Raw genomic sequence first — 57,023 nt, forward strand, 5'->3', positions numbered from 1 at the left:
TATACGCATTAATGCCATCGCGCCGGGGTTAACCCGCGTCGAGGCGACGGAATATGTCCCCGCCGAACGGCATCAGCTCTACGAAAACGGACGCGCGTTAACCGGCGCGCAGCAGCCGGAAGATGTCACCGGCAGCGTGGTCTGGCTGTTAAGCGATCTGTCTCGGTTCATCACCGGACAGCTGATCCCGGTCAACGGCGGTTTTGTCTTTAACTAAGGTAGGGCGATGATGGCAAACGATCAGGAAGTGAAGTATCTGGTGCCGGGGCTGGAGCGCGGTTTACAGCTGCTGTTGGCCTTTGGCGAGCAGCATCGCGATCTGACTTTTGCCGAGCTGCACCGGCTGGTGGATATGCCGAAGGCGACCGCCTATCGCGTGGTGCAGACGCTGGAGTACATGGGATTTCTGGAGCGCAACACGCGCACCAATACCTTTTCGCTGGGCATGAACGTGCTGCGTCTTGGCTTTGAGTACATCGCCTCGCTGGACGTGGCGCAGGTCGGCCAGGCGGTGATCGAGCAACTGCGCGACGTGAGCCAGTGCAGCAGCCATCTGGCGATCCGCGACGGGCGCGACATTATCTACATCGCCCGCGTCAGCGCCGCCGGGTCGCGTATCAACCAGGTCAGCATTGGTACCCGTCTGCCGGTGCACTGTACCTCGCTGGGCCGCATGCTGTTGACCGATATTTCCCGCGCTGATTTCGAACAGCTGTTCCCGCATGAGCGTCTGCCGGGCAACACGCCGGGGCAGCTTCACGACCGTGAAGCCCTGTGGCAGATGGTGCAGCAGGACAAAGCCCGCGGGTATGTCATCGGCGAATCCTTCTTCCGCCACGGCATCTCTTCCATCGTCTACCCGGTGTATGACCGAAGCGGCCGCGTGGCGGCGGTAGTCAGCATTCTGGTGCCGTCGGAGGAGATCCCGCAGAGCGACCGCGAGCGCCTGCAAAACGAGGTTCGCCTTGCGGCGGATAAAATTTCTGGCTTCTTAGGGTATCTATCACAGGCCAGTTAAATCAGTGAGTTAACGTCAGGCGCTTGACTGCGTCGGGCATGTTTTACGCCCAATCTGGGCCAGATGAGGCAACGAACGATGAGTGTAACCGGAATTGAAAAGCTGGAATTTGGTGTGGAAGACCTGACGCACTGCGCCAAATTTATGCGTGATTTTGGCCTGACGGGCGATGCCAGCGGCCAGCGTTTCACCACCCTGAGCGGCGCGCGCGTGGAGCTTAACCCGATCGACAGCCCCGACCTGCCGCCCGCGTTTGAAGCGGGCAACACCCTGCGCCGCATGACCTGGGCGGTTGCCAGCCAGTCTGAGCTGGACGCGCTGCGCCCGAAGCTGGCGCAGCAGCCCGGCTTTCGCGAAGTGGGCGACGTGCTGGAATGCCTCGATCCGAACGGCATGACGCTGCGCGTGCAGGTGACCCAGCAGACCGACGTGGAGCTTAACGTCGAGCCAATAAACCAGTGGGGCGATGCCCGCCGTATCGACACGCCCAGCCCGGTTTACGATCGCGCCCAGCCGATCAACGTGGGGCATGTGGTGTTCTTCGTGGAGGAGCTGGCGGCGGTGGAAAAATTCTACCGCGAGGTGCTCGGCTTCCAGGTCTCGGATCGCTATATCAACCGCGCCGTGTTCCTGCGCTGCGGCGTGCGTGGCGGCCATCACAACCTGTTCCTGCTGCAACTGCCGAACCGCAAGCGCGGCCTTAACCACGTGGCCTTCACCGTGCGCGATATCCACGAGGTGATCGGCGGCGGTATCGCGATGAATAAACATGACTGGAGCACCTTTATCGGACCGGGACGTCATCCGGTGTCGTCGGCGTACTTCTGGTACGTCAACAGCCCGACCGGCGGCGCGTTTGAGTATTACACCAACGATGATTACCTGACGGAAAACTGGCAGCCGCGCGAGCTGGAGCATTCCCTGGTCTCCTTCACCGAGTGGGCGGTGGAAGGCGGGATTGACCACGACACGCGCCGTCAGCAGAAAAAGCCGGAGGCGGTATGACATCGCGCATTGTCATTATCGGCGGCGGCCAGTCAGGCGGCTGGGCGGCGAAAACCCTGCGTGACGAGGGCTTCGACGGCGAGATTTGCGTGGTAGCGGAAGAGGAATGGGATTTCTACGAGCGGCCGCCGCTGTCAAAAGCGTCTCTGCTGGAACCGGACGCGGCGCTCCCAAGGCTGTTTACCGACGAGGTGCAGCAGGCGCTGGACCTGACCTGGTACCGACCGCTGCGCGCTGAATCTGTCGATCGCGATGAAAAAAAAGTCCTTCTTAGCAACGGCGAGCAGCTTAGTTACAACATCCTTTTAATCGCTACCGGCGGTCGGGCGCGCCTGCCTTCGCAGGCGTGGGCCAGCCATCCGCAGGTCTATACCCTGCGCCACTGGCAGGACGCGCAGCGCCTGAAAAGTCGCCTGTCGGAAAGTCACAAACTGGCGATTATCGGCGGCGGCTGGATTGGCCTTGAGATTGCCGCTTCCGCGCGGAAAAGCGGCGTGGCGGTCACGCTGTTCGAGCAGCAGCCTGCGCTCTGCATGCGCTCGGTGAGCGGCGAGGTGTCCCAGCGCCTGGAGGCCATCCACCGCGAGCAGGGGGTGGAGATCCGTACCGGCTGCGGCGCGCTGGAGCTGGAGGACGACGGCGGCCTGCCGGTCGTCCACTGCGACGGCAACCGTGAAACCTTTGATGCAGTGGTGGTGGGGATCGGCGTCGATCTCAATCTGGAGCTGGCGCGTGACGCGGGGCTGAAAACCGGGCGCGGGATCGTGGTGGATGCCCAGGGACGCACCTCGGATCCGTTCATCTTTGCCGCAGGAGATGTCGCCCAGCACCATCACTACGGCTTGTGCATCCAGTCCTGGGCCTTCGCCCAGAATCAGGCGGTGGCGACGGCGAAAGCGATGCTCAATCCCGATGCGCCAGGTTATGACGACGCGCCGTGGCTGTGGTCGGATCAATACCAGCACAACATTCAGATCCTCGGCATTCCGCAGGCAGGCTGCCGAACGATATTGCGTGAAGAGGCGCTGTACTTCTCGCTGGACGACAACGGGCGGCTAACGCAGCTTGTGGCGTTCAACGATGCGCGCACCGTCAAGCTGGCGAAGCGCTGGATGGCGGCAGGGCGGGATCTGTCGGACGTACCGCTTGCCGACCCGACATTTTCACTGATGTCACTGCGATAGCTAACCCGCACCCGTAGGGGGAGAAATGACCACACTAGAGACTAACACCGCGCCGGTTGAGGCGAGCGGTGAGGGGACCCGCACGCCCGAAAAAGCGGTGCGCTGGGCCATCCCGCTGTCGCTGCTGGCCTGCGTGCTGCTGGCCTTTTTCGACAAAATCAGCATCGCGGCGCTCTTTTCGGATACCCATTTCCAGCAGGCGATGGGCATTGATTTCGACACCACGCGCCTCGGCATTCTGATGAGCGCTTTCCTGCTGAGCTACGGCTTCTCATCGGTGTTTTTAAGCGGTTTAGGCGACAAAATCGCGCCGCTGCGCCTGCTCACCGGGATGATGGCAGTGTGGTGCGTGCTGATGGTGGCGATGGGCTTTACCCATAACTACACGCTGATGATCGTCCTGCGTATTCTGCTGGGCGTGGCGGAAGGACCGCTGTTCCCGCTGGCCTTCGCCATTGTGCGCCACAACTTCCCGCAGCATTTGCAGGCGCGCGCCACCATGCTGTGGCTGCTGGGCACCCCGGTGGGCGCGGCGATTGGTTTCCCGCTCTCCCTCTGGCTGCTGAACACCTTTGGCTGGCAGAGCACTTTCTTTGTGATGGCCATGCTTACCGTGCCGGTGCTTATCTTTGTGCGCATTGGTCTGCGCGGTATCCGCCTGGAGGCAAAACCCGGCACCTCGCAGGCGTCCCGGGACGAGCGGCGCGCGGCGCGGCGTGAGCTGTTTGTCAGCCCGCACTTCTGGATCATCTGCATCTTTAACATCGCTTTCCTGACCTACCTGTGGGGCATCAACGGCTGGTTGCCTGGCTACTTAATTAAGGGCAAAGGCATCCACCTGGAGCATGCGGGCTGGCTGTCGTCGATGCCGTTCATCGCCATGCTGGCAGGGGAAGTGATTGGCGCGTGGCTCTCTGACCGGGTCGATAAGCGCGCGGCGGCCTGCTTTATCTCGATGGCGGGGGCGGCCGTCGGGCTGGCGGCGGTGATGCACCTGGATACCCCGCTCGCCATCATTGCGGCGATGAGCTTCAGCACCTTTATGTGGGGCACCGGCGCGCCCAACATTTTCGCCCTGCTGGCGAAGGCCACCCATCCCCGGGTGAGCGCCACGGCGGGCGGTATCTTCAACGGGCTGGGAAACTTTGCGGGCGCGCTGTCGCCGGCGGTGATGGGCGCGCTGATCGCCTTTACCCACAGCATGGATTCCGGGCTGATTTTTCTGGCGGTGATGGCGGCGGTGGGCTGCGTCCTGTTACTGCCGCTGCTGAGACGTTACTGAGGAGAGTGTCATGACTGATTCAACCGTAACCAACAAAACAGGCATCAAACCTGACCATCTGACGATGGAAGAGTGGGTCGAGTCGCGCATCGCGCGCTTCGAAGGCCGTAAATACGACTGGAACGCGCTGAAGTTCCAGGCCGATTTTGATCCGAAATATCGCCGGGCGCAGATGCGCTACATCGGCACCGGCGCAACCGGCGTGGCGAACGACACCAACACCGTGCAGGCGGACCATTTTACCTTCTCCACCATGGTGCTGCCGTCGAAGTGCGAAGGACCGCTGCACCTGCACGACGACGTGGAAGAGGTGTTCTTCATGCTCAAGGGGCAGATCACGCTGATGATCCAGGACGGCGACAACTACACCGAAACCGTGCTGCGCGAGCGTGACCTGATCTCCGTTCCGCCGGGCATCTATCGCGGCCTGTTTAACCACGGCGAAGAAGAAGCGCTGATGTGCGTCATGCTGGGGACCAATAAGCCGGAAATCCCGACCTATCCGTCCGACCATCCGCTTTCCAAAGTGAAGCGGAACTAAGGGGGCATGATGACGGGTTTTCGTGAACAGGGAAGCGGCATTCCGCTGATGCTGCTGCACGGGATCAGCTCCGGCGCCGCCTCCTGGCACAAGCAGATGGCGCTGAACGGTTTTCGCGTGCTGGCGTGGGACATGCCCGGTTACGGCGAAAGCCCGATGCTGGCCGTAGCGCGGGCAAACGCGGGGGATTACGCCGACGCGCTGGCGGCCATGCTGGATCGCGCCGGTGTCTGGCAGACAGTGCTGGTCGGCCATTCCCTGGGGGCGCTGGTGGCCAGCGCCTTTGCGGCAAAGTTCCCGGATCGCGTCATTCATCTGGTGCTGGCCGACGCGGCGCAGGGGTACGGCAATGCCGCGCCGGAGCAGCGGGAGCAGGTCTGGCACAACCGCGAGCAGCAGATGGCGCTGGGGGGCGAAATCCTCGCCCAGACCCGCGCCCCGAAGCTGCTGCGCCCCGGCGCGCGCGCGGAAGATATCGCCACCGTCGCGGCGGGCATGCGGGTGCTGCGCCCGGAAGGCTACCTTGCCGCCTCGTGGATGCTGGCGCATGACGACATCCACGGCTGGCTGAAGCGTTATTCCGGCAGTTTTGAAGTCTGGTGCGGCGAGCAGGATGCCATCACCCAGCCGGAGCTGGTTCAGGGTCTGGCGCTGCGCTACGGCATGCCGTTTATCACCATTCCGCAGGCCGGGCACGCCAGCTATCTCGATAACGACGCGTTTTTCAACCAACAGCTTTTACGCATTAACGAAGAGGTGCGCGATGAATGCACAAATTGACGGGCGCGTAGCGGTAGTCACCGGCGGTTCTTCCGGCATTGGCTTTGAAACGCTGCGCCTGCTGCTGGGAGAAGGGGCGAAAGTCGCCTTCTGCGGCCGTGACGCGGACCGGCTCGCCAGCGCCCATGCGACGCTGCAAAACGAATTTCCTCACGGGGAGATTTTCGCTTACCGCTGCGACGTGCTGAATGCCGACGAAGTTCAGGCCTTCGCGGATGCGGTGCAGGCGCGTTTTGGCGCGGCGGATATGCTGATCAACAACGCCGGGCAGGGCTACGTGGCGCACTTCCATGACACGCCGCGCGAGGCGTGGCTGCACGAAGCCGAACTCAAACTGTTCGGGGTGATTAACCCGGTGCAGGCGTTTCAGCCGCTGCTGGAACGGTCCGACATCGCCTCCATCACCTGCGTGAACTCCCTGCTGGCGCTTCAGCCGGAAGAGCACATGATCGCCACGTCGGCAGCCCGCGCCGCTCTGTTGAACATGACGCTGACGCTCTCGAAAGAGCTGGTGGGCAAAGGGATTCGCGTCAATTCCATACTGCTCGGTATGGTCGAGTCCGGCCAGTGGCAGCGCCGCTTTGAAAGCCGGGCGGATAAAAGCCAGAGCTGGCCGGAGTGGACGGCGGAGATCGCGCGCAAGCGCGGCATTCCGATGGCGCGCCTCGGCAAGCCGCAGGAGCCCGCGCAGGCGCTGCTGTTCCTCGCCTCGCCGCTGGCCTCGTTTACCACCGGCGCGGCGCTGGACGTTTCCGGCGGCTTCTGCCGCCATCTGTAAGGACACATCATGAAAAAGGTAATGTTGATTGGTTTTGGCGCCATGGCGCAGGCGGTGATTGAGCGCCTGCCCGCCGGTGTGGCTATCGGCTGGATCGTGGCGCGCGCGTCTCACCATCCCGCCATTCACGACCAGTTTGGCGATGCGGTTGAGGCGCTGACGTCGCCGATGGCGTGCGCACAAACGCCGGATCTGGTGCTGGAATGCGCCAGCCAGCAGGCGGTGGCCCAGTACGGGGAAGAGATCCTGCGTCGCGGCTGGCATCTGGCCATCATTTCCACCGGCGCGCTGGCGGACAGCGCGCTGGAGCAGCGTCTGCTCGCCGCGGGCGGAAAACTGACCCTGCTTTCCGGTGCGGTGGCCGGTATCGACGGGCTGGCGGCGGCGAAAGAGGGCGGGCTTGAGCGCGTTACCTATCAGTCGCGCAAAAGCCCGGCCAGCTGGCGCGGCAGCTATGCCGAGCAGCTTATCGATCTGAATGCGGTGTCAGAGGCAAAGGTTTTCTTCGAGGGCAGCGCCCGCGAGGCGGCGCGCCTGTTCCCGGCGAACGCCAACGTGGCGGCGACCGTGGCGCTCGGCGGCGTCGGGATGGACGACACCCGCGTGCAACTGATGGTTGACCCGGCAACGAAACGTAACACCCACACGCTGCATGTAGAAGGATTATTCGGCGAGTTCCATCTGGAACTGAGCGGACTGCCGCTGGCTTCTAATCCTAAAACCTCCACCCTGGCGGCACTGAGCGCGGTGCGCGCCTGCCGCGAGCTGGCCCTGAGCTGAGGAGTGACGATGGACGATCTGAAGATTTTTATCGGCGGCCAGTGGCGACGCGGCGGCGGCAACCCGATGCAGAGCCACTTTCCGGCAGACGGGTCGATCAACGCGACGCTGAATGCCGCCAGTCTGGATGACCTGGAGGAGGCGGTAGCCGCCGGAGAGCGCGCCTGGCGCGATCCCGCATGGCGTAACAGTCTGCCGCACATGCGCGCGAAGATCCTGCATAAAGTTGCCGATCTTATTGAATCCCGCGTCGATGCGCTGGCGCAGATGCAGAGCCGTGATAACGGCAAGCCGCTGGCGGAAGCACGCGGGCTGGTGATGAGCGCGGCGGGAACGGCGCGCTACTTTGCCGCCGCCTGCGAGCTGCTGGAAGGGGAACTTCCGACGCCGCGCCAGCCGGATCTGCTGACGCTGAGCTGCTACGAGCCCCTTGGCGTGGTGGCGGCCATCACGCCGTGGAACTCGCCGATTGCCAGCGAAATGCAGAAGGTCGCACCGGCGATTGCCGCCGGGAACGCGGTGATCCTCAAGCCCGCCGAAGCCACGCCGCTGATGGCGCTGGAGCTGGCGCGGATTTTTGAACAGGCCGGGCTGCCCGCCGGGCTGCTGAGCGTCCTGCCGGGCAAAGGCTCGGTGATTGGCGATGCGCTGGCGCGTCATCCTCGCGTGCGGAAAATTTCCTTTACCGGCGGCACCACCACGGGCCGTCATCTGGCGCACGTGGCGGCGGAAAAACTGATCCCGGCCTCGCTGGAACTGGGCGGCAAATCGCCGACCATCGTGCTGGAGGATGCCGATATCGAACAGGCCGCGCGCGGGATCTGCTACGGCATTTTCAGCTCGGCGGGGCAGGCGTGTATCGCCGGGTCGCGGCTGTTTATCCACGAGAGTATTTACGCCCCGCTGATGGCGAGGCTGCTGGAATTAACACGCGGGCTGCGCGTCGGACATCCGTTTACCGACGGCGTCCATGTAGGACCGCTGATCAACGAAAAACATCGCCAGAGCGTGATCCAGTACGTCGAACTGGCGAAGCGTGAAGGGGGCCGCGTGCTGTGCGGCGGCGAGATCCCCGCCGATCCCGCTCTGGTAAACGGCAGCTTCTTTCTGCCAACCATTATCGAAGGGCTGAGCAACAGCGCCCGCGCCTGTCAGGAAGAGATCTTCGGCCCGGTGCTGGTGGCGATGCCGTTTGGCGATGAAGCCACGCTTATCCACGAGGCGAACGACTCGGTGTACGGCCTGGCGGCGGGGATCTGGAGGCGCGATACTGGTCGCGCCCTGCGTCTCAGCGAGCAGCTGGAGGCAGGCACGGTGTGGATCAACACCTACAAGGTTTTTGCGATTTCGACCCCGTTCGGGGGCTTTAAAGAGAGCGGTCTGGGCCGCGAGAAGGGTATCCAGGGGCTGAAAGCCTGGATGCAACAAAAGAGCATTTATCTGGCGACGGGTAACAGCGTCAACCACTGGTGCGACTGAGAAAGGGTGAGCAATGAGCGAAATGATAACCGTCGGCGACGCCATCGCCAGAACGCTGGAGCAGTATCAGGTTGAGGCCATCTACGGCGTCATCTCCATTCACAACCTGCCGATCGCGGATGCGGTTGGGCAGCGGGACAATATCCGCTTTGTGCCCGCGCGCGGTGAAGCCGGTTCCGTCACCATGGCCGATGCTCACGGGCGCTTTTCCGGCCTCGGCGTGGCGCTGACCAGCACCGGCGCGGGGGCCGGGAACGCGGTAGGCGCGCTGGTGGAAGCCATGAATGCCTGCACGCCGCTGCTGCATTTAACCGGGCAGGTTGAGAAAGCCTGGCTGGACGCCGACACCGGGTTTATCCATGAAACCCGTGACCAGCTGACCTTCCTGAAGGCCAGCTCAAAACGGGCGTACCGCATCAGCAATGCGAATCAGGCGATAGCGATTCTGCATAAAGCCATCCAGGACGCGCAGACCCCGCCGTGCGGACCGGTCTCGGTGGAAATCCCGATTGATATTCAGAGCGCCAAAATTCCGCTGTCGCTGGTAACCGCTCCGATCAAACCGGTATCGGCTCCGGCCGTGGATACCGGAATGGTTGACGCGCTGTGGGCGCAGCTCAAACAGGCGAAACAGCCGCTGCTGTGGCTGGGCGGCGGGGCGCTGGGAAGCGCTGAGGCGGTGAAAAAACTGGCGGATGCGGGCATCACCGTGATTTCCAGCACCCACGCGCGCGGCGTGCTGCCGGACAACCACCGCGCCAGCCTTCGCGCGTTCCATAATTCGCCGTCGGTTGAGGCGCTGATTGCGCAGTGTGATTTTACGTTGGTGGCCGGTTCTCGCCTGCGCAGCAACGAAACCCGATCCTGGACGCTTGAGCTGCCTTCCCCGCGGGTGCAGCTCGATATCGACCCGGCGGCAGCAAGCCGTAACTACCTGATGGATAGCACGTTGATAGCCGATTGTTCAGCGCTGCTTGGCGCGCTGGCTGAAAAAGTGCAGGGCCGCGAGTGGGGCAACGCCCAGTGGGATACGCAGGTACAGCAGGCTGTCGGGCAAGCTGAGCAGGGGCTGCGCGAGCAGTGCGGCGCCTATGCGAAGCTTAACGACGCCATTGAGAAAGCCCTGCCGAAAGACGGCCTGCTGGTGCGCGATATCACCGTGTCCGGCAGCCTGTGGGGTAGCCGCCTGTTCAGGGCTAACGGTCCGCTGATGAATATTCACTCCCTCGCCGGGGCGATTGGAATGGGGCTGCCGATGGCTATCGGCACCGCGATTGCCAACCCACAGCGCAAGGTGGTGGGGCTGGTGGGCGACGGCGGCCTGAGCCTCAATTTAGGCGAGCTGGCGACGCTGGCGCAGGAGAAAGCCAACGTGACGCTGCTGATCATGAACGACGGGGGCTACGGCGTAATGCGTGGTATTCAGGATAAATATTTTGGCGGGCGTCAGTATTATAACGCGCTGCATACGCCGGATTTTACCCTGCTGGCGCAGGCGATTGGTCTACAGGCCTGGAGCGTTGAGCAGGCCGAGGATTTTGACGCGGTGATGATGGAAGCGCTGGCGATGCCGGGGCCGTCGGTGGTAGAGGTGCGGATGGGGCAGATTGGCGCCCTTAAGTTTGCCGGGCCGCCACAGAAAACGCTGTACTGATTGAGTCTTGTTGCCCGGTAGCGCGGCGCGCACCGGGCCGGAGTATTATTTAATACCGTCTGCCGCCATGCGGTCACGGATATGCTGCGCGCGTTCAACGGAGGCCGGGTGATCGTCAAACATGGAGCTTTGACGGCCTTCCTCCAGTTTCGCCAGTTTTTCGAAGCTGGTGGCTAAACCTGATGGATTGATGCCGCGTTTGCGCAACAGATCGTAAGAGTAGTCATCCGCTTCCGACTCCTGACGCTGGGAGAACTGGGAGTTAACCAGTTTCTCACCCACGTCGCCCAGCTGCGACTGGGATAGGCTGCCGACAATGCCGCCCGCAGAGGCCGCCGCTGCACGCACGGCATTGGTGCCCAGCGCAACCTGCATCCCTTTCTTCACGTGACCCAGAGCAACGTGACCCATTTCATGGCCGATCACCGCTTCCACTTCGTTGTCGGTCATCATGTCCATCAGGCCGCTGTATACGCGGATACAGCCGTTAGCCATCGCGAAGGCGTTCACGTCTTTCGCCATATACACCTTGTAGTTCACCGGCTGACCGTTAATGTTGTCGCCCAGCGCGGAAGCAATCTTGTTCAGACGCTGCGTGTAGGTGCTGTTTGCCGGGGCAAGCGTAGCTTTTCCATCCATATCCTTACAGGCCTCGTCGCTCAGCGCTTTCACCTGCGCATCGCTCAGTGAGTAGGCCTGAAAAGCTTCTGCGCCTGAGGTCATCAGGCCGTTAGAATCCATATTCTGACAGCCGCTTAGCAGGAGCGTTGTTCCCACAGCCAGCCCGATTGCACGCATTTTCATGATGTTGCTTCCGTACTCGTTAATCTGAATTAATTCCGAAAAATGCACCGTCAACGAAGCCGGTGTCGGGCTAAGTATAAGGAATATCTACAGGGGCGGGCGAGCAGATTGCGCAACATGCGAGCATGATCCAGAGATTTCTTAAGCAGCAAAAGAATGCTCCATGTACATGCCCTGCGGCTTGGGTTACATTGTTGGCACTTTTTTCCGGCGTAGCCCAAAACGCGCTGTCGTCAAGGGCATGGCCTTTAACAGTCCGATCTGGAGTTAAAATGTCCTCACGTAAAGAGCTTGCTAATGCTATTCGTGCGCTGAGCATGGACGCAGTACAGAAAGCCAAATCCGGCCACCCGGGCGCCCCTATGGGCATGGCTGACATCGCCGAAGTCCTGTGGCGTGATTTCCTTAACCACAACCCGCAGAACCCGGCATGGGCAGACCGCGACCGTTTCGTGCTGTCTAACGGCCACGGCTCTATGCTGATCTACAGCCTGCTGCACCTCACTGGCTACGATCTGCCAATCGAAGAGCTGAAAAACTTCCGTCAGCTGCACTCCAAAACTCCAGGTCATCCGGAAGTAGGCTACACCGCTGGCGTTGAAACCACTACCGGTCCGCTGGGTCAGGGCATCGCTAACGCCGTAGGTATGGCGATTGCAGAGAAGACCCTGGCGGCGCAGTTTAACCGTCCTGGCCACGACATCGTTGACCACTTCACCTACGTCTTCCTGGGCGACGGCTGCATGATGGAAGGCATTTCTCACGAAGTGTGCTCCCTGGCAGGCACCCTGAAGCTGGGTAAACTGGTTGCGTTCTACGACGACAACGGCATTTCCATCGACGGCCACGTTGAAGGCTGGTTCACTGACGACACCGCCGCACGTTTCGAAGCCTACGGCTGGCATGTTGTGCGCGGCGTTGATGGCCACGATGCTGACTCGATTAAACGTGCCGTAGAAGAAGCGCGCGCCGTGACCGACAAACCGTCCCTGCTGATGTGCAAAACCATCATCGGCTTCGGTTCTCCGAATAAAGCGGGCACTCACGACTCCCACGGCGCACCGCTGGGCGACGCGGAAATTGCACTGACCCGTGAAGCGCTTGGCTGGAAACACCCTGCCTTCGAAATCCCGTCTGAAATCTACGCTCAGTGGGATGCGAAAGAAGTGGGTCAGGCGAAAGAAGCGGCCTGGAACGAGAAGTTCGCGGCTTACGCGAAAGCCTTCCCACAGGAAGCGGCTGAGTTCACCCGTCGTATGAAAGGTGACATGCCGTCTGACTTCGACGCCAAAGCGAACGAGTTCATCGCGAAGTTGCAGGCGAACCCAGCCAAGATCGCCAGCCGTAAAGCATCTCAGAATGCGATCGAAGCGTTTGGCCCTCTGCTTCCAGAATTCCTCGGCGGCTCCGCTGACCTGGCGCCATCAAACCTGACCCTGTGGTCCGGATCTAAGCCAATCAACGAAGATACTGCCGGTAACTACATCCATTACGGTGTACGTGAGTTCGGTATGACTGCGATTGCCAACGGTATCGCTCTGCACGGTGGTTTCCTGCCGTACACTTCTACCTTCCTGATGTTTGTGGAATATGCACGTAACGCCGTGCGTATGGCTGCGCTGATGAAACAGCGTCAGGTGATGGTCTACACCCACGACTCCATCGGTCTGGGCGAAGATGGTCCAACTCACCAGCCAGTAGAGCAGGTGGCTTCCCTGCGCGTGACCCCGAACATGAGCACATGGCGTCCATGTGACCAGGTTGAATCTGCGGTGGCGTGGAAATACGGCGTTGAGCGTCAGGACGGTCCAACCGCGCTGATCCTCTCCCGTCAGAACCTGGCGCAGCAGGAGCGTACTCCAGAGCAGCTGGCGAACATCGCACGCGGTGGTTACGTGCTGAAAGATTGCGCGGGCCAGCCTGAGCTGATCTTCATCGCCACCGGTTCAGAAGTTGAACTGGCTGTAGCAGCATGGGAAAAACTGACTGCCGAAGGCGTGAAGGCGCGTGTGGTTTCCATGCCGTCTACCGATGCGTTCGACAAGCAGGATGCCGCGTACCGCGAATCCGTACTGCCTAAAGCGGTCTCCGCTCGCGTGGCAGTGGAAGCGGGTATCGCAGACTACTGGTTCAAATACGTGGGTCTGAACGGCGCTATCGTCGGGATGACCACGTTTGGTGAGTCTGCGCCAGCTGAACAGCTGTTTGAAGAGTTCGGCTTCACCGTTGAAAACGTTGTCGCTAAGGCGAAAGAACTGCTGTAACTCTCCCAGTGATGCAAAACGGGTCGCTCAGGCGGCCCGTTTTTATTTTGGAGGTATTTTTTTGTGTTAACAACATATAATTGGTGATTCCCATCACAAATACGCAAAGTCATAATATGTTTAATTTGCAATGGGTATCACATATATAGACTTGCTTTTTAATTTATCGTTTTTAACGATCTGTTTTTATTCGTTTTATTAAAATGCACTCTGGCACGCTCGCTATTTTGTCTCCGTTTGATTTCATTTTACCGCAGGCGTATTTTGTTTTTAGCGATACGTTGTACCCTAAAAATAAAATAAGGATGATATATGCGGTTAATTGATTATTTCCCTGAATCCTCAATATCAATAAAATCCGCAGCAAAGGACTGGCAGGAAGCCATTGATTTTTCCATGTCGTCTTTGCTGCAAAATCATTATATTAACGCTGATTATATTGAAGCAATTAAAACCTCGACGCTTACTAATGGCCCTTATTACATTCTCGCTCCGGGTGTGGCAATGCCTCATGCCCGTCCGGAGTGCGGTGCCTTAAAAACAGGTATGTCATTAACGCTTCTTAAACAGGAAGTGCAGTTTGCCGACGACGATGAGCCCGTAAAATTACTCATTGGTTTATCGGCGGCGGATGCGGATTCACATATCGGCGCTATCCAGGCATTAAGCGAATTATTATGTGAAGAAGACAGGCTGTCGGCGTTGTTAACCGCTAAGTCAGAAAAGCAGTTGGCGGATATTATCGCTCACGCATAATTATTCTCTCCTTTACAGGATATTATTATGGAACACAAGTCTGCTCGTGCAAAGGTCCAGGCTTTTGGGGGCTTTTTGACTGCAATGGTCATCCCGAATATTGGCGCTTTTATTGCCTGGGGATTTATTACCGCATTATTTATTCCAACCGGCTGGATGCCAAATGAGCATTTCGCCAAAATTGTTGGTCCGATGATCACCTATTTATTGCCGGTGATGATTGGCTCTACCGGCGGACACCTGGTTGGCGGCAAACGTGGGGCAGTGATGGGGGGGATCGGCACTATCGGCGTGATTATCGGCGCGGATATTCCTATGTTCCTCGGCTCAATGATCATGGGGCCACTCGGCGGTCTGGTAATTAAGCACATCGATCGGCTGCTGGATAAACGCATTCCCGCTGGTTTTGAGATGGTCATCAACAACTTCTCGCTGGGTATTGCGGGTATGCTCCTCTGCCTGCTGGGATTTGAAGTGATCGGTCCTGCGGTGTCGATTGCCAATAACTTTATTAAAGAGTGTATTGAATCACTGGTACATGCAGGCTACCTGCCGCTGCTGTCGTTGATTAACGAACCGGCAAAAATCCTGTTTTTAAATAACGCTATCGATCAGGGTGTTTATTATCCGCTGGGGATGCAGCAGGCTTCCGAGACGGGTAAATCCATCTTCTTTATGGTGGCCTCCAACCCCGGGCCGGGTTTAGGTCTGCTGCTGGCTTTTGCTTTTTTCGGCAAAGGAATGGCGAAGAAGTCAGCCCCCGGCGCGATGATCATTCACTTCCTGGGCGGCATTCATGAGCTCTATTTCCCTTACGTACTGATGAAACCGTTGACGCTGATTGCGATGATTGCTGGCGGCATGAGCGGGACGTGGGTGTTTAACCTGTTAGGCGGTGGTCTGGTGGCTGGCCCAAGTCCGGGTTCGATTTTCGCCTACCTCGCGTTAACGCCTAAAGGCGCATTCCTCGCCACGATTGCTGGCGTAACGGCAGGCACGCTGGTCACCTTTGCGGTCGCCTCTTTTATCCTGAAGATGGATAAAAATAACGAAGCTGAAACGGAAGATACTTTCAATGATTCTGCCAACGCCGTAAAAGCCATGAAGCAGGAAGGCAAGTTTACTTACCAGGATGTTAAGCATATCGCTTTTGTCTGCGATGCCGGAATGGGCTCCAGCGCTATGGGCGCGACGACATTCCGGAAGCGTCTGGAAAAAGCCGGACAAAACATCGAAGTAAAACATTATGCCATCGAAAATGTGCCTGACGACGCGGACATTATTGTTACCCATGCCAGCCTGGAGGGGCGCGCTAAACGGGTCAGTGACAAACCGTTAGTGTTGATAAAAAACTATCTCGGCGATCCTAAGCTTGACGAGTTATTTAAGCAACTAACGGCGAATTAATCTATCTGGTTCCTGGAGTCATTATGAAAACGAAAGTGGCTGCCATTTATGGCAAGCAGGATGTTCGTATCCGCGAATTCGAACTGCCCGAAATAAGCGACAATGAACTGCTGGTGAGCGTAATTTCCGACAGCGTTTGTTTATCAACCTGGAAGGCGGCGAAATTAGGTAGTGAACATAAACGTGTGCCGGACGATCTGGAAAATCATCCGGTCATAACCGGACATGAATGTGCAGGGGTGATTGTTGAGGTCGGAAAAAACCTTACCGGGAAATTTAAAAAAGGTCAGCGCTTTGTTTTACAACCGGCAATGGGATTGCCGAGCGGTTATTCTGCTGGCTACAGCTATGAATATTTTGGCGGCAATGCGACGTATATGATTATTCCAGAAGTCGCAATTAATCTGGGCTGCGTTTTACCTTATCACGGCTCCTATTTTGCGGCGGCTTCGCTGGCGGAACCCATGTGCTGCATTATCGGCGCGTATAACGCCAATTATCATACGACACAATATGTCTATGAGCACCGGATGGGCGTGAAACCAGGAGGTAATATTGCGCTTCTGGCCTGCGCCGGGCCGATGGGAATTGGCGCTATTGATTATGCGATTAACGGCGGGATTCAGCCGTCGCGCGTTGTGGTGGTGGATATCGATGAGGCACGCCTTGCGCAGGCGGAAAAACTCCTGCCGGTTGAGCTGGCGGCACAAAAGGGCATTGAGCTTATCTATGTTAATACCTCCGAACTGGAGAACCCTGCCGCTACGTTAAGCGCATTAACTGACAATGCAGGCTTTGACGACGTGTTTGTCTATGCCGCGGTTCCGGCGGTCATTGAACTGGCAGACGATCTTCTCGCCGAGGACGGGTGCCTGAATTTCTTCGCCGGACCAACGGACAGCAATTTCAAGGTGCCGTTTAATTTTTACAACGTCCATTACAACAGTACCCACGTGGTGGGCACCTCCGGCGGCTCGACGGAGGACATGAAAGAGGCGATTGCGCTGAGTGCGACAGGCCAGCTCCAGCCGTCGTTTATGGTGACTCACATCGGCGGTCTGGATGCGGTGCCGCATACGGTACTCAATCTGCCGGACATTCCTGGGGGCAAGAAGCTTATCTACAACGGTGTCACCATGCCGTTAACGGCCATTGCCGATTTTGCCGAGAAGGGTAAAACCGATCCGCTTTTCCGGGAGCTGGCAAGGCTTGTGGAAGAGACTCACGGCATCTGGAATGAAAAAGCAGAGCGCTATCTGCTGGCGAAGTTTGGGGTGGATATTGGGGAGGCGGCCGCATGATGTCTCTGGCATGGCCGCTCTTTCGCGTCACGGAACAGGCGGCGCTGGCCGCCTGGCCGCAAACCGGGTGCGGCGATAAAAACCGAATCGACGGGCTGGCGGTAACCGCCATGCGCGAGGCGCTAAACGCGATAGCGATTCGCGGGCGTATCGTCATCGGCGAAGGTGAGATCGACCATGCGCCAATGCTGTGGATTGGCGAGGAGGTCGGAAGCGGCGTCGGCCTGGCGGTGGATATTGCCGTCGATCCCATTGAGGGGACCCGCATGGTGGCGATGGGACAAAGCAATGCGCTGGCAGTGATGGCGTTTGCGCCTGAGGGCAGCCTGTTTCATGCCCCTGATATGTACATGAAAAAACTGGTGGTTAACGCAGCGGCAACCGGGGCAATCAGCCTCGATCTCCCGCTGGCAGAAAACCTTCGCAACGTTGCCCGGGCGCTGGGTAAGCCGCTGGAGCATCTGCGGATGGTAACGCTGGACAAACCGCGCCTGCATAATGCAATTGCCGAGGCAAGGCAGCTGGGCGTGAAAGTGTTCGCGCTGCCCGATGGCGACGTCGCCGCCAGCGTTCTGACCTGCTTACAGGATAATCCCTATGATCTGATGTACACCACAGGCGGCGCGCCGGAAGGGGTGATCTCTGCCTGCGCGGTGAAAGCGCTGGGTGGCGAAATGCAGGCGGAGCTGATCGATTTTTGTGAAGCGAAAGGGGAGAGTCCTGAGAACCGTCGGGTCGCCGTGCAGGAGCACCGTCGCTGTGCGGAGATGAAGGTGGAAGTCAATCGTATCTATACCCTTAGCGAACTGGTTAAGGGCAATGACATCCTGTTCAGCGCGACGGGCGTGACGGGTGGCGAACTGGTTAAAGGTATTCAACAGGTTGCGGAGGGTGTGCGCACGCAAACTTTACTGATCGGCGGCGCAGATCGAACGTGTAATATAATAGACTCTCTGCATTCACGGTGATTTATCGAGATACAAATGACGACGCTGACAGAAGACGACGTGCTTGAGCAACTGGATGCTCAGAATAACCTCCTCGCATTCATGACGACGGCACAGTCTTTTTTGCTCCAGGGCATTAAATGTTTTCTGCCGTCGCTGTTTGTCGATAACGATGAAGAGATCGTGGAATATGCAGTGAAGCCGTTACTCGCCCGGAGTGGGCCGCTTGATGACATCGACGTGGCGTTACGCCTGATCTATGCGCTGGGGAAAATGGAAAAATGGCTCTACGCCGACATTACGCATTTTTCACAGTTTTATCAGTATCTGAAAGAGCAGGATACCCTCCCTGGCTTCGCCGATGACATCACCTGGGATTTTATCAGCAACGTTAATTGCATCACCCGTAACGCGACGTTATTCAGCGCGCTGGAGTCGATGAAATTTGCTGACTTTGCCGCATGGTCTGAGGTGCGCTTTACCGCAATGATCAAGACGGCGCTCACCCTGGCGGTAACGACAATTTTAAAGGAACTTACGCCGTGAAAATTGGGCTAACGGTTAACGGGCTACATGTAGAAGCACATTATCCTGACGACGAAATTGAAAATGTTCATAAGCCTTTGCTGCGGCAACTGGCGAAACGGCATTTCGCCAGCGCCAGCAGACGTACGATTGTTTTTCTCAGCGCGCCGCCCGGGACGGGCAAATCCACGCTGACCGCCTTCTGGGAATTCCTCTCTCGTCAGATGGAGGGGATGCCGCCGATCCAGACGTTGCCGATGGATGGATTTCATCACTACAACGTCTGGCTGGAAGCGCATAACCTGCGCGCGTACAAAGGCGCCCCGGAAACCTTTGATGTCGACAGGCTGGCGCAACATCTGCGGCAGATAAAAGAGGGCGACAGTACCTGGCCGCAGTATGACCGACAAACGCACGATCCTGTCGAAGAGGCAATCGTGGTAACGGCCCCTGTCGTGATTGTTGAGGGTAACTGGCTGCTGCTTGATGACGAACGATGGCGAACGCTGATGGAATACTGCGATTTTTCATTGTTTATTCGCGCCCCCGCCGAAGCGTTACGTACGCGCCTGGTGGGACGTAAGCTGGCCGGCGGACTCTCTCAGGCCGACGCCGACGCGTTTTATGAGCGCACCGACGGGCCAAACGTGGAGCGTGTTTTGCGTCACAGCCGTCCTGCCAATGTGGAACTGATGATGTCGGCAAATGGCGAATACCGACTCGTCTGATCCTCCGCAGCTTTCAGTGGGGACACCGGTCGACCCGCCGCGTTTTTACGTGGCGGGAAGAAAAGGGATTATTCCGGAAAAATGTGATGGAGATCAGATAAAATCGCTCTTAATCTGGACAGAGATTCCTTTTATTCCCCGATTCGCTTATTCTTGCTGAAGCGTTTCAGTCGATTAAATGTTCGACAATTGACCAATCAATCGCAGTTTGTGACAGCAAGGATTCCCCTTCGGGCGTCGCTGGATTACTCTTTCAGCCACCTCGAACTCAGGGATAGCTTTGCAGGAGATCTATGACCGTACGCGTAGCGATTAATGGCTTCGGTCGCATCGGGCGCAACGTGGTTCGTGCTTTATATGAATCCGGGCGTCGTGCGGAAATCACCGTGGTGGCAATCAATGAACTGGCGGATGCTGCGGGCATGGCGCATTTGTTGAAATATGACACCAGCCACGGTCGCTTTGCCTGGGATGTTCGCCAGGAAAGGGAACAGCTGTTCGTCGGTGACGATGCCATCCGCGTGCTGCATGAGAACAGTATTGAAGGGCTGCCCTGGCGCGAACTGGGTGTGGATGTGGTGCTGGACTGTACCGGCGTGTACGGTAACCGTGAACATGGCGAAGCGCATCTGAATGCTGGCGCGAAAAAAGTGCTGTTCTCCCATCCCGGCAGTAACGACCTCGACGCCACCGTCGTGTTTGGCGTCAACCAGCACGAGCTGCAAGCTGAACACCGCATTGTCTCCAACGCCTCCTGCACCACCAACTGCATTATTCCGGTCATTAAACTGTTAGACGATGCTTATGGCATTGAATCCGGCACCGTGACCACGATTCACTCCGCCATGCACGATCAGCAGGTAATCGACGCCTACCATCCGGATTTACGACGCACTCGCGCGGCGAGCCAGTCAATCATTCCGGTGGATACGAAACTGGCTGCCGGGATCACCCGTATTTTCCCGCAGTTTAACGATCGTTTTGAAGCGATTGCCGTGCGCGTTCCGACGATAAACGTCACCGCAATCGATCTTAGCGTGACGGTGAAAAAACCGGTAAAAGCCTGTGAAGTCAACCTGTTGCTGCAAAAAGCGGCACAGGGAGCATTTCATGGTATAGTTGACTATACGGAATTACCGTTGGTCTCAGTAGATTTTAACCACGACCCGCATAGCGCCATCGTGGATGGCACGCAGACGCGAGTCAGTGGTGCGCACCTCATCAAGACGCTGGTCTGGTGTGATAACGAATGGGGCTTTGCTAACCGAATGCTCGACACCACGTTAGCCATGGCCGCGAAAGGTTTCAGGTAGAGCGCACCTTGCGCTTGCAAAACTTTAAGAATCAACGAGAGGATTCACCATGTCTGTAATTAAGATGACCGATCTGGATCTGGCAGGTAAACGCGTTTTCATCCGTGCCGATCTGAACGTACCGGTTAAAGATGGCAAAGTGACCAGCGACGCGCGTATCCGTGCATCTCTGCCAACCATTGAACTGGCTCTGAAGCAGGGCGCTAAAGTGATGGTCACCTCCCACCTGGGCCGTCCAACTGAAGGCGAGTACAACGAAGAGTTCTCTCTGCTGCCGGTTGTTAATTACCTGAAAGACAAACTGTCCAGCCCGGTTCGCCTGGTGAAAGATTACCTGGACGGCGTGGAAGTTGCCGAAGGTGAGCTGGTTGTTCTGGAAAACGTTCGCTTCAACAAAGGCGAAAAGAAAGACGACGAAACCCTGTCCAAAAAATACGCTGCGCTGTGCGACGTATTCGTGATGGATGCATTCGGTACGGCTCACCGTGCGCAGGCATCTACCCACGGTATCGGTAAATTCGCAGACGTCGCCTGTGCAGGTCCGCTGCTGGCTGACGAACTGGAAGCGCTGGGTAAAGCACTGAAAGAACCTGCTCGTCCAATGGTCGCTATCGTTGGTGGTTCTAAAGTTTCTACCAAACTGACCGTACTGGATTCTCTGTCCAAAATCGCTGACCAGCTGATCGTTGGCGGTGGTATCGCGAACACCTTCGTTGCTGCGCAAGGCCACAACGTGGGTAAATCCCTGTACGAAGCGGATCTGGTTGACGAAGCCAAACGTCTGCTGGGTACCTGTGATATCCCGGTTCCAACTGACGTTCGCGTGGCAACCGAGTTCTCCGAAACTGCTACCGCAACCCTGAAATCTGTTAACGACATCAAAGATGAAGAGCAGATTCTGGACCTGGGCGACGTTTCTGCACAGAAACTGGCTGAAATCCTTAAAAACGCAAAAACTATCCTGTGGAACGGTCCTGTCGGCGTGTTCGAATTCCCGAACTTCCGCAAAGGGACTGAGATCGTGGCTAACGCAATCGCAGACAGCGAAGCGTTCTCTATCGCAGGCGGTGGTGACACCCTGGCAGCAATCGACCTGTTCGGTATCGCTGACAAGATCTCCTACATCTCCACTGGTGGCGGCGCATTCCTCGAATTCGTGGAAGGCAAAGTTCTGCCAGCAGTAGCAATGCTCGAAGAGCGCGCTAAGAAGTAAGCCATTCAGGGGCAGGGAAACCTGCCCAATTTTCAGCGCGCTTATCAGAGCTCGCACCATTTCTAACGGCCGAAGATACAGGACTAAGCAACATGTCTAAAATTTTTGATTTCGTAAAACCTGGCGTTATCACTGGTGATGACGTACAGAAAGTGTTCCAGGTAGCTAAAGAAAACAACTTCGCTCTGCCAGCAGTTAACTGCGTGGGTACCGACTCCATCAACGCCGTACTGGAAACTGCTGCTAAAGTTAAAGCTCCAGTTATCGTTCAGTTCTCTAACGGCGGCGCTGCGTTCATCGCAGGTAAAGGCGTGAAAACTGACATTCCTCAGGGTGCTGCAATCCTGGGCGCTATCTCTGGCGCACATCACGTTCACCAGATGGCTGAGCACTACGGTGTTCCGGTTATCCTGCACACTGACCACTGCGCGAAAAAACTGCTGCCATGGATCGACGGTCTGCTGGACGCAGGTGAAAAACACTTCGCGGCAACCGGTAAGCCACTGTTCTCTTCTCACATGATCGACCTGTCCGAAGAGTCTCTGGAAGAAAACATCGAGATCTGCTCTAAGTACCTGGCGCGTATGTCCAAAATGGGCATGACCCTGGAAATCGAACTGGGTTGCACCGGCGGTGAAGAAGACGGTGTGGACAACAGCCACATGGACGCTTCTGCACTGTACACTCAGCCAGAAGACGTTGATTACGCTTACACCGAGCTGAGCAAAATCAGCCCACGCTTCACTATCGCAGCGTCCTTCGGTAACGTACACGGCGTATACAAACCAGGTAACGTGGTTCTGACCCCGACCATCCTGCGTGATTCTCAGGAATACGTGTCCAAAAAACACAACCTGCCGCACAACAGCCTGAACTTCGTCTTCCACGGCGGTTCCGGTTCTTCTGCTCAGGAAATCAAAGATTCCGTAAGCTACGGCGTAGTGAAAATGAATATCGATACCGACACCCAATGGGCAACCTGGGACGGTATCCTGCAATACTACAAAACCAACGAAGCTTACCTGCAAGGTCAGCTGGGCAACCCGAAAGGCGAAGACCAGCCGAACAAGAAATACTACGATCCACGCGTATGGCTGCGCGCTGCCCAGACTTCTATGATTACTCGTCTGGAGCAGGCATTCAAAGAACTGAACGCGGTTGACGTTCTGTAATTTGAGCTGTTCATAGCGTCAAGAAGGTCCGCATATGCGGGCCTTTTTTTATGCTTTTTCAATATCCTGCAATACCTGATTTTGTGATCTGTTTGGCAAAGCCGGTGCTTTTTGTTTACCCTTTACTGACCTGCCTGTCTCCATGGGGGATGGATTTTGTGTTTTGGTTTAACAAAAGGAAGAATAAATGGAACAACTTGATGTTGTAGACAGCATCAATAACGCGGGTAACTGGCTGGTGCGCAACCAGGCGCTACTGCTGAGCTACGCCGTGAATATTGTTGCCGCTATTGCCATCATCATTGTCGGGATGATCGTGGCGCGTATCGTTTCGAACGCTGTCAACCGGGTGATGGTCGCACGACACATTGATGCCACAGTCGCCGATTTCCTCTCCGCGCTGGTCCGTTACGGCATTATCGCCTTTACGCTGATTGCGGCGCTGGGGCGTGTCGGCGTGCAGACGGCATCCGTCATCGCTGTGCTCGGTGCTGCCGGTCTGGCCATTGGTCTGGCATTGCAGGGTTCGCTGTCTAACCTGGCGGCGGGCGTATTGCTGGTGACCTTCCGTCCGTTCCGTTCCGGTGAGTATGTGGATCTGGGCGGTATTGCCGGTACCGTGTTGCAGGTTCAGATTTTCTCCACGACCCTGCGTACCGTGGATGGTCGCATTGTGGTAGTCCCGAACGGGAAAATCATTGCGGGCAATATCATTAACTTCTCCCGCGAGCCGGTGCGTCGTAACGAGCTGATCATCAGCGTGGCGTACGACTCCGATATCGATCAGGTTAAGTCTCTGATTACCAACATCATTGCTTCAGATGACCGTATTCTGAAGGACCGCGAGCAGACCGTTCGTCTGAATGAGCTGGGCGCGTCATCTATTAATTTTGTGGTGCGCATCTGGAGCAAAAGCAGCGATCTTCAAAACGTTTACTGGGATGTGCTGGAGCGCATCAAGCGTGATTTCGATGCCAACGGCATCAGCTTCCCGTACCCGCAGATGGACGTAAACGTCAAAAAAGTCAAAGAAGCAGAGTAACGTCTCCCGTAGGCCCGGTAAGCGTCAGCGACACCGGGCTTTTCTTTTATTAGCCCAGCTAATCCCCAATTAATATTATCCATTTCCTCTAATGACGTTCCCGCAGTATAGTCTGCCTCCAGGACAACTCTGCGAGAATTACGTCATGTTATCTTATTATTTTCAGGGGCTTGTGTTAGGTGCGGCCATGATCCTTCCCCTTGGTCCACAAAATGCGTTCGTGATGAACCAGGGCATTCGCCGCCAGTATCATCTGATGATTGCCCTGCTGTGTGCGGTGAGCGATCTGCTGCTGATTTGCGCCGGGATTTTTGGCGGCAGCGCCCTGTTGATGCAGTCGCCGTGGCTGCTGGCGCTGGTTACCTGGGGCGGCGTAGCGTTTCTGCTGTGGTACGGGTTTGGTGCCCTGAAAACGGCCATGAGCAGCAATCTTGAGCTGGCGAGCGCCGAAGTGATGAAGCAGGGGCGCTGGAAGATTATCGTCACCATGCTCGCCGTAACGTGGCTTAACCCGCACGTCTACCTTGATACCTTTGTGGTGCTGGGCAGCCTGGGCGGACAGCTGGACGTTGAGCCGAAACGCTGGTTTGCGCTCGGTACGGTCAGCGCCTCCTTCCTCTGGTTCTTTGGTCTTGCGATCCTGGCGGCATGGCTGGCACCACGACTGCGTACCGCCAAAGCGCAGCGCATTATCAATACCCTGGTGGGGCTGGTGATGTGGTTTATTGCCTTCCAGTTGGCGAAAGAGGGCATTCATCACGTACAGGGATTGTTCAACTAAGCGTTGTCTTATGGACATCTGAACAAGACCCGCTAAGCTTGCTGGCATGAGCCCTGTTAACAGGGCACTCTTCGCAACATGGAGGAATGACAGTGAAGTTTAAGGTGATGGCCCTGGCGGCATTAGTAAGTTTAGGTGCGGTGTCGGTGCAGGCGAATGAACTGCCAAACGGCCCGCACATTGTCACTTCAGGCACGGCAAGTGTGGATGCGGTACCCGATGTTGCAACCCTGGCAATTGAAGTGAACGTGGCGGCGAAAGATGCTGCTTCCGCCAAGAAACAGGCAGACGATCGTGTTGCGCAATACCTCTCTTTCCTGGAACAGAACGGTGTCGCGAAAAAAGACATCAGCTCTGCGAACCTGCGTACCCAACCGGATTACGACTACCAGAACGGCAAAAGCATCCTGAAAGGCTATCGCGCCGTGCGTACTGTGGAAGTGACTGTACGCCAGCTTGATAAGCTCAACGGATTGCTGGATGGTGCGCTGAAGGCAGGGCTGAACGAAATTCGTTCCGTCTCGCTGGGCGTTGCGCAACCGGAAAAATATAAAGACGAAGCGCGTAAAGCGGCAATTGATGATGCCATTCATCAGGCGCAGCAGCTGGCATCCGGCTTCAAGAGCAAGCTCGGTCAGGTTTACAGCGTCCGTTACCACGTTTCAAACTACCAGCCAAGCCCGATGGTGCGGATGATGAAGGCTGACGCCGCGCCGGTTTCTGCTCAGGAAACCTACGAGCAGCCAACCATTCAGTTCGACGATCAGGTTGATGTGGTGTTCCAGCTGGAGCCAACTCAAACTCAGCAAACTGAGGCGGCTAAGGCGCAGTAGTTTGCCCTCACCCTAACCCTCTCCCACAGGGAGAGGGAATTCAAGCGATTAATCCTGTCTCAACACCTTATGCCCAAACGCCAGTAGCGCGTCGGTGACGTTGCGCATCATGCGGCTTTCCGGGGCAAAACGGTGCCAGTAGAGCATCCGGCGCTGATACAGCCCCGGGGTTAAATCAATCAGCTCACCACTTTTCAACTCTTTCTCAATCTGCAAATGCGGGATCATGCAGCAGGTCGTGCCCTGACGCGCGAGCTGTACGAAGGCTTCGGACGAGTTAACGATATGACACGGCACGCTGCCCGGCGGCAAATCGAAGTTTTGTTGCAGGAAGGCCTGATGCATATCGTCCAGATGGTCGAACGCGACGGCAGGGGCTTTCAGCAGCGCGGCGCGAGTCACGCCGTTCGGGAAGTAGCGCTCGGCAAAGGCTTTTGAACCGACAAACAGGTAATCCAGCGCGCCCAGCTGATCCACCAGACAGCTTGGCAGCGCCTGCGGCTGAATACTGACCGCCCCAACCACTTCGCCACGGCGCAGGCGTTCCTGAGTGCGGGTCTCGTCTTCAACCTGAAGGTTCAGGCGGATTGGGGAGTCGGCCAGCACCGGCGCAAGGGCCGGCAGCAGCCAGGTTGCCAGACTGTCGGCGTTCACCGCCAGCGACAGCAGCAGCGGCGTGGAGCCGGTTTGTTCATCGCCCAGCCATTCATCTTCCAGCAGTTCAACCTGACGCAGCAGGGCGAGGAGCTTTTGTCCTTGCTCTGTCGGACGCGGCGGTACGGTACGCACCAGCAGCGGCTGCCCGAACATGTTTTCAAGCTGTTTGATACGCTGTGATACGGCGGACTGGGTGATGCACAGCTTTTGCGCCGCGCGCTCAAAACCGCGTTCACGAATAACTGCATCAAGTGCCTGTAGTGTTCTGTAGTCCGGACGTTTCATTGCTCTGGCTGACTCCTTAATTTTGCTTAATCTGCACTATGACACAATTTTCCCTTCGTGGCAGACGAAATCCATTCGACGTGTTCTATAATGCGCCCTGAGTTTTCACACCACAGGCAAAACGATCATGACGCAGGATGAACTGAAAAAAGCAGTAGGATGGGCCGCTCTCCAGTACGTACAGCCGGGTACCATTGTCGGTGTTGGTACGGGGTCCACGGCGGCACACTTTATCGATGCGCTGGGCACGATGAAGGGGCAGATCGAGGGTGCGGTTTCCAGCTCCGATGCTTCCACGGAAAAGCTGAAAAGCCTCGGCATCACCGTTTTCGACCTCAACGAAGTGGACCGTCTGGGCATTTACGTTGATGGCGCGGATGAAATCAACGGCCACATGCAGATGATCAAAGGCGGTGGCGCGGCGCTGACCCGCGAAAAAATCATCGCTTCCGTGGCGGATAAGTTCATCTGCATCGCGGACGCCTCCAAGCAGGTCGACATTCTGGGGAATTTCCCGCTGCCGGTCGAAGTGATCCCGATGGCGCGCAGCGCGGTTGCCCGTCAACTTGTGAAGCTGGGCGGTCGTCCGGAATACCGTCAGGGTGTGGTGACCGACAACGGCAACGTGATCCTCGACGTTCACGGCCTTGAGATCCTCGATGCCATTGCGCTGGAAAATGCGATCAACGGCATTCCAGGCGTTGTTACCGTAGGGTTATTTGCCAACCGTGGCGCGGATGTGGCGCTGATCGGCACCGCTGACGGTGTGAAAACCATCGTAAAATGATCTGACGGGGGGAGTCCTCCCCCCGCTAAAAAATTTTTGAAACGCTAAATTCGGTGACTTGTGTCACGTTTTTATGTCTCTTTTGCCGATCCTTCCGCGTTTGTAAATTTCCATAGCATTTTCCTCTGCCATTTTGCGCTGTATGACTTTCCTTCAGCGTACTGACGCAAACGTTCATATTGCTGCAATAGTTTTTTTTGATATGTTGGCTACAGCGGATTTATATCCAGCACAACATCAGTTCAGACAAAAACAGGGTCGGGTAAATGGCAAAGGTATCACTGGAGAAAGACAAGATTAAATTCCTGCTGGTCGAGGGCGTGCATCAAAAAGCAATCGATAGCCTTCGCGCAGCAGGCTACACCAACATCGAATTTCACAAAGGCGCGCTCGATACCGAAGAGCTGAAAGCGTCCATCCGTGATGCCCATTTCATTGGCCTGCGATCCCGTACCCAACTGACTGAAGACGTTATTGCTGCGGCGGAAAAGCTGGTGGCGATTGGCTGTTTCTGCATCGGCACCAACCAGGTTGATCTGAATGCCGCCGCAAAACGCGGTATCCCGGTCTTTAACGCGCCGTTCTCTAACACCCGTTCCGTGGCGGAGCTGGTAATTGGCGAGCTGCTGCTGCTGCTTCGCGGCATTCCGGAGGCTAACGCCAAAGCGCACCGCGGCGTGTGGAATAAGCTGGCTGCGGGCTCCTACGAAGCCCGTGGGAAAAAACTGGGTATCATCGGCTATGGCCACATCGGTACCCAGTTGGGGATTCTGGCGGAATCTCTCGGTATGCATGTCTATTTTTACGATATCGAAAGCAAGCTGCCGTTAGGCAATGCCACCCAGGTTCAACACCTGTCTGACCTGCTGAATATGAGTGACGTGGTAAGCCTGCACGTGCCGGAAAATGCGTCCACCAAAAACATGATGGGCGCAGAAGAGCTGGCGCTGATGAAGCCGGGCTCTCTGCTGATCAACGCCGCGCGCGGTACCGTGGTTGACATTCCTGCACTGTGCGACGCGCTGAAGCGTAAACATCTGGCGGGTGCGGCGATTGACGTATTCCCGACGGAACCGGCCACCAACAGCGATCCGTTCACCTCTCCGCTGTGCGAGTTCGACAACGTGATTCTGACGCCGCACATCGGCGGTTCTACTCAGGAAGCGCAGGAGAATATCGGCCTGGAAGTGGCGGGTAAACTGAGTAAATATTCCGACAACGGTTCAACGCTCTCTGCGGTGAACTTCCCGGAGGTGTCTCTGCCGCTGCACGGTGGGCGTCGTCTGCTGCACATCCACGAAAACCGTCCTGGCGTGCTGACCGCCATCAACCAGATCTTTGCCGAGCAGGGCGTTAACATTGCTGCGCAGTATCTGCAAACTAACTCGCAGATGGGTTATGTGGTTATTGATATTGAAGCGGATGAAGACATCGCCGAGAAAGCATTGCAGAGCATGAAGGCCATTCCGGGGACGATTCGCGCGCGTCTGCTGTACTGATGGTGCGGTCTGTGATGTCGGGTGGCGCTTACGCTTACCCGACCTACAATGTTCGATGATTTATGTAGGCCGGGTAAGGCGTAGCCGCCACCCGGCTTTATTCTACCAGGTCCAGGTTTTACTGGGCGTCACCACCGCCGGCAACGGCACATCCCATTTCTCTACGGGTAATACCTCCACGCCCTGGCAATCATGCGCATACCCCACCGGCTGCAATCCGTACTGCTGCCAGTTTTGTAGCGTCCTGTCGTAGAACCCCCCGCCCATGCCTAATCGCTGGCCCTGCTCGTCAAACGCCACCAGCGGCGTAATCAGCACATCCAGCCCGGAAAGCGGGAGCACATCGCGCACGTCGAGTTTGGGTTCTGTGATTTTCAGACGATTTACCACCAGCTCGCTGTGCGGATGGTAGTGCAGAAACAGCAGATTGCCTCGGCTAAAGGGATGTAGCACCGGCAGATAAACTTTTTTCCCGGCGCGCCAGAGCTGGTCGATAAGCGGTTGGGTATCCAGCTCACCATCAAACGAGAGAAACAGGGCGACGGTGTTTGCCATCACCACAGGCGGATAGTCCATCATGCGGGCGGCGGCCTGCTGGGCAAAATGTGCCTGTTGCTCGGCGCTTAAGGCGCGACGACGCTGGCGAATAAGCTGACGGATGTCCTGGCGTGAAGCAGAAACTTCAGGGAATTGAGTCATGGTAGTCGGTAGAAGAAAAGAGAGGGAATCTCCGAGATGCCGCCGCAGGCTGTAACCCTTGAACCCTTGGTTCAAGGTGAATGTGTCGTCATAGTTTTAAGGCTTCTCGGACGGACCGAGCGTGCTCACCAACCATGGAGCGCCACATTCTTGTGGTATGAAATATCGGCTCAGGGGACTGGCCCGCTTGCGAACATCTCAGAGAAATTTTGTCTTCACAGTTACTCTACCATAGTCAACTGAGAAGTGTTATTCAAACTTTGGTCCCGGTCTTTCGGGACTGCGACCTTGATCAAGCAATGCCTGTTCTATGGTCTGCTGGAGCATTTTAATGCGCTGCTCCATGCTTGCCGCGTAATCGCGGGTCTTCGCTTTTTCCTGAGTCAGTTCATAGCTGATGTTCAACGCGGCGATGAAAACCAGCTGCTCAGTATTTGTGACTCTAGTGCGTTCTTTTAGATCTTGCAACCGCTGATTCAAATCGTCCGCAGCCTGATTCAAGGCATCCCTTTGTTCAGGCGGACAATTCACTCGCAGTGAACGGCCAAAAATCTGGAGATCGACGGGTTGTGCAGACATGCCACCTTCCTGCTGATTGACTGCGCTGCCTTCGCTTACTGCCCCGGGGGCTGCGAAGGGGCGACACTATAGCTACCCTGATGTGAAGATACAAGCCCTTTTCTGGTATCACCAGGGTCCAAAGTGGTAGCATATCATGAATATCCTCCCTTTGATGACGAATGCGTATGTCTATACAGAACGAAATGCCTGGTTACAAGGATTTAAACCAGTTACTGAACCAGCAGGGAGTCGGTCTGACCCCTGCCGAAATGCACGGTCTGATCAGCGGCATACTGTGCGGCGGAAACAGCGACAGCTCATGGCAGCCGCTGATCCACGACCTCACCAACGAAGGGCTGGCGTTTGGCCACGAACTGGCGGAAGCGCTGCGTAAAATGCACGCCGCAACCAGCGATTCCCTGGAAGACGATGGCTTTCTTTTTCAGCTTTATCTGCCTGAAGGCGACGATGTCAGCGTCTTCGATCGCGCTGATGCGCTCGCGGGTTGGGTAAACCACTATCTTCTTGGCCTGGGCGTAACCCAGCCTAAACTGGATAAAGTGACCGGCGAAGCGGGTGAAGCGATCGACGATCTGCGCAACATCGCCCAGCTCGGCTACGATGAAGACGAAGACCAGGAAGAGCTGGAGATGTCTCTCGAAGAGATTATCGAGTACGTGCGCGTGGCGTCTCTGCTGTGCCACGACAATTTTACGCGCTCGCAGCCGACCGCGCCGGAAGTTCGCAAGCCAACATTACACTAAGAAAAATAACGCACAGGAGGGTGTCATGGTTATCTCCAGTCAAGAGTATTCTCGCCGTCGTCAGGCGCTGCTGGCAAAAATGCAGCCGGGAAGCGCTGCCCTGATTTTCGCCGCGCCGGAAGTGACGCGCAGCGCCGACAGCGAATACCCCTATCGCCAGAGCAGTGATTTCTGGTACTTCACCGGGTTTAACGAGCCGGAAGCGGTACTGGTGCTGATTAAAAGCAATGACACCCACAACCACAGCGTGATTTTTAACCGCGTGCGCGATCTGACCGCGGAAATCTGGTTTGGTCGCCGCTTAGGGCAGGAGGCGGCGCCAGAAAAACTGGGCGTGGACCGCGCGCTGGCCTACAGCGAAATCAACCAGCAGCTCTACCAACTGCTGAACGGTCTGGACGTGCTCTATCACGCCCAGGGCGAATACGCGTATGCGGATGACATTGTTTTCACCGCGCTGGATAAGCTGCGTAAAGGCTCACGTCAGAATTTGTCTGCACCCGCCACCCTGACGGACTGGCGACCGATGGTGCATGAGATGCGCCTGTTCAAGTCTGAAGAAGAGCTGAACGTGATGCGCCGCGCGGGCGAAATCAGCGCCCTGGCGCATACCCGCGCCATGGAAAAGTGCCGTCCCGGTATGTTCGAGTACCAGCTTGAAGGCGAAATTCACCATGAATTTAACCGTCACGGTGCGCGCTTCCCGTCCTATAACACCATCGTAGGCGGCGGGGAAAATGGCTGCATTCTGCACTACACCGAAAACGAAAGTGAACTGCGCGACGGCGATCTGGTGCTGATTGACGCCGGCTGTGAATATCAGGGTTACGCGGGCGACATCACCCGTACCTTCCCGGTGAACGGTAAATTCACCACCGCGCAGCGTGAAATCTATGACATCGTGCTTGAGTCTCTGGAGACCGCGCTGACGCTGTTCCGCCCTGGCACCTCCATTCAGGAGGTTACGGGCGAGGTGGTACGCATCATGATTACCGGGCTGGTGAAGCTCGGCATTCTGAAAGGCGATGTGGACACCCTTATAACCGAAAACGCCCATCGTCCGTACTTTATGCACGGCCTGAGCCACTGGCTGGGGCTGGATGTGCATGACGTCGGGGCATACGGTCCGGAACGTTCGCGCGTGCTGGAGCCTGGCATGGTGCTGACCGTTGAGCCGGGGCTGTACATCGCGCCGGATGCCGACGTGCCGGAACAGTACCGCGGGATCGGCATTCGTATTGAAGATGACATCGTCATCACGGAAACCGGTAACGAAAACCTGACCGCGACCGTGGTGAAAAAAGCCGACGACATCGAGGCGCTGATGGCGGCGGCACGCGAATGAGCGTAATCATCGTTGGCGGAGGCATGACCGGCGCTACTCTGGCGCTGGCTATTTCGCAGTTAACCCAGGGCCAGCTTCCGGTGCATCTCGTTGAGGCGGTCGCGCCGCAGGCGGCCGATCATCCCGGTTTCGACGCCCGCGCTATCGCGCTGGCGCAGGGAACCTGTCAGCAGCTTGCGCGTATTGGGATCTGGCAGGCGATAGCGGATTGCGCAACGGCGATCGACACCGTTCACGTCAGCGATCGCGGGCATGCCGGGTTTGTGACGCTGGATGCTCACGATTACCGGATCGAGGCGCTGGGGCAGGTTGTCGAGCTGCATGACGTAGGGCTGCGGCTGTTCCGTCTGTTACAGGACGCGCCTGGCGTCACGCTGCACTGTCCGGCGCGCGTCGCCAGCTTTAGCCGTCGTGACGAGGCCGTCAGCGTGACGCTGGACAACGGCACCACGCTGGAGGGGCAACTGCTGGTGGCGGCGGATGGTTCACGCTCCGCGATCGCCACGCAGTGCGGCGTCGAATGGCGCTCTGAACCCTATGGGCAGGCGGCGGTCATCGCTAACGTCTCTACGGCTGGCGCGCATAACGGCAGGGCATTTGAGCGCTTCACGGAACACGGCCCGCTGGCCATGCTGCCGATGTCGAACGGGCGCTGCTCGCTGGTATGGTGCCATGCGCAGGATCGGGCCGATGAGGTTCTCTCCTGGTCCGACGAACGTTTTTGTTCCGAGCTGCAAAAAGCCTTCGGCTGGCGGCTTGGGCGCATCACCCATGCCGGAAAACGCGTGGCCTATCCGCTCGCGCTGACGACCGCATCGCAGACTGTCTCCCATCGCGTCGCCCTGGTCGGCAACGCCGCGCAGACGCTGCACCCCATCGCCGGGCAAGGCTTCAACCTTGGCCTCCGTGACGTGATAAGCCTGGCAGAGCTCCTGGCCCGGACGTGGAGCGAACAACAGGATTGTGGCGCATACTCAGTGCTGAGCCATTACCAGAAACGACGCCAGGCGGACAAAGCGGCGACCATTGGCGTCACCGACGGTTTAGTCCACCTGTTTGCCAATCGCTGGGCACCGCTGGTTGCGGGTCGCAACCTTGGGCTGATGGCGATGGAACTGTTCATTCCGGCACGTGATGTGCTGGCGCAGCGGACCCTGGGTTGGGTCGCGCGTTAAGGAGTATTGACCGTGCAAAATGTTGATGTCGCCATTGTGGGCGGCGGAATGGTAGGACTGGCGCTGGCCTGTGGTTTACAGGGCAGCGGCCTGCGCGTGGCCGTGCTTGAGCAAAAAGCGCCGCAGCCTGTGGCGCAGGATGCACCGCCGGAGCTGCGCGTCTCGGCGATCAATGCCGCCAGCGAAAAGCTACTGACGCACCTTGGCGTCTGGTCTGAAATCGTGGCGCTCCGTGCCAGTTGCTATCACGGGATGGAAGTGTGGGACAAAGACAGCTTTGGCCGTATCGCGTTTGACGATGAAAGCATGGGTTACAGCCACCTTGGACATATCGTTGAAAACGCGGTGATCCACCACGCGCTGTGGCAGAAAGCGCAGCAGTGCAGCGACGTCACGCTGATCGCACCGGCGAAACTTCATCAGGTGGCGTGGGGCGAAAACGACGCGTTTATCACTCTTGAAAGTGGCGATATGCTGACTGCGCGTCTGGTAGTGGGTGCCGACGGCGCTAATTCCTGGCTCCGTAACAAAGCGGATATTCCGCTGACTTTCTGGGATTACCGTCATCACGCGTTGGTGGCCACAATCCGCACCGAAGAGCCGCACGGCGGCGTGGCGCGCCAGATTTTCCATAATGACGGCATTCTGGCCTTCCTGCCGCTTGCCGATCCGCATCTCTGCTCCATCGTCTGGTCCTTAGAGCCGGAGAAAGCGCAGCAGATGCAGGAGACGACGCCGGATGCCTTCAGTCAGGCGCTATGCGTGGCGTTTGATAACCGTCTGGGCCTGTGCGGGCTTGAAAGCGAACGCCAGACGTTTCCGTTAACCGGTCGCTACGCGCGTCAGTTTGCCGCGCACCGTCTGGCGCTGGTGGGGGATGCGGCGCATACCATTCATCCGCTGGCCGGGCAGGGAGTGAACCTCGGCTTTATGGACGCGGCTGAGCTGGTTGAAGAGCTGCGTCGCCTGCATCGGGAAGGCAAAGATATTGGTCAGCATCTGTATCTGCGTCGCTACGAGCGCAGCCGCAAACACAGTGCGGCTATGATGCTGGCGGGTATGCAGGGCTTCCGCGAGCTGTTTGCCGGAGCGAACCCGGCGAAAAAACTGCTGCGCGATATTGGCCTCAAACTGGCCGACACCCTTCCCGGCGTAAAACCGCAGCTTCTTCGTCAGGCAATGGGCCTCAACGATCTTCCCGACTGGTTACGTTAATCTCGATCCCCGTCACACTTTATTTTCCCGGCCTGCGCGCCGGGGAAATTTCCTCGTTTGAAATAATCTAATTTCACGTCATTTTTCGCATTAGAAAATCTAATCTTACTATTTTTATGTTACGGAAATTCGGCCCATTTTTCCGCATGAAATATCAGCATCTGCTAAATCCTGTTAGATCAATGTTAATTTTATGCGGGTTTAATCGCATTTTCCCAGTGAATAACTCTGTAGGCTTTTCAGCGATTTTTGGTCATAAGCTAATGTGATGACCCGTTTTACCTTATGGTTAACCGCCGGTTTCGGTGGTAAGTTCAGGTAAAAGAGAACGTTTGCGTCGGCCCCCGATCGCGAGGCCGACACCGGGTTTCACGGTGAATTTTTCAATGAGGAAAAGATGGCTCAACAGACTCCTTTGTACGAACAGCACGTGTTGTGCGGCGCCCGCATGGTGGACTTCCACGGCTGGATGATGCCGCTGCACTACGGCTCGCAGATTGATGAGCACCACGCGGTGCGCACCGATGCCGGTATGTTCGACGTGTCTCATATGACGATTGTCGACCTGCGCGGTAGCCGCACCCGGGAGTTTTTGCGTTATCTGCTGGCAAATGACGTCGCCAAACTGAAGACGCCGGGCAAAGCGCTCTATACCGGCATGCTCAATGCCTCTGGCGGCGTGATTGACGACCTCATCGTCTACTACTTCACCGAAGATTTCTTCCGCCTCGTTGTAAACTCCGCCACCCGCGAAAAAGACCTCTCCTGGATTTCCCAACACGCTGAACCTTACGCCATAGACATCACCGTTCGTGACGATTTGTCGCTGATTGCGGTGCAGGGGCCAAACGCCCAGGCGAAAGCCGCGTCTCTGTTCAGCGACGAGCAGCGCAAAGCCACCGAAGGCATGAAGCCATTCTTCGGCGTGCAGGCGGGGGATCTGTTTATCGCCACCACCGGCTACACCGGTGAAGCGGGCTACGAAATTGCCATGCCAAACGAGAAGGCCGCTGATTTCTGGCGTGCGCTGGTGGAGGCGGGCGTGAAGCCTGCGGGGCTGGGCGCGCGCGATACGCTGCGTCTGGAAGCGGGGATGAACCTCTACGGTCAGGAGATGGACGAAGGCGTCTCTCCGCTGGCGGCCAACATGGGCTGGACCATTGCGTGGGAACCGGCTGACCGTGATTTTATTGGTCGTGAAGCGCTGGAGATGCAGCGCGAGAAGGGCACTGAACAGCTGGTAGGCCTGGTGATGAAAGAAAAAGGCGTTCTGCGCGGTGAGCTGCCTGTACGCTTCACCGATGCCGATGGCAATCATCGCGAAGGCGTGATCACCAGCGGAACGTTCTCCCCGACGCTCGGCTACAGTATTGCCCTGGCACGCGTGCCGGCGGGGATTGGCGAAACGGCGGTGGTGCAGATCCGCAACCGCGAAATGCCGGTCAACGTGACCAAACCGATTTTTGTTCGCGCCGGTAAGCCGGTCGCCTAACTATTTTTATCAGGAGAACTTCAATGAGCAATGTGCCAGCAGAACTGAAATACAGCAAAGAACACGAGTGGCTGCGCAAAGAGGCGGACGGCACTTACACCGTTGGGATCACCGAGCACGCGCAGGAGCTGCTGGGCGACATGGTGTTTGTTGACCTGCCGGAAGTGGGCGCAACCGTGAGCGCAGGCGATGACTGTGCGGTGGCGGAATCCGTTAAAGCGGCCTCTGACATCTACGCCCCGGTAAGCGGTGAAATTGTTGCCGTGAACGACGCGCTCAGCGACTCCCCGGAGCTGGTGAACAGCGAACCGTATGAAGGCGGCTGGATCTTCAAGATCAAAGCCAGCGACGAAGCGCAGGTTGCCGCGCTGCTGGATGCGACCGCGTACGAAGCACTACTGGAAGACGAATAAGCCATTTCCCTCTCCCCTTTGGGGAGAGGGTAGGGTGAGGGGAACAGACGATACCCTCACCCCAGCCCTCTCCCCAAAGGGGAGAGGGAGAAAACACATTCACTGCACGTTTCAGGAACCATCGCTCATGACACAGACTTTAAGCCAGCTTGAAAACCGTGGCGCCTTCATTGAACGTCACATTGGGCCGGATGCTCAGCAACAGCAGGAGATGCTGAAGACAGTTGGCGCGGATTCATTAAACGCACTGATCGGCCAGATCGTGCCAAAGGACATCCAGCTTGCCACGCCGCCGCAGGTAGGCGAGTCCACGACGGAGTTCGCCGCGCTGGCGGAGCTGAAGGCCATCGCCGGCCTTAACAAGCGCTATAAGTCTTACATTGGCATGGGCTACACCAACGTGCAGTTACCGCCGGTGATCCTGCGTAACATGCTGGAAAACCCGGGCTGGTACACCGCTTATACCCCATATCAGCCAGAAGTCTCCCAGGGCCGTCTGGAAGCGCTGCTGAACTTCCAGCAGGTGACGCTGGATCTGACCGGTATGGATATCGCCTCTGCCTCGCTGCTGGATGAAGCCACCGCCGCCGCCGAAGCGATGGCGATGGCGAAGCGCGTGAGCAAACTGAAAAACGCCAACCGTTTCTTCGTCGCGGCGGACGTGCATCCCCAGACGCTGGACGTGGTGCGCACCCGTGCGGAAACCTTCGGCTTTGAGGTGATTGTCGACGACGCTGAAAAAGTGCTGGATCACCAGGACGTCTTCGGCGTGCTGTTGCAGCAGGTGGGCACCACCGGGGAAGTACACGACTACGGCGCACTGATCGCCGAGCTGAAATCCCGTAAGATTATTGTTAGCGTCGCCGCTGATTTTATGGCGCTGGTGCTGCTGACGGCGCCAGGTAAACAGGGCGCGGATATTGTCTTCGGCTCAGCCCAGCGTTTCGGCGTGCCGATGGGCTACGGCGGCCCGCACGCGGCGTTCTTTGGCGCGAAAGATGAATTTAAACGCTCCATGCCAGGCCGTATTATCGGCGTATCGAAAGATGCCGCCGGTAACACCGCGCTGCGCATGGCGATGCAGACCCGCGAGCAGCATATCCGCCGCGAGAAAGCGAACTCCAACATCTGTACCTCGCAGGTACTGCTGGCTAACATTGCCAGCCTGTACGCGGTGTTCCACGGTCCGGCTGGCCTGAAGCGCATTGCCAGCCGCATCCACCGTCTGGCCGATATCCTGGCCTGCGGTCTGCAACAGAAAGGTCTCAGACTGCGTCATGAACACTATTTCGACACCCTGTGCGTCGAGGTGGCAGACAAAGCGGCCGTGCTGGCGCGCGCCGAGGCAGCGCAAATCAACCTGCGCAGCGACATTCACAATGCGGTCGGCATTACGCTGGACGAAAGCACCACCCGTGACGATATCCTGACCCTGTTCAACGTATTGCTGGGTGACGCACACGGTCTGGACGTTGATACGCTCGACAAAGAGGTTGCGCTCGACAGCCGCTCCATTCAGGAAAGCATGCTGCGCGACGACGCGATCCTGACTCATCCGGTGTTCAACCGCTATCACAGCGAAACCGAGATGATGCGTTACATGCACTCACTGGAACGTAAAGATCTGGCGCTGAACCAGGCAATGATCCCGCTGGGCTCCTGCACCATGAAGCTGAACGCCGCGGCTGAGATGATCCCAATTACCTGGCCTGAATTCTCTGAGCTGCACCCGTTCTGCCCGGCTGAGCAGGCGGAAGGGTATCACATGATGATCAACCAGCTCTCCGACTGGCTGGTGAAGCTGACCGGTTATGACGCGCTCTGCATGCAGCCGAACTCCGGCGCGCAGGGTGAATATGCAGGCCTGCTGGCAATCCGTCACTATCACGAAAGCCGCAACGAAGGCCATCGCGATATCTGCCTGATCCCAAGCTCCGCCCACGGTACCAACCCGGCTTCTGCCCAGATGGCAGGAATGGAAGTGGTGGTTGTGGCGTGCGACAAAAACGGCAACATCGATCTGGCCGACCTGCGCGCCAAAGCCGAGCAGGCGGGCGACAAACTCTCCTGCATCATGGTGACCTACCCATCCACCCACGGCGTGTACGAAGAGACCATCCGTGAAGTGTGTGAAGTGGTGCATCAGTTCGGCGGCCAGGTTTACCTCGACGGCGCAAACATGAACGCCCAGGTGGGCATCACCTCTCCGGGCTTTATTGGCGCGGATGTGTCGCACCTGAACCTGCATAAAACGTTCTGCATTCCGCACGGCGGTGGCGGCCCGGGCATGGGTCCTATCGGCGTGAAGGCGCACCTGGCACCGTTTGTGCCGGGCCACAGCGTGGTGCAGATTGAAGGCATGCTGACCCGTCAGGGCGCGGTCTCCGCGGCACCGTTCGGCAGCGCCTCTATCCTGCCAATCAGCTGGATGTATATCCGCATGATGGGCGCGGAAGGGCTGAAGCAGGCCAGCCAGGTAGCGATCCTTAACGCCAACTACATCGCAACGCGTCTGAAGGACGCCTATCCGGTGCTCTATACCGGCCGCGACGGTCGCGTGGCGCACGAATGCATCCTCGATATTCGTCCTCTGAAAGAAGAGACGGGCATCAGCGAGCTGGATATTGCCAAGCGCCTGATCGACTACGGATTCCACGCGCCAACCATGTCCTTCCCGGTTGCGGGAACGCTGATGGTTGAGCCGACCGAGTCTGAAAGCAAGGTGGAACTGGATCGCTTTATCAACGCCATGCTGGCGATCCGCAGCGAAATCGACCGCGTGAAAGGCGGGGAGTGGACGCTGGAAGATAACCCGCTGGTTAACGCGCCGCATACCCAGAACGAACTGGTGGCAGAGTGGAACCACGGTTATACCCGCGAACTGGCTGTCTTCCCGGCAGGTGTGGTAAACAAATACTGGCCAACCGTGAAACGTCTTGATGATGTTTACGGCGACCGTAACCTGTTCTGCTCCTGCGTACCGATGAGCGAATACCAGTAACGTTGTTCCTGTAGTAACGTAGGCCGGGTAAAGCGAAGCCGCTACCCGGCTTTTTTATTGGGAGAAAAGAATGGCAATTGCACTGGTCACCGGCGCCAGCCGGGGTATTGGTAAAGCCACCGCGCTACAGCTGGCAAGCGAAGGCTACACCGTTGCGGTGAATTTTCATCACAACATCAAAGCCGCGACAGAGGTCATTAATCAGATCGTGGACGCGGGCGGTAAAGCCTTTGCCGTGCGCGCGGACATCAGCGATGAAGCGCAGGTGATGGCGATGTTCGCCAGCCTCGATCGCGAAGGTGAGCCGCTCGCCGCACTGGTGAACAACGCCGGAATTTTGTTTGAACAATCCACCATTGAAAACCTCTCCGCTGAACGTATTAACCGCGTGCTGGCTACCAACGTCACCGGCTATTTTCTCTGCTGCCGTGAAGCGGTGAAGCGCATGTCGCATAAACACGGCGGCAAGGGCGGCGCGATTGTGAATGTCTCCTCGGCGGCCTCACGACTGGGCGCGCCGGGGGAATATGTGGATTATGCCGCCTCCAAAGGGGCGGTGGATTCCCTGACTACCGGCCTCGCGCTGGAGGTGGCGGCACAGGGCATTCGCGTTAACGGCGTGCGGCCAGGCCTGATTTATACCGATATTCACGCCTCCGGCGGCGAGCCGGGGCGTGTGGATCGGGTGAAGTCGATGTTACCGATGCAGCGTGGCGGTCAGCCGGAGGAGGTCGCCCAGGCCATTGCCTGGCTGCTGAGCGACAAAGCCTCCTATGTTACCGGTAGCTTCCTGGAGCTGGCTGGCGGGAAGTAACGCTACGACGCCAGCCACAGCCGCAGGCGCATTCCCCAGCCGCTGGTCCAGCCGGTGGTGATCGACTTCACCTCACCGTGAGAGATCACCACCAGCGTTGGCGTCACCTTAACGTCCCACTCACGCGCCAGTTCTCCGCTGGCGTCGTTGACCGTGGGCATCATCGCCTTCTTCTTCCTCATCCATGTTTCGAGCGTCGCGTTATCGCCCGAGCGCAGCGCAACCGACATCACGTTACCCCCGTCCGCGGCAAGCGCCGCCACCGACGGCGTGGTGTAGCGGCAAACGCCGCACCATGTCGCCCAGACGTAGACCAGCAGCGGTCGCTCCTTACTCATGGCGATAAGATCGACGGGCTGACCGTCGAGGGTGTGCAGTGCCGTCGCGGAGAAATTCTGCGGCAGCGCGGGCTGGCGGGAATAGTCTACCGCCAGGCTCACGGCTACGCCAATGAGCAGCCACACGCCCAGCTCGCGCAGCAGGCGCGGAAGCTTACTTGCCACGGGCGTTTGCCAGCTGTTCTTTGACCAGCCCCTCCAGGTCGTCATACGGAATGGCGCCCGCCACCATCTGGTCGCCGATAATGGTCGCCGGGGTACCCTGAATATTCAGCACCTGCGCCAGGATGAGGTTCATCTTTAGGCTGTCCAAGGTTTTATCATCCGTTTTAATGCTGTCCGTTCCGGTCTTGACCTTTGCGGCGGCGATGCTGGCGTCATCGTGATAGCCCTTTTTCATCATCAGCCGCTGATGCAGCGCCCAGAATTTATCCGGCGCCTGCTGCCACGTCGAGAGCGCCGCTTTCGCGGCATTTACCGAGCTTTGTCCCTTAAACGGCAGCAGTTTGACGATGAGCTGCACGTCGGGATTTTCCTGCACGATTTTCTCCAGCATTGGGTCGAACTGCTTGCAATACGGGCAGTTGTAGTCCGTGAAGGAGACGATGGTCAGCTTCGGCGATGCCGCGCCGGTTCGCGGGCTGTTGGGGTCGTTAAACAACAGTTTTGCCAGCTGGTCGCTGGAAGCGTCATCTGACGGTGCGGCGAAACCGAACGTTGATAACGACAGCAGAAGTAAGGCAATTAAGGCTCTCATGTTATTTTCCTTTTGCATCGGACAGGGTGCTCAGCACCGCTTCGCGGCTTAACAACGCAGGCAGCACGTGGCCCTGCGGTAATCCCGGTCCGTTGATCTGGTTAAACGGCACGGCGGCGCTGCCGCGCGTGGTTAAGAACTGGCTGATGGTATCTGAGGGGCGGCTCCAGTCGCCGCGCAGGGCGACAACGTCCGGGGCGGAGAGCGCATCCTGCACGTCGTCGCGCAGCAGCACGTTGTATTTATTGGCTTTACAGGTCACGCACCAGTCGGCGGTCACGTCGACGAACACCCGTTTGTTCTCCGCCAGCGCGCGGGCAATGGCCTGCTCGCTGAGCGGTTGCCAGTGGATACGATCGCGGCGGGAACCCTCGCCGCCGGAGCCGGATACAAACGCGACTGCTCCGGCCACTACTACAGCTAATACCCCGGCGCGCAGTGCCGTTTGCCAGCGGTAGCGCCAGGCGGTGACCAGCAGCAGCGTAAGGATCAGGAGCACGCCCAGCGTGATGACGGGCAGGCTGCCAATGTGCACCGTCAGCAGGCTCAGCAGCCACAGCGATGAGCCGAGCATCATTATCCCCAGCACTACGCGTACGACGTTCATCCAGCGTCCCGGACGCGGCAAGCGCTGGGCCAGCCCCGGCCAGGCCGCCACCAGCAGCCACGGCAGGCTCATGCCGATACCCATCGCCAGGAAGATCCCCCACAGCAGGGGAAGCGGCGCCGCCAGCGCGACCGAGACCGCCGTACCCAGGAACGGCGCGGTGCAGGGTGTCGCCAGCAGCGTGGCAAACGCGCCTTGCCAGAAATGACCCGCAAGCCCGTTACCGCCGCGCGTGGCGAGGAAGGTGCTGGCGCCGGAAGGGAGACGGATTTCAAGCAACCCCAGCAGGCTGGCGCTGAAAAGCACCATCACCATCGCCATCGCACCAATAAACCACGGGTTCTGGAACTGGATCCCCCAGCCGAGTGCCTGATTGCCTAAGCGTAAAACCGTCATCATCAGCGCCAGCGCGAGGAACGAGATCACGATCCCGGCTACCGACGCAAGAAACTGTCGGCGTACCTGACCCCGCGCCTGCCGTTCGGTTTGCATCAGCGTGCCCAGCTTCATGGCCAGCACGGGCAGTACGCAGGGCATGACGTTAAGGATCAGACCGCCAGCCAGCGCCATCAGCAGCACCCAGCCTAACGAGAGCGTCGGCGCGGCGTTCCCCGGCTGAATGCTCAGGCTGGACTCCTGCGCCTGCCCGCTATCGGCCAGAACCAGCGACAGGGTTTTGCCGCTGAGGTTGGGCGCTGCCTCGCCCCAGCTGTCCGTCACGGGCACGGTGGCGACCAGCGAATCACCGCGCACGGTGAGGGCCGGTTTGCCGAAATCAACATCATCCATACCGTCGATAAACAGGGACGGCGCCTGCCAGCCTGCGTCACGCTGCGCCGTTACGGTCAGCTTGCCGGGGGCATAGGTGGCGTTAAGCGTTGAGGTCAACCCGCCGCTGAGCGGAAGGGTGCCCATGGCCCGACTGAAATCGTAATCAAAACCGGCGCCTGCGGATGCGGTCATGTTCAGTGAAAACGGGTAGTCGGTAAGAATACAGACGTTGCTACAGGTGGAGAGCGTAAGCACGCCGCTCAGGATCTTCGGGACGTCGCCCCGCAGGGTGATGGGAAAGCTGACATCGCCGTGATAGCCCTGCGTGGTGATACCCGCGACGTCGAAACGCTGCGGCACAGGCCAGCGCCAGTTCGCCTCGACGGGCTGATGCCATTTAATCGCGGGTGCGACGCCCCCTTCGCCCGGCGAGCGCCAGTAGGTTTTCCAGCCTTTTTGCAGGGCGACGTCCAGCAGCAGGCGGGTTTCGCCAGTGCTTTCGGGTTGCGCACGCAGCCTGACGCTGGCGTGCTGATTATCGGCGGCGCGCAGCCAGCCGCTGTCGGCAGCCTGGCTGAGGGGCAGCCATAGCCAAAGCAGGCAGACCAGCAGTCGCCTGAATACAGTAAACATAAATTATCTCCGTAAATGATGAATTAACCTGAAGTAACAGGCGAAGGCTCATTCACGGAAGACGCATAATCGCAGATGCACCCTTAACCGGGGCGGGGAGATAACGCGGGGAGGCCACTGCCGTTCGCGGCGCGGCGGGCTGGCTGCCAGCAACGCCAGCAGCAGTGTGACGGCAATCAGGGCGCCTTCAAACAAAACAGGCGGGACCGACATCAGCGACTTGGCGCTAAGCTCACACGGGGTTACCGGTGCGTCGGTACTCTCCTGCCCCTGCTGGACAGACTGGCTCGTGGCGGTGACGTTCATGACAAGCGCATGCATCCCGGCCATCCGCTGGGCGGTGCATATCAGCACCACCAGGCAGGCCAGGGCTACAAGCAGGATAGCGTTGCGTTGTCGCTTGATCATGTTCGCCTCAAATATTCAGGACGCCTATATTATCGGGCGAACATATTTTGGCAACGCAAAAGCTGTAAAGAAGTGTCTGGAAGATAAGCGGTTTGCCCTCTCCGCTTGCAGAGAGGGCGAGCCGTTACAGCGTTTCGCCGTTGCTGGCAATCACGGTTTTGTACCACTCAAAGCTTTTCTTACGGGAGCGGGACATGTCGCCGGTGCCGTCGTCGTGCTTGTTGACGTAGATAAAGCCGTAGCGCTTACTGTACTGGCCGGTGGTGAAGGAGACGCAGTCAATGCAGCCCCACGGGGTATAGCCCATCAGATCCACGCCGTCCCAGGTCACGGCCTTCATCATCTCTTCCACGTGGGCGCGCAGGTAGTCGATGCGGTAGTCATCGTTGATGCTGCCGTCCTCTTCCACTTTGTCGTAGGCGCCTAAACCATTTTCGACGATAAACAGCGGCTTCTGATAACGTTCGTACAGTTCACAAAGCGAATAGCGCAGGCCTACCGGATCAATCTGCCAGCCCCAGTCGGACGCCTTGACGTGCGGGTTCGGCACGCTGCCCTCGAAGCCGGAAATGGCGTCACCGGTGCCGCCTTCCGCTTTGACCGCGTTGGTCATGTAGTAGCTGAAACCTAAGTAGTCGCAGGTGCCCTCACGCAGGATCTGCTCGTCGCCCGCTTCCATCCTGATGGAGAACCCACGGCGCTCCCACTCGTTCAGCACGTAAGACGGGTAGTAGCCGCGCAGCTGCACGTCGGTAAAGACGTAGCGCTCGCGCATGGATTCCTGAGCAAACATGACGTCCTCTGGCTTGCAGGAGTAAGGATAGAGCGCCACCATCGCCAGCATGCAGCCGACTTTCATCTCCGGGTTAATGCGGCGTGCGGCTTTCACCGCCAGCGCGCTGGCCACGAACTGGTGGTGCAGCACCTGGTACATGGTCTCTTCCGGGTTGTCGTGCTCGGTATAGACCACGCCAGAGCAGCAGTAGCCGAACAGCGGCGCACGCCAGTTGCGCTGGTTGTTGATTTCGTTGAAGGTCATCCAGTATTTGACCTTATTTTTGTAGCGCTCAAATACCACTTCCGAGAAGCGCACAAAGAAATCGACCACTTTACGGTTGGTCCATCCGCCATATTCCTGAACGAGATGCAGCGGCATTTCAAAGTGGGAGAGGGTGATCACCGGCTCGATGTTGTACTTCAGCAGTTCATCGAACATGTCGTCGTAAAACTTCAGCCCCTCTTCGTTTGGCTGAGTTTCGTCGCCTTTCGGGAAGATGCGCGTCCAGGCGATGGAGGTACGGAAACATTTGAAGCCCATCTCGGCAAACAGCTTAATATCTTCTTTGTAATGGCCATAGAAGTCGACGGCTTCGTGGTTCGGGTAATATTTGCCTTCAATCACTTCCTGCGTGATTTCACGCGGAACGCCGTGTGCGCCGCCGGTGAGCACGTCGCAGATGCTTGGCCCTTTGCCGCCTTTGTTCCAGCCGCCTTCAACCTGGTGCGCCGCCACCGCGCCGCCCCATAAAAAATCTTTCGGTAAGGTGAGTTTTTTCATCTTTGCTATTCTCAATTCAGGACTTATTGATTTCGAGTCTAGCAAAGCGGAATTAAATGTCACGATATAACAATTTGTGGAAATTGTAATTTGTCACATCAAAAAAACAGGATGTTTTATTCTGTTAATTTCTTCGCCAGTTTTCGGCCTAATGATTCCAGAATATAGATGACGGGAATTTGCGTGGTGATATCGTAAACGCCGCCAATACGCGTTTGCGGGACATGCCAGGAGAGGTTAAAGTCCGCCAGCTTTGCGAGACGAGAATGTTCATGGCTGGTGACGGAGAGCACCTTGCAGTGATGCAGGCTGAACTGGCTGGCGAAGCGCAGGATCTCCTCGGTTTCGCCGGAGACGGAGAGTACAATGGCCAGCGCATTTTTAGCCATGTCGTTAGTGACCGGGAAATAAGGATCGTCGATATGGTTACTGAATTTGCCGATATTTGAAAAGAAACGTGCGCCATATTTTGCCAGCGATCCGGAGGTGCCCGCACCGACAAAAATAATTCGTTCAGATGATAAAATAATATCGACGGCTTTATCTAATAGCGCATCAAACTCTTCGTTATTTACGCTTTTAAAGAAGCTGATAATTTCACTGGCACCAAAATTCGCCTGCTGCGGCTCGTTCTGCTCCAGATAGAGTTTAAAGCGCACCCGAAATTCCGAGTAACCATCACAGTTGAGCTTGCGGCAGAAGCGCAGGATAGTGGTAGTGGAAACGCCCACCGCATTCGCCAGCTCGCGGATGGTCATGTACATCACTTTATCGCGGTTCTTAATGACATAGTTGTAGACCATCATTTCCAGATTGTTGAGGCTGGCAATGGCGGAATGGCTGAACATACTCACAATGGCTAAACTCGCTGTCGGACACTATTCCTGAAGCATACCATGATGAAGAAGGGCGGGAGACGGATTTATCTCCTTGATTACTCAGGTGTTAATAAAATCATTTACACCTGTGCGGTGGATTGCTTTTGCATTGTACTGATTTATAAGAATAAATCTTGATTATGGATTTATTTTAGCTAACAGGTGTTCACTGGAATCATTCTCAGTTAGCATAGACTGGCGATGAATAATCATCTTTTGTTTTCCCGGAGTTAAGTATGGTGAGCAGACCATTAATCGCACAGGGATATTCGCTGGCTGAGGAAGTAGCCAACAGTATAAGCCATGGCATTGGCCTGGTTTTTGGGATTGTCGGCTTAGTGTTATTGCTGGTACAGGCAGTGGATACCAACGCCAGCGCGATGGCCATTACCAGCTACAGCCTGTATGGCGGGAGTATGATCCTGCTTTTCCTTGCCTCAACGCTGTATCACGCGATTCCGCATCAACGGGCGAAGATATGGCTCAAGAAATTTGACCACTGCGCTATCTATCTTCTTATTGCGGGTACCTATACGCCGTTTTTGCTGGTGGGGCTCAACTCACCGCTGTCGCGTGGCCTGATGATTGTGATCTGGAGCCTGGCGCTGCTGGGGATCCTGTTTAAGCTGACCATTGCGCACCGGTTTAAAGTGTTGTCGCTGGTTACCTATCTGACAATGGGCTGGCTGTCGCTGATTGTGGTGTATCAGTTAGCCATTAAGCTGGCGGTGGGGGGCGTGACGCTTCTGGCGGTGGGCGGTGTGGTCTACTCGCTGGGCGTGATTTTCTACGTCTGCAAGCGTATTCCGTACAACCATGCCATCTGGCACGGCTTTGTGCTGGGCGGCAGCGTGTGTCACTTCCTGGCAATTTATCTGTATGTTGGGCAGGTGTAGTTTTTTTGTAAGGTGCGGTCTGATGCCCTCACCCCGACCCTCTCCCACAGGGAGAGGGTGAATATCAACACCGGGCGATACAGCATCAATCTTCCAGTGAATACGGCAGCGGCTCAATGCTGAGCGTGTTTGCATCATCACGCACGCGGAACACGCTGTCGGGCTCCATATCATTATTCATGACAACCTGCACCAGCAGGCGGCCATCATCGAGCTGGACGGCGGCTAACACGGTGCCGGTACGGCGCCAGTTTTCGCCCATCTTCATCTCAAGATCTTCACCCGCTTCCGGCACACGGCTGGCGTGACCAGCCAGCGTCCACAGGGCGCGTTTGTTCGCGCCGCGGAATTTCGCACGCGCCACCATTTCCTGACCGGTGTAGCAGCCCTTCTTAAAGCTGATACCACCCAGCGCCTGGATGTTTGTCGCCTGCGGGATAAACTGCGCGCTGTTTGCCGCGTCAATGACCGGCAGGCCCGCTTCGATGTTCAGCGCCAGCCACTGCTGGCTGTTGTTGAGCTGTGCTTCACCGCGCAGGGCGTCAGTGACGCGTTCCGCCGTTGCTTCGTCGGTTACCAGCAGGAAGCGCTCCGCCGGGTGTTCGAACCACAGAATGGAGGTTGCTCCCTCGCTGACCAGCTGTTTTTCAGCATCCGGTAGCTCGGCAAACAGGTTTTTCAGCGCTGCACGCGCCTGGAAACCCGCGACCCCCAGCAGAACGTATTCATCGTCCGGAGCGATGGTGACTTTAGAAAAGACCGCGTATTTTTTTAGCTCTTTAAGCTGGGCGTCACGCAGGCTGCGGCGCTCAATAAAGGCGAATCCGTCCTGACGGCGGAACAGACGCAGGTTGCTCCACATTTTGCCTTTTGGATCGCAATGCGCGGCCAGCAGATGCTGGTGCTCAGTCAACTGCGCCACGTCCGCCGTGACCTGGCCTTGCAGGTATTTTTCGCTGTCCGCACCGGTCAGTGTCGCCAGTGCCCAGTCATCAAGAGTAATCAGCGTCAGCGGCAGACGCGCAGAGGCGGCGGGCTGGCGAGGAGAAAATGGTGTAAATGCCATAGTGATGTCCTGAATTGCTTAACGCTTTGATAATACCTAATGGTAAAAGAGACTGTATTCAATGCAAGCGCTTTCAGCAGGCCATTCGTGCCATTACGCGGTTATGCGTGGCGCTACGCAAAATAGTGTAATCCGCTGTCTTTATAAGGATTATTCAGGGAGCCTGCTCGAGGTTCACAATATTCCAGTAAAGAAACGGTCAAAAACACGTTACACTAGCAGGTGTTCCCGGAGAGCAATAATGAATACCAAACGGGATACCGACTGTGCCAAACGTAATGCAGGAAACAGAACATGGATATTAACAACAAGGCCCGTATTCACTGGGCGTGCCGTCGCGGCATGCGTGAACTTGATATCTCCATCATGCCTTTCTTCGAGTATGAGTACGACAGCTTAAGCGATGACGATAAGCGCCTGTTTGTCCGTCTGCTTGAGTCTGACGATCCGGATTTATTCAACTGGCTGATGAATCACGGCAAGCCCGCCGACACCGAGTTGCAACGGATGGTGCAATTAATTCAAACACGGAATCAGGAACGTGGTCCTGTGGCAATCTGATCTTCGCGTCTCGTGGCGCTCACAGTGGATGTCCTTACTGCTCCACGGTCTGGTCGCGGCAATGGTGTTATTGGTGCCGTGGCCGCTAAGCTATACCCCTCTGTGGCTGCTTTTGCTGTCGTTTGTGGTGTTTGATAGCGTGCGCAGCCAGCGTCGAATCAACGCCCGTCAGGGTGAAATTAAGCTGCTGATGGATTCTCGCCTGCGCTGGCAGGGAAAAGAGTGGGAGATGATGGGGACGCCGTGGATGCTTAACACCGGGATGATGCTACGGCTGCGTCGGGTCGAGGACAACCGTCGCCAGCACCTGTGGCTGGCCGCAGACAGTATGGATCCCGCGGAGTGGCGGGATCTGCGCCGGCTAATCGTGCAACAGCCGACGCAGGAATAAATCAGCTAAACTGCTCGGCCATCTCACCCAGAATTTGTTCGCACCAGGTCTGGAGGCGCTCGTCGCTGAGATCGTACTGGTTGGTTTCATCCAGCGCGAGCCCGACAAACAGCTGGCCGTCGGCAATGACGGGTTTTGGGCTGGTGAACTCATAGCCTTCCGTAGGCCAGTAGCCGATAAACGTCGCGCCCTTTGGCGCCAGTTTGTCATGCAGCATGCCGAGCGCGTCGAGGAACCACTCCCCGTAGCCCAGCTGGTCGCCCATGCCGTACATCGCAATGATTTTGCCTTCAAAATTGACTGAATCGAGCTGATCCCAGATGGCTTCCCAGTCTTCCTGAATCTCACCAAAGTCCCAGGTAGGGATACCCAGAATCAGCACATCGTACTGCTCCATCAAGGCAACCGCGTCATCTTTCAGGTTATGCAACGTCACCAGTTCCGGGCCAATGATGTCACGAATTTTCTCCGCCGCCATTTCGGTGTAGCAGGTGCTGGAACCATAGAACAGACCAATATTCATCGCGTAACTATCTCAATTCTTGCTATGACTTTGCGCGTAGTGTACCAGAAACCGATGGCAATCAGGCATAATGGCCAGATTGCAGAACCAAAGGGGCTGATGTGGAAAAGGATCTCGCACTCATCGAACAGTTTCTCGACGCGCTGTGGCTGGAGAAAAACCTCGCTGAAAATACGCTCAGCGCCTATCGTCGGGATCTCACGCTGCTGGTCGAGTGGCTGGCGCATCGGGGGCTGACGCTTGAAAGCGCGCAAAGCGATGACCTGCAAGGGTTGCTGGCTGAGCGGATGGAAGGGGGGTACAAAGCCACCAGCTCCGCGCGTCTGCTGAGCGCCATGCGCCGCCTGTTCCAGCACCTGTACCGCGAGAAGATCCGCGCGGATGACCCCAGCGCACTGCTGGCATCGCCTAAACTGCCTCAGCGGCTGCCAAAAGATCTCAGCGAAGCACAAGTTGAGAGATTATTACAGTCGCCCGCAGTTGACCTTCCGCTGGAGTTACGCGATAAAGCCATGCTTGAACTATTGTATGCCACGGGCTTGCGCGTTTCCGAGCTGGTGGGCCTGACGATGAGCGATATCAGCCTGCGTCAGGGCGTGGTGCGCGTTATCGGTAAAGGGAACAAAGAACGGCTGGTGCCGCTGGGTGAAGAGGCGGTCTACTGGCTGGAGACGTATCTGGAACACGGGCGTCCGTGGCTGCTGAACGGCGTCTCCATAGATGTATTGTTCCCGAGCCAGCGCGCGCAGCAGATGACGCGACAAACGTTCTGGCATCGCATTAAACATTACGCCACACTGGCGGGTATTGACAGTGAGAAGCTGTCGCCGCACGTTTTGCGTCACGCCTTCGCGACGCATCTGTTAAACCACGGCGCTGATTTACGCGTGGTGCAGATGTTGCTTGGACACAGCGATCTTTCAACGACGCAAATATACACCCATGTCGCGACGGAACGCCTGCGGCAGCTACACCAACAGCACCACCCTCGCGCGTGAGTGCCGACGAATTGTTACAGGAACATATATGAAAAAGTCTTTAGCGCTGTTCACCCTGCTGGCAGCTTCGGTTTCCGGTTTTGCCCATGCGGATGATGCCGCCATTAAACAGTCTCTGACGAAACTCGGCGTCGCCAGCAGCGAGATCCAGCCAGCGCCGGTGGCTGGCATGAAAACGGTGCTGACCAACAGCGGCGTGCTGTACGTGACCGAAGACGGTAAGCACATCATTCAGGGACCCATGTACGACGTGAGCGGCGCGCAGCCGGTGAACGTCACCAACCAGCTGTTGATGAAAAACCTGAACGCGCTCGAAAAAGAAATGATTGTCTACAAAGCGGCGCAGGAAAAGCACGTTATTACCGTCTTCACCGACATCACCTGCGGCTACTGCCACAAGCTGCATGAAGAGATGAAAGACTACAACGCGCTGGGCATTACCGTGCGTTACCTGGCTTTCCCACGCGCTGGCGTGCAGAGCCAGCCTGAGCAGGATATGAAAGCGATCTGGTGTGCGAAAGACCGCAACAAGGCCTTTGATGACGCGATGAACGGCAAAGGCGTGAAGCCCGCGTCCTGCGATATCGACATCGCTAACCACTACGCGCTGGGCGTACAGTTTGGCGTGAGCGGTACGCCAGCCATTGTGCTGAGTAACGGCTATGTGGTGCCGGGCTACCAGGGGCCAAAAGAGATGAAAGCGTTCCTCGACGAGCACCAGAAACAGATGGGTGGTAAATAATTCGCGTGAAAGCCCCGATAAAACTGCGCCGCCGCGATGCGGGTGAAACCGCGGATTTACCAGACACGCTTCCGCTGCTGCTAAAGCGGCTGTACGCCAGCCGTGGCGTGCGTACGGCAAGCGATCTTGAGCGCAGCGTCAAAGGCATGCTGCCCTGGCAAGCGCTGAGTGGCATCGAACAAGCGAGTGAAATGCTCTACAACGCGTTCCGGGAAGGCACGCGGATTGTCGTGGTGGGCGATTTCGATGCCGACGGCGCAACCAGTACCGCGCTGAGCGTACTCAGCCTGCGTGCGCTGGGCTGCGATAACGTGGCTTACCTGGTGCCGAACCGGTTTGAAGACGGCTACGGCCTCAGCCCGGAAGTGGTCGATCAGGCCCATGCCCGTGGCGCACAGATGATCATGACCGTGGATAACGGGATCTCTTCTCATGCGGGGGTCGATCATGCCCATGCGCTGGGGATCCCGGTACTGGTCACCGATCACCACCTGCCAGGCGAAACTCTGCCTGCCGCCGAAGCCATCATTAACCCGAACCTGCGCGACTGCGATTTCCCGTCGAAATCGCTGGCCGGAGTAGGGGTGGCGTTTTATCTGATGCTGGCGTTACGCACGTTGCTGCGTGATAAGGGCTGGTTCGAATCGCGCGGGATTGCCGTGCCGAACCTCGCGGAGTATCTCGATCTGGTGGCGCTGGGAACCGTGGCGGACGTGGTGCCGCTCGATACCAATAACCGTATTCTCACCTGGCAGGGCTTAAGCCGCATTCGGGCAGGTAAATGCCGTCCGGGGATTAAGGCGCTGCTGGAAATTGCCAACCGCGATCCGCTGAAGCTCGCGGCAAGCGATTTGGGTTTTGCCCTCGGCCCGCGCCTGAACGCGGCGGGGCGGCTGGACGATATGTCGGTTGGCGTCGCGCTGCTCCTGTGTGACAACATCGGCGAAGCGCGCGTGCTGGCCAGTGAGCTGGACGCACTCAACCAGACCCGTAAAGAGATTGAGCAGGGGATGCAGGCCGAAGCACTGACCCTGTGCGAAAAGCTGGAGCGCAGCGGTGACACCCTGCCGGGCGGGCTGGCGATGTATCACCCCGAATGGCACCAGGGCGTGGTGGGCATTCTGGCGTCGCGTATTAAAGAGCGTTTCCACCGCCCGGTGATCGCGTTCGCCCCCGCCGGGGACGGCACGCTGAAAGGCTCCGGTCGTTCCATTCAGGGGCTGCATATGCGCGATGCGCTGGAGCGTCTGGATACGCTGCATCCGAACCTGATGATTAAGTTCGGCGGTCACGCGATGGCGGCAGGCCTGTCGCTGGAAGAGGCGAAGTTCGACGAGTTCCAGCGTCTGTTTGGCGAACTGGTCACCGAGTGGATCGATCCGGCTCTGTTGCAGGGTGAAGTGGTTTCTGACGGTGAGCTTTCACCGGCTGAAATGACCATGGAGGTGGCGCAGATGCTGCGCGATGCCGGCCCGTGGGGGCAGATGTTTCCGGAGCCGCTTTTCGACGGACGTTTTCGTTTGTTGCAACAGCGCATCGTGGGCGAACGCCATCTCAAAGTGATGGTGGAACCGGTCGGCGGCGGACCGCTGCTCGACGGCATCGCCTTTAACGTTGATACCTCCATCTGGCCGGACAACGGCGTGCGCGAGGTTGAGCTGGCCTATAAGCTGGATATTAACGAGTTCCGTGGTAACCGCTCCCTTCAGCTCATCATCGACAATATCTGGCCAATTTAGCGTCAGTAATCTCTATAAAAAAGGGCGTGGATTCGGTACAATCCCGCTCTTATCACCGCATTTTGACAAGCTCATAAAAGAAAACAGACCATGTTTGAAATTAATCCGGTAAAAAACCGCATTCAGGACCTCACGGAGCGCTCTGACGTTCTTAGGGGGTATCTTTGACTACGATGCCAAGAAAGAGCGTCTCGAAGAAGTAAACGCCGAGCTGGAACAGCCGGACGTCTGGAACGAACCTGAGCGCGCGCAGGCGCTGGGTAAAGAGCGTTCTTCCCTCGAAGCCATCGTAGATACGCTGGATCAAATGGCGCAGGGTCTGGAAGATGTTTCTGGGCTGCTGGAGCTGGCTGTCGAAGCCGACGACGAAGAAACCTTTAACGAAGCCGTGGCAGAGCTCGACGTGCTGGAAGAGAAGCTGGCGCAGCTGGAATTCCGTCGCATGTTCTCCGGCGAATACGATAGCGCTGACTGCTATCTCGATATTCAGGCAGGTTCTGGCGGTACCGAAGCACAGGACTGGGCGAGCATGCTGATGCGCATGTACCTGCGCTGGGCGGAAGCGCGCGGTTTCAAAACCGAGATTATCGAAGAATCCGAAGGTGAAGTGGCGGGTATCAAATCCGTCACCATCAAGATTATTGGCGATTACGCCTACGGCTGGCTACGTACTGAAACCGGCGTTCACCGCCTGGTGCGTAAGAGCCCGTTCGATTCCGGCGGCCGTCGTCACACCTCCTTCAGCTCCGCGTTTGTCTACCCGGAAGTGGATGAAGATATCGATATCGACATCAACCCGGCGGACCTGCGTATCGACGTTTACCGCGCATCCGGCGCGGGTGGTCAGCACGTTAACCGTACGGAATCTGCGGTGCGTATTACCCACATTCCAACCGGGCTGGTAACACAGTGCCAGAACGACCGTTCCCAGCATAAGAACAAAGACCAGGCCATGAAGCAGATGAAAGCGAAGCTTTATGAGCTGGAGATGCAGAAGAAAAATGCTGAGAAGCAGGCGATGGAAGACAACAAGTCCGATATCGGCTGGGGCAGCCAGATCCGTTCTTACGTCCTTGATGACTCCCGCATCAAAGACCTGCGCACCGGGGTTGAAACCCGTAACACGCAGGCGGTGCTGGACGGCAGCCTGGACCAATTTATCGAAGCAAGTTTGAAAGCAGGGTTATGAGGAACCAACATGTCTGAACAACAAGCACAGGGCGCTGACGCGGTAGTCGATCTTAACAACGAACTGAAAACCCGCCGCGAGAAGCTGGCAGCGCTGCGCGAGCAGGGCGTGCCGTTCCCGAACGATTTTCGTCGTGACCACACCTCAGACCAACTGCACGCAGACTTCGACGGTAAAGAGAACGAAGAGCTGGAAGCGCTGAACGTTGAAGTGTCCGTGGCGGGCCGCATGATGACCCGTCGTATCATGGGTAAAGCGTCCTTCGTGACCTTACAGGACGTTGGCGGCCGCATTCAGCTGTACGTCTCTCGTGACGACCTGCCGGAAGGCATCTACAACGAGCAGTTCAAGAAGTGGGACCTGGGCGACATCCTGGGCGCTAAAGGTAAACTGTTCAAAACCAAGACCGGTGAACTGTCTATCCACTGCACCGAGCTGCGTCTGCTGACAAAAGCCCTGCGCCCGCTGCCGGACAAGTTCCACGGTTTGCAGGATCAGGAAGCGCGCTATCGTCAGCGTTACCTGGATCTCATCTCTAACGATGAATCCCGTAAGACCTTCAAAATTCGCTCCCAGATCATGGCCGGCATTCGCCAGTTCATGGTTAACCGCGACTTTATGGAAGTAGAAACCCCGATGATGCAGGTGATCCCAGGTGGAGCCTCCGCTCGTCCGTTCATCACCCATCACAACGCCCTGGACCTGGACATGTACCTGCGTATCGCGCCGGAACTGTACCTGAAGCGTCTGGTGGTCGGCGGTTTTGACCGCGTGTTTGAGATCAACCGTAACTTCCGTAACGAAGGTATCTCCGTACGTCATAACCCAGAGTTCACCATGATGGAACTCTATATGGCCTATGCGGATTACAAAGATCTGATCGAGCTGACCGAATCCCTGTTCCGCACCCTGGCGCAGGACATTCTGGGCACCACCCAGGTACCTTATGGTGAAGAGGTGTTCGACTTCGGCAAGCCGTTCGAAAAACTGACCATGCGCGAAGCGATCAAGAAATACCGTCCTGAAACCAATATGGCGGATCTGGATAACTTCGACTCTGCGAAAGCGATCGCTGAAAGCATCGGTATTAAGGTTGAGAAGAGCTGGGGTCTGGGCCGTATCGTGACCGAGATCTTCGAAGAAGTGGCCGAAGCGCACCTGATTCAGCCTACCTTCATCACCGAATACCCGGCGGAAGTGTCTCCGCTGGCGCGTCGTAATGACGAGAACCCGGAAATCACTGACCGCTTCGAATTCTTCATCGGGGGCCGCGAAATCGGTAACGGCTTTAGCGAGCTGAACGATGCAGAAGATCAGGCGCAGCGCTTCCAGGATCAGGTTAACGCGAAAGCGGCAGGCGATGACGAAGCGATGTTCTTCGACGAAGACTACGTGACCGCGCTGGAGCACGGCCTGCCGCCGACGGCTGGCCTGGGTATTGGTATCGACCGTATGGTGATGCTGTTCACCAACAGCCACACCATCCGCGACGTGATCCTGTTCCCGGCGATGCGTCCGGTGAAATAAGCCGTTAAGACGTAAAAAAAGCCCCGTGCGTTTATCGCCGGGGCTTTTTTATTGCGCCGCGAAGGCGCTGAGTTTTTCACGCGCAGTGTTCGCTTCTTGCACCATCCACGGGCTAAATGCCCACGGTGTGGCGTCCAGCGCGCGGAATAGCGCGTCCAGCTCCACCCACTGATATTCCATCACTTCATCGTCATTGATTGCGAGGGTATTCGTTACGCGGGCGGCATAGACCGGGCAGATTTCGTTTTCAACGATCCCTGACGGGTCGGCTTCACGGTAGCGGAACTCCGGGGCAATGGGGGTGATGTCTGTGATTTCGGCGCCGACTTCAAAGCGGCAGCGGCGGATAATCGCCTGCTCTGTCGCTTCGTCGGCCTGTGGATGACCGCAAACGGAGTTGGTCCATACGCCGGGCCAGGCTTTTTTACTTAAGGCGCGACGGGTGATCAGACATTCTCCGTTAGCGTTAAACAGCCATGAAGAGAAGGCCAGGTGTAGCGGGGTGTGTGACGTGTGCGCGGCGTACTTCTCCTGAGTGCCAATCACTTTTCCCTGGTCATTTACCAAAATAACGTGTTCTTGAATACTCATTGATGCTCCAGTGCCAAAATGCTTAATGGTTCAGCACCATCAGCGGAATTATTATACTGCATTCTTATGCGAACGGTTTGGCCCACAGAGCGGAAAAGGGCATGACCCGCATCAGTTTGGGCTGCTATCATAGTGCGCCATTCACGCTGACCGAGGAGCTGTTTTGTTTGCAGGAAGCCTGACGAGAAACCCGATCATTGCCGTTTTCTGCCTGACGCTGACGCTACTTGTAGCAGGATGCTCGGGGAGTAAATCTTCGGATATGGGCAGTTATTCCGGTGCAGTCTATACCGTTAAGCGCGGGGACACGCTCTACCGCATCTCACGCGCCACGGGAACCAGCGTGAAGGAGCTGGCGCGCCTGAATAATATTTCTCCACCGTATACTATTGAGGTAGGGCAGAAGCTCAAGGTTAACGGCGGTTCTTCCTCAGGGAAAAAGTCCTCAACGCGTAAAACAGCCAAAGTCACGCCATCCTATCAGGTGCCTAAATCATCCTGGCCGCCGGTCGGTCAGCGCTGCTGGATCTGGCCTGCAAGCGGAAAAGTGGTTGCG

At 57.2% G+C, this 57,023-nt stretch carries 56 protein-coding genes and 1 other RNA gene (2 of these 57 cut by a window edge); 43 read left to right on the forward strand and 14 right to left on the reverse strand.

The genetic code is table 11. The annotated features are described in order from the left end of the window. From ACOTYB_RS12315 to ACOTYB_RS12365, 11 genes are all read left to right on the forward strand, one after another. Positions 1-217 carry the 3' end of an SDR family oxidoreductase gene (locus ACOTYB_RS12315; RefSeq protein ID WP_045342424.1) on the forward strand. Its footprint begins 533 nt before the window's first position, so only the last 217 of its 750 coding nucleotides appear in the window; its start codon lies off the left edge, out of view; the stop codon is at positions 215-217. 12 nt (positions 218-229) lie between these two features. Further along, entirely contained in the window at positions 230-1,018 is a 789-nt protein-coding gene (locus ACOTYB_RS12320) for an IclR family transcriptional regulator (protein ID WP_220153885.1), read from the forward strand. Positions 1,019-1,096: 78 nt separating this feature from the next. After that, entirely contained in the window at positions 1,097-2,023 is a 927-nt protein-coding gene (locus tag ACOTYB_RS12325) for a VOC family protein (RefSeq protein WP_045342422.1), read from the forward strand. Next, entirely contained in the window at positions 2,020-3,207 is a 1,188-nt protein-coding gene (locus ACOTYB_RS12330; RefSeq protein ID WP_022651824.1) for an NAD(P)/FAD-dependent oxidoreductase, read from the forward strand. The genes ACOTYB_RS12325 and ACOTYB_RS12330 overlap by 4 nt, the downstream gene beginning before the upstream one ends. 25 nt (positions 3,208-3,232) lie before the next feature. Then, the gene (locus ACOTYB_RS12335) at positions 3,233-4,489 is read left to right on the forward strand and encodes an MFS transporter (RefSeq protein WP_023314815.1); all 1,257 of its coding nucleotides are present in this window, start codon (positions 3,233-3,235) and stop codon (positions 4,487-4,489) included. Between the two features lie 10 nt (positions 4,490-4,499). Beyond that, positions 4,500-5,030, forward strand: coding sequence for a cupin domain-containing protein (locus ACOTYB_RS12340; RefSeq protein WP_017382915.1), 531 nt, complete (start codon positions 4,500-4,502; stop codon positions 5,028-5,030). Positions 5,031-5,039: 9 nt separating this feature from the next. After that, entirely contained in the window at positions 5,040-5,810 is a 771-nt protein-coding gene (locus ACOTYB_RS12345) for an alpha/beta fold hydrolase (protein ID WP_126524592.1), read from the forward strand. Continuing rightward, on the forward strand, positions 5,794-6,588 hold the full coding sequence (locus tag ACOTYB_RS12350; protein WP_023314813.1) for an SDR family oxidoreductase: 795 nt from the start codon (positions 5,794-5,796) through the stop codon (positions 6,586-6,588). Before ACOTYB_RS12345 ends, ACOTYB_RS12350 begins: the two co-directional genes overlap by 17 nt. A gap of 9 nt (positions 6,589-6,597) precedes the next feature. Then, positions 6,598-7,368, forward strand: a complete 771-nt coding sequence (locus ACOTYB_RS12355; protein ID WP_032660273.1) for an aspartate dehydrogenase — start codon at positions 6,598-6,600, stop codon at positions 7,366-7,368. A gap of 9 nt (positions 7,369-7,377) precedes the next feature. Further along, positions 7,378-8,847, forward strand: a complete 1,470-nt coding sequence (locus ACOTYB_RS12360) for an aldehyde dehydrogenase (protein ID WP_409248883.1) — start codon at positions 7,378-7,380, stop codon at positions 8,845-8,847. A gap of 13 nt (positions 8,848-8,860) precedes the next feature. Further along, on the forward strand, positions 8,861-10,501 hold the full coding sequence (locus tag ACOTYB_RS12365; RefSeq protein ID WP_003860071.1) for a thiamine pyrophosphate-binding protein: 1,641 nt from the start codon (positions 8,861-8,863) through the stop codon (positions 10,499-10,501). Positions 10,502-10,546: 45 nt separating this feature from the next. Here ACOTYB_RS12365 and ACOTYB_RS12370 read toward each other — a convergent pair whose 3' ends face one another. Beyond that, positions 10,547-11,305, reverse strand: coding sequence for a M48 family metallopeptidase (locus ACOTYB_RS12370; protein ID WP_003860073.1), 759 nt, complete (start codon positions 11,303-11,305; stop codon positions 10,547-10,549). 272 nt (positions 11,306-11,577) lie between these two features. Between ACOTYB_RS12370 and tkt the strand changes: the two genes are divergently transcribed. From tkt to ACOTYB_RS12435, 13 genes are all read left to right on the forward strand, one after another. Further along, positions 11,578-13,569 carry a transketolase gene (tkt, locus tag ACOTYB_RS12375; RefSeq protein WP_409248882.1) on the forward strand — a complete coding sequence of 664 codons (1,992 nt, stop codon included), beginning with the start codon at positions 11,578-11,580 and terminating at the stop codon, positions 13,567-13,569. A 312-nt stretch (positions 13,570-13,881) separates the two neighbouring features. After that, positions 13,882-14,325, forward strand: coding sequence for a PTS mannitol transporter subunit IIA (gene cmtB, locus ACOTYB_RS12380; protein WP_045337278.1), 444 nt, complete (start codon positions 13,882-13,884; stop codon positions 14,323-14,325). A 27-nt stretch (positions 14,326-14,352) separates the two neighbouring features. Continuing rightward, entirely contained in the window at positions 14,353-15,732 is a 1,380-nt protein-coding gene (locus tag ACOTYB_RS12385) for a PTS mannitol transporter subunit IICB (protein WP_126524564.1), read from the forward strand. Between the two features lie 23 nt (positions 15,733-15,755). Further along, positions 15,756-17,033: a zinc-binding dehydrogenase gene (locus ACOTYB_RS12390; RefSeq protein WP_217202407.1), complete on the forward strand. Its 1,278-nt coding sequence runs from the start codon at positions 15,756-15,758 to the stop codon at positions 17,031-17,033. Continuing rightward, a complete protein-coding gene (gene glpX, locus ACOTYB_RS12395; protein ID WP_104469114.1) occupies positions 17,030-18,001 on the forward strand; it encodes a class II fructose-bisphosphatase in 972 nt (323 codons plus the stop codon). The genes ACOTYB_RS12390 and glpX overlap by 4 nt, the downstream gene beginning before the upstream one ends. Positions 18,002-18,016: 15 nt before the next feature. Continuing rightward, positions 18,017-18,526, forward strand: a complete 510-nt coding sequence (locus ACOTYB_RS12400; protein WP_045337282.1) for an MltR family transcriptional regulator — start codon at positions 18,017-18,019, stop codon at positions 18,524-18,526. Beyond that, positions 18,523-19,233 carry a nucleoside/nucleotide kinase family protein gene (locus ACOTYB_RS12405; RefSeq protein ID WP_126524560.1) on the forward strand — a complete coding sequence of 237 codons (711 nt, stop codon included), beginning with the start codon at positions 18,523-18,525 and terminating at the stop codon, positions 19,231-19,233. Before ACOTYB_RS12400 ends, ACOTYB_RS12405 begins: the two co-directional genes overlap by 4 nt. Positions 19,234-19,526: 293 nt before the next feature. Further along, positions 19,527-20,546, forward strand: coding sequence for an erythrose-4-phosphate dehydrogenase (gene epd / locus ACOTYB_RS12410; protein ID WP_015571810.1), 1,020 nt, complete (start codon positions 19,527-19,529; stop codon positions 20,544-20,546). A gap of 49 nt (positions 20,547-20,595) precedes the next feature. Next, positions 20,596-21,759 (forward strand): phosphoglycerate kinase, encoded by a 1,164-nt coding sequence (gene pgk / locus ACOTYB_RS12415; RefSeq protein ID WP_003860077.1) that lies wholly within the window; start codon positions 20,596-20,598, stop codon positions 21,757-21,759. A gap of 92 nt (positions 21,760-21,851) precedes the next feature. Further along, the gene (fbaA, locus tag ACOTYB_RS12420; protein WP_003860079.1) at positions 21,852-22,931 is read left to right on the forward strand and encodes a class II fructose-bisphosphate aldolase; all 1,080 of its coding nucleotides are present in this window, start codon (positions 21,852-21,854) and stop codon (positions 22,929-22,931) included. 187 nt (positions 22,932-23,118) lie between these two features. Then, positions 23,119-23,973: a small-conductance mechanosensitive channel MscS gene (locus ACOTYB_RS12425; protein WP_022651818.1), complete on the forward strand. Its 855-nt coding sequence runs from the start codon at positions 23,119-23,121 to the stop codon at positions 23,971-23,973. Between the two features lie 145 nt (positions 23,974-24,118). Beyond that, positions 24,119-24,754 carry an arginine exporter ArgO gene (gene argO / locus ACOTYB_RS12430; protein ID WP_039269094.1) on the forward strand — a complete coding sequence of 212 codons (636 nt, stop codon included), beginning with the start codon at positions 24,119-24,121 and terminating at the stop codon, positions 24,752-24,754. A 92-nt stretch (positions 24,755-24,846) separates the two neighbouring features. After that, a complete protein-coding gene (locus ACOTYB_RS12435) occupies positions 24,847-25,587 on the forward strand; it encodes an oxidative stress defense protein (RefSeq protein ID WP_220153884.1) in 741 nt (246 codons plus the stop codon). Positions 25,588-25,635: 48 nt separating this feature from the next. Here ACOTYB_RS12435 and argP read toward each other — a convergent pair whose 3' ends face one another. After that, positions 25,636-26,529: a DNA-binding transcriptional regulator ArgP gene (argP, locus tag ACOTYB_RS12440; protein ID WP_003860089.1), complete on the reverse strand. Its 894-nt coding sequence runs from the start codon at positions 26,527-26,529 to the stop codon at positions 25,636-25,638. A 127-nt stretch (positions 26,530-26,656) separates the two neighbouring features. Between argP and rpiA the strand changes: the two genes are divergently transcribed. Together rpiA and serA are read left to right on the forward strand one after the other, a co-directional pair. Continuing rightward, positions 26,657-27,316 carry a ribose-5-phosphate isomerase RpiA gene (gene rpiA / locus ACOTYB_RS12445; protein ID WP_003860091.1) on the forward strand — a complete coding sequence of 220 codons (660 nt, stop codon included), beginning with the start codon at positions 26,657-26,659 and terminating at the stop codon, positions 27,314-27,316. Between the two features lie 266 nt (positions 27,317-27,582). After that, positions 27,583-28,815: a phosphoglycerate dehydrogenase gene (gene serA, locus ACOTYB_RS12450; protein ID WP_003860093.1), complete on the forward strand. Its 1,233-nt coding sequence runs from the start codon at positions 27,583-27,585 to the stop codon at positions 28,813-28,815. Positions 28,816-28,917: 102 nt separating this feature from the next. Here serA and ACOTYB_RS12455 read toward each other — a convergent pair whose 3' ends face one another. The 3 genes from ACOTYB_RS12455 to zapA form a co-directional block, all read right to left on the reverse strand. Continuing rightward, positions 28,918-29,514, reverse strand: a complete 597-nt coding sequence (locus ACOTYB_RS12455) for a 5-formyltetrahydrofolate cyclo-ligase (RefSeq protein ID WP_220153328.1) — start codon at positions 29,512-29,514, stop codon at positions 28,918-28,920. Between the two features lie 24 nt (positions 29,515-29,538). Next, positions 29,539-29,722: non-coding RNA, 6S RNA (gene ssrS / locus ACOTYB_RS12460), on the reverse strand. A gap of 41 nt (positions 29,723-29,763) precedes the next feature. After that, positions 29,764-30,093, reverse strand: coding sequence for a cell division protein ZapA (gene zapA / locus ACOTYB_RS12465; RefSeq protein ID WP_003860096.1), 330 nt, complete (start codon positions 30,091-30,093; stop codon positions 29,764-29,766). Positions 30,094-30,260: 167 nt separating this feature from the next. On the opposite strand from zapA, the gene ACOTYB_RS12470 reads away from it, so the two are divergent. The 8 genes from ACOTYB_RS12470 to ACOTYB_RS12505 all read left to right on the forward strand — a co-directional run bounded on the left by ACOTYB_RS12470 (position 30,261) and on the right by ACOTYB_RS12505 (position 40,294). Then, positions 30,261-30,839 carry a YecA family protein gene (locus tag ACOTYB_RS12470; protein ID WP_003860099.1) on the forward strand — a complete coding sequence of 193 codons (579 nt, stop codon included), beginning with the start codon at positions 30,261-30,263 and terminating at the stop codon, positions 30,837-30,839. A gap of 31 nt (positions 30,840-30,870) precedes the next feature. Continuing rightward, the gene (gene pepP / locus ACOTYB_RS12475) at positions 30,871-32,184 is read left to right on the forward strand and encodes a Xaa-Pro aminopeptidase (RefSeq protein ID WP_026094261.1); all 1,314 of its coding nucleotides are present in this window, start codon (positions 30,871-30,873) and stop codon (positions 32,182-32,184) included. Next, positions 32,181-33,359 (forward strand): 2-octaprenyl-6-methoxyphenyl hydroxylase, encoded by a 1,179-nt coding sequence (gene ubiH / locus ACOTYB_RS12480; RefSeq protein WP_049132782.1) that lies wholly within the window; start codon positions 32,181-32,183, stop codon positions 33,357-33,359. Before pepP ends, ubiH begins: the two co-directional genes overlap by 4 nt. Positions 33,360-33,371: 12 nt before the next feature. Then, positions 33,372-34,574 carry an FAD-dependent 2-octaprenylphenol hydroxylase gene (gene ubiI, locus ACOTYB_RS12485; RefSeq protein WP_022651816.1) on the forward strand — a complete coding sequence of 401 codons (1,203 nt, stop codon included), beginning with the start codon at positions 33,372-33,374 and terminating at the stop codon, positions 34,572-34,574. A 397-nt stretch (positions 34,575-34,971) separates the two neighbouring features. After that, positions 34,972-36,066: a glycine cleavage system aminomethyltransferase GcvT gene (gcvT, locus tag ACOTYB_RS12490; protein ID WP_003860107.1), complete on the forward strand. Its 1,095-nt coding sequence runs from the start codon at positions 34,972-34,974 to the stop codon at positions 36,064-36,066. Positions 36,067-36,089: 23 nt separating this feature from the next. After that, positions 36,090-36,479, forward strand: coding sequence for a glycine cleavage system protein GcvH (gene gcvH / locus ACOTYB_RS12495; protein ID WP_006811885.1), 390 nt, complete (start codon positions 36,090-36,092; stop codon positions 36,477-36,479). Positions 36,480-36,606: 127 nt separating this feature from the next. Continuing rightward, on the forward strand, positions 36,607-39,480 hold the full coding sequence (gene gcvP / locus ACOTYB_RS12500; RefSeq protein ID WP_048242041.1) for an aminomethyl-transferring glycine dehydrogenase: 2,874 nt from the start codon (positions 36,607-36,609) through the stop codon (positions 39,478-39,480). Between the two features lie 70 nt (positions 39,481-39,550). Further along, a complete protein-coding gene (locus tag ACOTYB_RS12505) occupies positions 39,551-40,294 on the forward strand; it encodes an SDR family oxidoreductase (RefSeq protein ID WP_058662854.1) in 744 nt (247 codons plus the stop codon). A gap of 2 nt (positions 40,295-40,296) precedes the next feature. On the opposite strand, the gene ACOTYB_RS12510 is transcribed toward ACOTYB_RS12505, so the two are convergent. The 6 genes from ACOTYB_RS12510 to ACOTYB_RS12535 form a co-directional block, all read right to left on the reverse strand. Beyond that, positions 40,297-40,797 (reverse strand): protein disulfide oxidoreductase, encoded by a 501-nt coding sequence (locus ACOTYB_RS12510; protein WP_220153327.1) that lies wholly within the window; start codon positions 40,795-40,797, stop codon positions 40,297-40,299. Beyond that, the gene (locus ACOTYB_RS12515; RefSeq protein WP_045350799.1) at positions 40,787-41,389 is read right to left on the reverse strand and encodes a DsbA family protein; all 603 of its coding nucleotides are present in this window, start codon (positions 41,387-41,389) and stop codon (positions 40,787-40,789) included. The genes ACOTYB_RS12510 and ACOTYB_RS12515 overlap by 11 nt, the downstream gene beginning before the upstream one ends. 1 nt (position 41,390) lies before the next feature. Beyond that, entirely contained in the window at positions 41,391-43,400 is a 2,010-nt protein-coding gene (locus ACOTYB_RS12520) for a protein-disulfide reductase DsbD family protein (RefSeq protein WP_409248880.1), read from the reverse strand. A gap of 48 nt (positions 43,401-43,448) precedes the next feature. Further along, complete coding sequence (locus tag ACOTYB_RS12525; protein WP_003863427.1) at positions 43,449-43,808, reverse strand: hypothetical protein; 360 nt, start codon at positions 43,806-43,808, stop codon at positions 43,449-43,451. Between the two features lie 124 nt (positions 43,809-43,932). Then, entirely contained in the window at positions 43,933-45,366 is a 1,434-nt protein-coding gene (bglA, locus tag ACOTYB_RS12530; protein ID WP_220153326.1) for a 6-phospho-beta-glucosidase, read from the reverse strand. A 116-nt stretch (positions 45,367-45,482) separates the two neighbouring features. Continuing rightward, positions 45,483-46,214, reverse strand: coding sequence for a MurR/RpiR family transcriptional regulator (locus tag ACOTYB_RS12535; RefSeq protein WP_213781980.1), 732 nt, complete (start codon positions 46,212-46,214; stop codon positions 45,483-45,485). A 266-nt stretch (positions 46,215-46,480) separates the two neighbouring features. On the opposite strand from ACOTYB_RS12535, the gene trhA reads away from it, so the two are divergent. Further along, complete coding sequence (gene trhA / locus ACOTYB_RS12540; RefSeq protein ID WP_003863433.1) at positions 46,481-47,140, forward strand: PAQR family membrane homeostasis protein TrhA; 660 nt, start codon at positions 46,481-46,483, stop codon at positions 47,138-47,140. Positions 47,141-47,225: 85 nt separating this feature from the next. Here trhA and ygfZ read toward each other — a convergent pair whose 3' ends face one another. Further along, positions 47,226-48,206: a tRNA-modifying protein YgfZ gene (gene ygfZ / locus ACOTYB_RS12545; protein WP_100154205.1), complete on the reverse strand. Its 981-nt coding sequence runs from the start codon at positions 48,204-48,206 to the stop codon at positions 47,226-47,228. Positions 48,207-48,500: 294 nt separating this feature from the next. Here ygfZ and sdhE point away from each other — a divergent pair, with 294 nt between their 5' ends. Then, positions 48,501-48,767: an FAD assembly factor SdhE gene (gene sdhE / locus ACOTYB_RS12550; protein WP_003863437.1), complete on the forward strand. Its 267-nt coding sequence runs from the start codon at positions 48,501-48,503 to the stop codon at positions 48,765-48,767. Continuing rightward, positions 48,748-49,158, forward strand: coding sequence for a protein YgfX (locus ACOTYB_RS12555; RefSeq protein ID WP_003863439.1), 411 nt, complete (start codon positions 48,748-48,750; stop codon positions 49,156-49,158). The genes sdhE and ACOTYB_RS12555 overlap by 20 nt, the downstream gene beginning before the upstream one ends. 1 nt (position 49,159) lies before the next feature. Here the strand turns inward: ACOTYB_RS12555 and fldB are convergent, their stop codons facing one another. Continuing rightward, entirely contained in the window at positions 49,160-49,681 is a 522-nt protein-coding gene (gene fldB, locus ACOTYB_RS12560) for a flavodoxin FldB (RefSeq protein ID WP_003863440.1), read from the reverse strand. A gap of 101 nt (positions 49,682-49,782) precedes the next feature. Between fldB and xerD the strand changes: the two genes are divergently transcribed. From xerD to lysS, 5 genes are all read left to right on the forward strand, one after another. After that, the gene (xerD, locus tag ACOTYB_RS12565; RefSeq protein ID WP_003863442.1) at positions 49,783-50,679 is read left to right on the forward strand and encodes a site-specific tyrosine recombinase XerD; all 897 of its coding nucleotides are present in this window, start codon (positions 49,783-49,785) and stop codon (positions 50,677-50,679) included. A gap of 28 nt (positions 50,680-50,707) precedes the next feature. Continuing rightward, positions 50,708-51,421: a bifunctional protein-disulfide isomerase/oxidoreductase DsbC gene (gene dsbC, locus ACOTYB_RS12570; RefSeq protein ID WP_003863443.1), complete on the forward strand. Its 714-nt coding sequence runs from the start codon at positions 50,708-50,710 to the stop codon at positions 51,419-51,421. Between the two features lie 5 nt (positions 51,422-51,426). Beyond that, on the forward strand, positions 51,427-53,160 hold the full coding sequence (gene recJ / locus ACOTYB_RS12575) for a single-stranded-DNA-specific exonuclease RecJ (protein WP_126524546.1): 1,734 nt from the start codon (positions 51,427-51,429) through the stop codon (positions 53,158-53,160). Positions 53,161-53,250: 90 nt separating this feature from the next. After that, a protein-coding gene (gene prfB, locus ACOTYB_RS12580; RefSeq protein ID WP_096147815.1) for a peptide chain release factor 2 occupies positions 53,251-54,349 on the forward strand; the annotation gives its coding sequence in 2 pieces (ribosomal slippage) (positions 53,251-53,325 and positions 53,327-54,349; 1,098 coding nt in all). Between the two features lie 9 nt (positions 54,350-54,358). Continuing rightward, on the forward strand, positions 54,359-55,876 hold the full coding sequence (gene lysS / locus ACOTYB_RS12585) for a lysine--tRNA ligase (RefSeq protein ID WP_003863452.1): 1,518 nt from the start codon (positions 54,359-54,361) through the stop codon (positions 55,874-55,876). Positions 55,877-55,924: 48 nt separating this feature from the next. On the opposite strand, the gene idi is transcribed toward lysS, so the two are convergent. Continuing rightward, entirely contained in the window at positions 55,925-56,467 is a 543-nt protein-coding gene (gene idi / locus ACOTYB_RS12590) for an isopentenyl-diphosphate Delta-isomerase (protein ID WP_003863454.1), read from the reverse strand. Between the two features lie 163 nt (positions 56,468-56,630). Between idi and actS the strand changes: the two genes are divergently transcribed. Next, a protein-coding gene (actS, locus tag ACOTYB_RS12595; RefSeq protein WP_022651807.1) for an amidase activator ActS crosses the window boundary here: on the forward strand, positions 56,631-57,023 show its 5' portion. Its footprint extends 348 nt past the window's final position; the window shows 393 of its 741 coding nt (coding positions 1-393); the start codon lies at positions 56,631-56,633; its stop codon lies off the right edge, out of view.

The sequence above is a fragment of the Enterobacter cloacae complex sp. IR5450 genome (genome assembly GCF_049238665.1).
Classification (GTDB): Bacteria; Pseudomonadota; Gammaproteobacteria; order Enterobacterales; family Enterobacteriaceae; genus Enterobacter; species Enterobacter hormaechei_C.

Bases quoted from the DNA above. Each gene is read 5' to 3' on its own strand.
- serA (WP_003860093.1), top strand. From the start codon at position 27,583: ATGGCAAAGGTATCACTGGAGAAAGACAAGATTAAATTCCTGCTGGTC.
- ACOTYB_RS12455 (WP_220153328.1), bottom strand. From the start codon at position 29,514: ATGACTCAATTCCCTGAAGTTTCTGCTTCACGCCAGGACATCCGTCAG.
- ACOTYB_RS12515 (WP_045350799.1), bottom strand. From the start codon at position 41,389: ATGAGAGCCTTAATTGCCTTACTTCTGCTGTCGTTATCAACGTTCGGT.
- ACOTYB_RS12365 (WP_003860071.1), top strand. From the start codon at position 8,861: ATGAGCGAAATGATAACCGTCGGCGACGCCATCGCCAGAACGCTGGAG.
- ACOTYB_RS12340 (WP_017382915.1), top strand. From the start codon at position 4,500: ATGACTGATTCAACCGTAACCAACAAAACAGGCATCAAACCTGACCAT.
- gcvH (WP_006811885.1), top strand. From the start codon at position 36,090: ATGAGCAATGTGCCAGCAGAACTGAAATACAGCAAAGAACACGAGTGG.
- ACOTYB_RS12520 (WP_409248880.1), bottom strand. From the start codon at position 43,400: ATGTTTACTGTATTCAGGCGACTGCTGGTCTGCCTGCTTTGGCTATGG.
- ygfZ (WP_100154205.1), bottom strand. From the start codon at position 48,206: ATGGCATTTACACCATTTTCTCCTCGCCAGCCCGCCGCCTCTGCGCGT.
- tkt (WP_409248882.1), top strand. From the start codon at position 11,578: ATGTCCTCACGTAAAGAGCTTGCTAATGCTATTCGTGCGCTGAGCATG.
- ACOTYB_RS12425 (WP_022651818.1), top strand. From the start codon at position 23,119: ATGGAACAACTTGATGTTGTAGACAGCATCAATAACGCGGGTAACTGG.
- ACOTYB_RS12470 (WP_003860099.1), top strand. From the start codon at position 30,261: ATGTCTATACAGAACGAAATGCCTGGTTACAAGGATTTAAACCAGTTA.
- fbaA (WP_003860079.1), top strand. From the start codon at position 21,852: ATGTCTAAAATTTTTGATTTCGTAAAACCTGGCGTTATCACTGGTGAT.
- lysS (WP_003863452.1), top strand. From the start codon at position 54,359: ATGTCTGAACAACAAGCACAGGGCGCTGACGCGGTAGTCGATCTTAAC.
- ACOTYB_RS12400 (WP_045337282.1), top strand. From the start codon at position 18,017: ATGACGACGCTGACAGAAGACGACGTGCTTGAGCAACTGGATGCTCAG.
- idi (WP_003863454.1), bottom strand. From the start codon at position 56,467: ATGAGTATTCAAGAACACGTTATTTTGGTAAATGACCAGGGAAAAGTG.
- ACOTYB_RS12320 (WP_220153885.1), top strand. From the start codon at position 230: ATGGCAAACGATCAGGAAGTGAAGTATCTGGTGCCGGGGCTGGAGCGC.
- pgk (WP_003860077.1), top strand. From the start codon at position 20,596: ATGTCTGTAATTAAGATGACCGATCTGGATCTGGCAGGTAAACGCGTT.
- ACOTYB_RS12350 (WP_023314813.1), top strand. From the start codon at position 5,794: ATGAATGCACAAATTGACGGGCGCGTAGCGGTAGTCACCGGCGGTTCT.
- bglA (WP_220153326.1), bottom strand. From the start codon at position 45,366: ATGAAAAAACTCACCTTACCGAAAGATTTTTTATGGGGCGGCGCGGTG.
- gcvP (WP_048242041.1), top strand. From the start codon at position 36,607: ATGACACAGACTTTAAGCCAGCTTGAAAACCGTGGCGCCTTCATTGAA.
- ACOTYB_RS12525 (WP_003863427.1), bottom strand. From the start codon at position 43,808: ATGATCAAGCGACAACGCAACGCTATCCTGCTTGTAGCCCTGGCCTGC.
- ACOTYB_RS12345 (WP_126524592.1), top strand. From the start codon at position 5,040: ATGACGGGTTTTCGTGAACAGGGAAGCGGCATTCCGCTGATGCTGCTG.
- ACOTYB_RS12505 (WP_058662854.1), top strand. From the start codon at position 39,551: ATGGCAATTGCACTGGTCACCGGCGCCAGCCGGGGTATTGGTAAAGCC.
- ACOTYB_RS12535 (WP_213781980.1), bottom strand. From the start codon at position 46,214: ATGTTCAGCCATTCCGCCATTGCCAGCCTCAACAATCTGGAAATGATG.
- trhA (WP_003863433.1), top strand. From the start codon at position 46,481: ATGGTGAGCAGACCATTAATCGCACAGGGATATTCGCTGGCTGAGGAA.
- ACOTYB_RS12370 (WP_003860073.1), bottom strand. From the start codon at position 11,305: ATGAAAATGCGTGCAATCGGGCTGGCTGTGGGAACAACGCTCCTGCTA.
- argO (WP_039269094.1), top strand. From the start codon at position 24,119: ATGTTATCTTATTATTTTCAGGGGCTTGTGTTAGGTGCGGCCATGATC.
- ACOTYB_RS12390 (WP_217202407.1), top strand. From the start codon at position 15,756: ATGAAAACGAAAGTGGCTGCCATTTATGGCAAGCAGGATGTTCGTATC.
- ubiH (WP_049132782.1), top strand. From the start codon at position 32,181: ATGAGCGTAATCATCGTTGGCGGAGGCATGACCGGCGCTACTCTGGCG.
- ACOTYB_RS12355 (WP_032660273.1), top strand. From the start codon at position 6,598: ATGAAAAAGGTAATGTTGATTGGTTTTGGCGCCATGGCGCAGGCGGTG.
- epd (WP_015571810.1), top strand. From the start codon at position 19,527: ATGACCGTACGCGTAGCGATTAATGGCTTCGGTCGCATCGGGCGCAAC.
- cmtB (WP_045337278.1), top strand. From the start codon at position 13,882: ATGCGGTTAATTGATTATTTCCCTGAATCCTCAATATCAATAAAATCC.
- glpX (WP_104469114.1), top strand. From the start codon at position 17,030: ATGATGTCTCTGGCATGGCCGCTCTTTCGCGTCACGGAACAGGCGGCG.
- ACOTYB_RS12325 (WP_045342422.1), top strand. From the start codon at position 1,097: ATGAGTGTAACCGGAATTGAAAAGCTGGAATTTGGTGTGGAAGACCTG.
- gcvT (WP_003860107.1), top strand. From the start codon at position 34,972: ATGGCTCAACAGACTCCTTTGTACGAACAGCACGTGTTGTGCGGCGCC.
- dsbC (WP_003863443.1), top strand. From the start codon at position 50,708: ATGAAAAAGTCTTTAGCGCTGTTCACCCTGCTGGCAGCTTCGGTTTCC.
- zapA (WP_003860096.1), bottom strand. From the start codon at position 30,093: ATGTCTGCACAACCCGTCGATCTCCAGATTTTTGGCCGTTCACTGCGA.
- rpiA (WP_003860091.1), top strand. From the start codon at position 26,657: ATGACGCAGGATGAACTGAAAAAAGCAGTAGGATGGGCCGCTCTCCAG.
- ACOTYB_RS12330 (WP_022651824.1), top strand. From the start codon at position 2,020: ATGACATCGCGCATTGTCATTATCGGCGGCGGCCAGTCAGGCGGCTGG.
- fldB (WP_003863440.1), bottom strand. From the start codon at position 49,681: ATGAATATTGGTCTGTTCTATGGTTCCAGCACCTGCTACACCGAAATG.
- ACOTYB_RS12385 (WP_126524564.1), top strand. From the start codon at position 14,353: ATGGAACACAAGTCTGCTCGTGCAAAGGTCCAGGCTTTTGGGGGCTTT.
- ACOTYB_RS12335 (WP_023314815.1), top strand. From the start codon at position 3,233: ATGACCACACTAGAGACTAACACCGCGCCGGTTGAGGCGAGCGGTGAG.
- sdhE (WP_003863437.1), top strand. From the start codon at position 48,501: ATGGATATTAACAACAAGGCCCGTATTCACTGGGCGTGCCGTCGCGGC.
- argP (WP_003860089.1), bottom strand. From the start codon at position 26,529: ATGAAACGTCCGGACTACAGAACACTACAGGCACTTGATGCAGTTATT.
- ACOTYB_RS12360 (WP_409248883.1), top strand. From the start codon at position 7,378: ATGGACGATCTGAAGATTTTTATCGGCGGCCAGTGGCGACGCGGCGGC.